The 55,932-nt window shown below is 70.7% G+C and carries 53 protein-coding genes (2 of these 53 running past the window's edge); 21 read left to right on the top strand and 32 right to left on the bottom strand.

What is annotated here, in order from left to right; genetic code table 11:
- The 5 genes from ACWD02_RS27960 to ACWD02_RS27940 all read right to left on the bottom strand — a co-directional run.
- Positions 1-627, bottom strand: the 5' portion of a protein-coding gene (locus ACWD02_RS27960) for a hypothetical protein (RefSeq protein ID WP_451215174.1). It extends 24 nt beyond the left edge of the window; the window shows 627 of its 651 coding nt (coding positions 1-627); it begins with the start codon at positions 625-627; its stop codon lies beyond the left edge, outside the window.
- A 102-nt stretch (positions 628-729) separates the two neighbouring features.
- Positions 730-3,159, bottom strand: coding sequence for a glycosyltransferase (locus ACWD02_RS27955; RefSeq protein WP_451215173.1), 2,430 nt, complete (start codon positions 3,157-3,159; stop codon positions 730-732).
- Entirely contained in the window at positions 3,156-3,869 is a 714-nt protein-coding gene (locus ACWD02_RS27950) for a GntR family transcriptional regulator (RefSeq protein ID WP_451215172.1), read from the bottom strand. Before ACWD02_RS27950 ends, ACWD02_RS27955 begins: the two co-directional genes overlap by 4 nt.
- Positions 3,870-4,105: 236 nt before the next feature.
- On the bottom strand, positions 4,106-5,473 hold the full coding sequence (locus tag ACWD02_RS27945) for an aminotransferase class III-fold pyridoxal phosphate-dependent enzyme (protein ID WP_451215171.1): 1,368 nt from the start codon (positions 5,471-5,473) through the stop codon (positions 4,106-4,108).
- 196 nt (positions 5,474-5,669) lie between these two features.
- Positions 5,670-6,152, bottom strand: a complete 483-nt coding sequence (locus tag ACWD02_RS27940; RefSeq protein ID WP_451215170.1) for a hypothetical protein — start codon at positions 6,150-6,152, stop codon at positions 5,670-5,672.
- Between the two features lie 72 nt (positions 6,153-6,224).
- Here ACWD02_RS27940 and ACWD02_RS27935 point away from each other — a divergent pair, with 72 nt between their 5' ends.
- Positions 6,225-6,962: a response regulator transcription factor gene (locus ACWD02_RS27935; RefSeq protein ID WP_451215169.1), complete on the top strand. Its 738-nt coding sequence runs from the start codon at positions 6,225-6,227 to the stop codon at positions 6,960-6,962.
- Positions 6,962-8,311, top strand: coding sequence for a sensor histidine kinase (locus ACWD02_RS27930; protein WP_451215168.1), 1,350 nt, complete (start codon positions 6,962-6,964; stop codon positions 8,309-8,311). Before ACWD02_RS27935 ends, ACWD02_RS27930 begins: the two co-directional genes overlap by 1 nt.
- On the opposite strand, the gene ACWD02_RS27925 is transcribed toward ACWD02_RS27930, so the two are convergent.
- Both ACWD02_RS27925 and ACWD02_RS27920 read right to left on the bottom strand, forming a co-directional pair.
- Positions 8,244-9,056, bottom strand: a complete 813-nt coding sequence (locus ACWD02_RS27925; protein WP_451215167.1) for a VTC domain-containing protein — start codon at positions 9,054-9,056, stop codon at positions 8,244-8,246. The genes ACWD02_RS27930 and ACWD02_RS27925 overlap by 68 nt on opposite strands.
- Positions 9,053-9,718: a DUF4956 domain-containing protein gene (locus ACWD02_RS27920; protein ID WP_451215166.1), complete on the bottom strand. Its 666-nt coding sequence runs from the start codon at positions 9,716-9,718 to the stop codon at positions 9,053-9,055. Before ACWD02_RS27920 ends, ACWD02_RS27925 begins: the two co-directional genes overlap by 4 nt.
- Before the next feature lie 162 nt (positions 9,719-9,880).
- On the opposite strand from ACWD02_RS27920, the gene ACWD02_RS27915 reads away from it, so the two are divergent.
- The 4 genes from ACWD02_RS27915 to ACWD02_RS27900 all read left to right on the top strand — a co-directional run bounded on the left by ACWD02_RS27915 (position 9,881) and on the right by ACWD02_RS27900 (position 14,721).
- Entirely contained in the window at positions 9,881-10,477 is a 597-nt protein-coding gene (locus ACWD02_RS27915; protein WP_451215165.1) for a DJ-1/PfpI family protein, read from the top strand.
- Positions 10,474-10,992: a MarR family winged helix-turn-helix transcriptional regulator gene (locus ACWD02_RS27910; RefSeq protein WP_451215164.1), complete on the top strand. Its 519-nt coding sequence runs from the start codon at positions 10,474-10,476 to the stop codon at positions 10,990-10,992. Before ACWD02_RS27915 ends, ACWD02_RS27910 begins: the two co-directional genes overlap by 4 nt.
- Positions 10,993-11,071: 79 nt before the next feature.
- Complete coding sequence (locus tag ACWD02_RS27905; RefSeq protein ID WP_451215163.1) at positions 11,072-13,081, top strand: serine/threonine-protein kinase; 2,010 nt, start codon at positions 11,072-11,074, stop codon at positions 13,079-13,081.
- 101 nt (positions 13,082-13,182) lie between these two features.
- On the top strand, positions 13,183-14,721 hold the full coding sequence (locus ACWD02_RS27900; protein ID WP_451215162.1) for a substrate-binding domain-containing protein: 1,539 nt from the start codon (positions 13,183-13,185) through the stop codon (positions 14,719-14,721).
- A gap of 81 nt (positions 14,722-14,802) precedes the next feature.
- On the opposite strand, the gene ACWD02_RS27895 is transcribed toward ACWD02_RS27900, so the two are convergent.
- The 4 genes from ACWD02_RS27895 to ACWD02_RS27880 all read right to left on the bottom strand — a co-directional run bounded on the left by ACWD02_RS27895 (position 14,803) and on the right by ACWD02_RS27880 (position 16,966).
- Complete coding sequence (locus ACWD02_RS27895; RefSeq protein WP_451215161.1) at positions 14,803-15,216, bottom strand: hypothetical protein; 414 nt, start codon at positions 15,214-15,216, stop codon at positions 14,803-14,805.
- Positions 15,213-15,479, bottom strand: coding sequence for a hypothetical protein (locus tag ACWD02_RS27890; protein WP_451215160.1), 267 nt, complete (start codon positions 15,477-15,479; stop codon positions 15,213-15,215). Before ACWD02_RS27890 ends, ACWD02_RS27895 begins: the two co-directional genes overlap by 4 nt.
- Positions 15,480-15,603: 124 nt before the next feature.
- Positions 15,604-16,398: a hypothetical protein gene (locus ACWD02_RS27885; protein ID WP_451215159.1), complete on the bottom strand. Its 795-nt coding sequence runs from the start codon at positions 16,396-16,398 to the stop codon at positions 15,604-15,606.
- 352 nt (positions 16,399-16,750) lie between these two features.
- Positions 16,751-16,966 carry a hypothetical protein gene (locus tag ACWD02_RS27880; RefSeq protein WP_451215158.1) on the bottom strand — a complete coding sequence of 72 codons (216 nt, stop codon included), beginning with the start codon at positions 16,964-16,966 and terminating at the stop codon, positions 16,751-16,753.
- Between the two features lie 205 nt (positions 16,967-17,171).
- On the opposite strand from ACWD02_RS27880, the gene ACWD02_RS27875 reads away from it, so the two are divergent.
- On the top strand, positions 17,172-17,963 hold the full coding sequence (locus ACWD02_RS27875) for a helix-turn-helix domain-containing protein (RefSeq protein WP_451215157.1): 792 nt from the start codon (positions 17,172-17,174) through the stop codon (positions 17,961-17,963).
- A 54-nt stretch (positions 17,964-18,017) separates the two neighbouring features.
- Here ACWD02_RS27875 and ACWD02_RS27870 read toward each other — a convergent pair whose 3' ends face one another.
- The gene (locus tag ACWD02_RS27870; RefSeq protein WP_451215156.1) at positions 18,018-19,301 is read right to left on the bottom strand and encodes an adenylosuccinate synthase; all 1,284 of its coding nucleotides are present in this window, start codon (positions 19,299-19,301) and stop codon (positions 18,018-18,020) included.
- Between the two features lie 131 nt (positions 19,302-19,432).
- On the opposite strand from ACWD02_RS27870, the gene ACWD02_RS27865 reads away from it, so the two are divergent.
- Positions 19,433-20,293: a diacylglycerol kinase family protein gene (locus ACWD02_RS27865; protein ID WP_451215155.1), complete on the top strand. Its 861-nt coding sequence runs from the start codon at positions 19,433-19,435 to the stop codon at positions 20,291-20,293.
- Positions 20,294-20,328: 35 nt separating this feature from the next.
- Here ACWD02_RS27865 and ACWD02_RS27860 read toward each other — a convergent pair whose 3' ends face one another.
- On the bottom strand, positions 20,329-20,844 hold the full coding sequence (locus tag ACWD02_RS27860; RefSeq protein WP_451215154.1) for a GbsR/MarR family transcriptional regulator: 516 nt from the start codon (positions 20,842-20,844) through the stop codon (positions 20,329-20,331).
- A gap of 100 nt (positions 20,845-20,944) precedes the next feature.
- Between ACWD02_RS27860 and ACWD02_RS27855 the strand changes: the two genes are divergently transcribed.
- The 5 genes from ACWD02_RS27855 (at position 20,945) to ACWD02_RS27835 (ending at position 26,818) form a co-directional block, all read left to right on the top strand.
- Positions 20,945-21,865: an ATP-binding cassette domain-containing protein gene (locus ACWD02_RS27855; RefSeq protein WP_451215153.1), complete on the top strand. Its 921-nt coding sequence runs from the start codon at positions 20,945-20,947 to the stop codon at positions 21,863-21,865.
- On the top strand, positions 21,862-23,484 hold the full coding sequence (locus ACWD02_RS27850) for an ABC transporter permease (RefSeq protein WP_451215152.1): 1,623 nt from the start codon (positions 21,862-21,864) through the stop codon (positions 23,482-23,484). The genes ACWD02_RS27855 and ACWD02_RS27850 overlap by 4 nt, the downstream gene beginning before the upstream one ends.
- A gap of 106 nt (positions 23,485-23,590) precedes the next feature.
- Entirely contained in the window at positions 23,591-24,916 is a 1,326-nt protein-coding gene (locus ACWD02_RS27845; protein WP_451215151.1) for a sensor histidine kinase, read from the top strand.
- Positions 24,913-25,581 (top strand): response regulator transcription factor, encoded by a 669-nt coding sequence (locus ACWD02_RS27840; RefSeq protein ID WP_365828995.1) that lies wholly within the window; start codon positions 24,913-24,915, stop codon positions 25,579-25,581. The genes ACWD02_RS27845 and ACWD02_RS27840 overlap by 4 nt, the downstream gene beginning before the upstream one ends.
- 19 nt (positions 25,582-25,600) lie before the next feature.
- Positions 25,601-26,818, top strand: a complete 1,218-nt coding sequence (locus ACWD02_RS27835; protein ID WP_451215150.1) for a cytochrome P450 — start codon at positions 25,601-25,603, stop codon at positions 26,816-26,818.
- Positions 26,819-26,831: 13 nt separating this feature from the next.
- On the opposite strand, the gene ACWD02_RS27830 is transcribed toward ACWD02_RS27835, so the two are convergent.
- The 10 genes from ACWD02_RS27830 to ACWD02_RS27785 form a co-directional block, all read right to left on the bottom strand.
- Entirely contained in the window at positions 26,832-27,707 is an 876-nt protein-coding gene (locus ACWD02_RS27830; protein ID WP_451215149.1) for an alpha/beta hydrolase family protein, read from the bottom strand.
- Positions 27,708-27,829: 122 nt separating this feature from the next.
- Positions 27,830-29,080, bottom strand: a complete 1,251-nt coding sequence (gene kynU / locus ACWD02_RS27825; RefSeq protein WP_451215148.1) for a kynureninase — start codon at positions 29,078-29,080, stop codon at positions 27,830-27,832.
- Positions 29,073-29,894 carry a tryptophan 2,3-dioxygenase family protein gene (locus ACWD02_RS27820; RefSeq protein ID WP_451215147.1) on the bottom strand — a complete coding sequence of 274 codons (822 nt, stop codon included), beginning with the start codon at positions 29,892-29,894 and terminating at the stop codon, positions 29,073-29,075. The genes kynU and ACWD02_RS27820 overlap by 8 nt, the downstream gene beginning before the upstream one ends.
- Positions 29,895-30,050: 156 nt before the next feature.
- A complete protein-coding gene (locus ACWD02_RS27815; protein ID WP_451215146.1) occupies positions 30,051-30,464 on the bottom strand; it encodes a DUF3151 domain-containing protein in 414 nt (137 codons plus the stop codon).
- Positions 30,465-30,554: 90 nt separating this feature from the next.
- A complete protein-coding gene (gene fbaA / locus ACWD02_RS27810; RefSeq protein ID WP_451215145.1) occupies positions 30,555-31,586 on the bottom strand; it encodes a class II fructose-bisphosphate aldolase in 1,032 nt (343 codons plus the stop codon).
- Positions 31,587-31,700: 114 nt separating this feature from the next.
- On the bottom strand, positions 31,701-32,255 hold the full coding sequence (gene pyrE, locus ACWD02_RS27805) for an orotate phosphoribosyltransferase (RefSeq protein ID WP_451215144.1): 555 nt from the start codon (positions 32,253-32,255) through the stop codon (positions 31,701-31,703).
- A 30-nt stretch (positions 32,256-32,285) separates the two neighbouring features.
- Entirely contained in the window at positions 32,286-33,077 is a 792-nt protein-coding gene (locus tag ACWD02_RS27800) for an aldose epimerase family protein (protein ID WP_451215143.1), read from the bottom strand.
- Between the two features lie 22 nt (positions 33,078-33,099).
- Complete coding sequence (locus tag ACWD02_RS27795) at positions 33,100-33,906, bottom strand: SRPBCC family protein (protein WP_451215142.1); 807 nt, start codon at positions 33,904-33,906, stop codon at positions 33,100-33,102.
- A 46-nt stretch (positions 33,907-33,952) separates the two neighbouring features.
- Positions 33,953-35,521: a polyamine aminopropyltransferase gene (locus ACWD02_RS27790; RefSeq protein WP_451215141.1), complete on the bottom strand. Its 1,569-nt coding sequence runs from the start codon at positions 35,519-35,521 to the stop codon at positions 33,953-33,955.
- Between the two features lie 87 nt (positions 35,522-35,608).
- A complete protein-coding gene (locus ACWD02_RS27785) occupies positions 35,609-36,127 on the bottom strand; it encodes a DUF2617 family protein (protein ID WP_451215140.1) in 519 nt (172 codons plus the stop codon).
- A 693-nt stretch (positions 36,128-36,820) separates the two neighbouring features.
- Between ACWD02_RS27785 and ACWD02_RS27780 the strand changes: the two genes are divergently transcribed.
- Positions 36,821-38,029 (top strand): pyridoxal phosphate-dependent aminotransferase, encoded by a 1,209-nt coding sequence (locus tag ACWD02_RS27780; RefSeq protein WP_451215139.1) that lies wholly within the window; start codon positions 36,821-36,823, stop codon positions 38,027-38,029.
- An 89-nt stretch (positions 38,030-38,118) separates the two neighbouring features.
- Here the strand turns inward: ACWD02_RS27780 and ACWD02_RS27775 are convergent, their stop codons facing one another.
- Positions 38,119-38,658, bottom strand: coding sequence for a type III secretion system chaperone family protein (locus ACWD02_RS27775; RefSeq protein WP_365828684.1), 540 nt, complete (start codon positions 38,656-38,658; stop codon positions 38,119-38,121).
- Positions 38,659-38,741: 83 nt separating this feature from the next.
- Positions 38,742-41,339, bottom strand: coding sequence for an ATP-dependent chaperone ClpB (gene clpB / locus ACWD02_RS27770; protein WP_451215138.1), 2,598 nt, complete (start codon positions 41,337-41,339; stop codon positions 38,742-38,744).
- 140 nt (positions 41,340-41,479) lie between these two features.
- On the opposite strand from clpB, the gene ACWD02_RS27765 reads away from it, so the two are divergent.
- Complete coding sequence (locus ACWD02_RS27765; RefSeq protein ID WP_451215137.1) at positions 41,480-41,899, top strand: pyridoxamine 5'-phosphate oxidase family protein; 420 nt, start codon at positions 41,480-41,482, stop codon at positions 41,897-41,899.
- Positions 41,900-42,042: 143 nt separating this feature from the next.
- Here ACWD02_RS27765 and ACWD02_RS27760 read toward each other — a convergent pair whose 3' ends face one another.
- Positions 42,043-42,417 carry a hypothetical protein gene (locus tag ACWD02_RS27760; protein WP_365828690.1) on the bottom strand — a complete coding sequence of 125 codons (375 nt, stop codon included), beginning with the start codon at positions 42,415-42,417 and terminating at the stop codon, positions 42,043-42,045.
- Between the two features lie 363 nt (positions 42,418-42,780).
- On the opposite strand from ACWD02_RS27760, the gene ACWD02_RS27755 reads away from it, so the two are divergent.
- From ACWD02_RS27755 to ACWD02_RS27745, 3 genes are all read left to right on the top strand, one after another.
- On the top strand, positions 42,781-43,764 hold the full coding sequence (locus ACWD02_RS27755) for a helix-turn-helix transcriptional regulator (protein ID WP_451215136.1): 984 nt from the start codon (positions 42,781-42,783) through the stop codon (positions 43,762-43,764).
- Positions 43,765-43,787: 23 nt separating this feature from the next.
- Positions 43,788-44,762, top strand: coding sequence for a LuxR C-terminal-related transcriptional regulator (locus tag ACWD02_RS27750; RefSeq protein ID WP_451215135.1), 975 nt, complete (start codon positions 43,788-43,790; stop codon positions 44,760-44,762).
- A 90-nt stretch (positions 44,763-44,852) separates the two neighbouring features.
- Entirely contained in the window at positions 44,853-45,833 is a 981-nt protein-coding gene (locus tag ACWD02_RS27745) for a LuxR C-terminal-related transcriptional regulator (protein WP_451215134.1), read from the top strand.
- A 20-nt stretch (positions 45,834-45,853) separates the two neighbouring features.
- On the opposite strand, the gene ACWD02_RS27740 is transcribed toward ACWD02_RS27745, so the two are convergent.
- From ACWD02_RS27740 to dnaK, 6 genes are all read right to left on the bottom strand, one after another.
- On the bottom strand, positions 45,854-46,330 hold the full coding sequence (locus ACWD02_RS27740) for a nucleoside deaminase (protein WP_451215133.1): 477 nt from the start codon (positions 46,328-46,330) through the stop codon (positions 45,854-45,856).
- The gene (locus tag ACWD02_RS27735) at positions 46,330-46,842 is read right to left on the bottom strand and encodes a hypothetical protein (RefSeq protein WP_451215132.1); all 513 of its coding nucleotides are present in this window, start codon (positions 46,840-46,842) and stop codon (positions 46,330-46,332) included. Before ACWD02_RS27735 ends, ACWD02_RS27740 begins: the two co-directional genes overlap by 1 nt.
- Before the next feature lie 102 nt (positions 46,843-46,944).
- Positions 46,945-47,409 carry a heat shock protein transcriptional repressor HspR gene (locus tag ACWD02_RS27730; protein WP_363210447.1) on the bottom strand — a complete coding sequence of 155 codons (465 nt, stop codon included), beginning with the start codon at positions 47,407-47,409 and terminating at the stop codon, positions 46,945-46,947.
- 1 nt (position 47,410) lies between these two features.
- Positions 47,411-48,619: a molecular chaperone DnaJ gene (dnaJ, locus tag ACWD02_RS27725; RefSeq protein WP_451215131.1), complete on the bottom strand. Its 1,209-nt coding sequence runs from the start codon at positions 48,617-48,619 to the stop codon at positions 47,411-47,413.
- Between the two features lie 41 nt (positions 48,620-48,660).
- On the bottom strand, positions 48,661-49,401 hold the full coding sequence (gene grpE, locus ACWD02_RS27720; protein ID WP_451215130.1) for a nucleotide exchange factor GrpE: 741 nt from the start codon (positions 49,399-49,401) through the stop codon (positions 48,661-48,663).
- Positions 49,398-51,272 carry a molecular chaperone DnaK gene (gene dnaK, locus ACWD02_RS27715; protein WP_451215129.1) on the bottom strand — a complete coding sequence of 625 codons (1,875 nt, stop codon included), beginning with the start codon at positions 51,270-51,272 and terminating at the stop codon, positions 49,398-49,400. The genes grpE and dnaK overlap by 4 nt, the downstream gene beginning before the upstream one ends.
- 333 nt (positions 51,273-51,605) lie before the next feature.
- On the opposite strand from dnaK, the gene ACWD02_RS27710 reads away from it, so the two are divergent.
- The 3 genes from ACWD02_RS27710 to ACWD02_RS27700 form a co-directional block, all read left to right on the top strand.
- On the top strand, positions 51,606-53,873 hold the full coding sequence (locus ACWD02_RS27710) for a (Fe-S)-binding protein (protein WP_451215128.1): 2,268 nt from the start codon (positions 51,606-51,608) through the stop codon (positions 53,871-53,873).
- A 192-nt stretch (positions 53,874-54,065) separates the two neighbouring features.
- A complete protein-coding gene (locus ACWD02_RS27705) occupies positions 54,066-55,391 on the top strand; it encodes an FG-GAP repeat domain-containing protein (protein ID WP_451215127.1) in 1,326 nt (441 codons plus the stop codon).
- Between the two features lie 109 nt (positions 55,392-55,500).
- Positions 55,501-55,932, top strand: partial view of an FG-GAP repeat protein gene (locus ACWD02_RS27700; RefSeq protein WP_451215126.1) — the beginning only. Its footprint extends 948 nt past the window's final position; 432 of the gene's 1,380 nt are visible here — the first part of the coding sequence; the start codon lies at positions 55,501-55,503; its stop codon lies off the right edge, out of view.

The raw sequence follows: 55,932 nt of genomic DNA, 5'->3' as shown, positions 1-55,932 counted from the left end.
CTGGGCCAGGCTCCGGGTCGTTGCCGCGTGCAGGCCCAGCCATACGTGGCGTTCCCTCGCGAACGGACTGTCGTCCGGTGGGGCCGGGGCCGCCGGTTCCTCCAGGGAGGTGGGGGCCTCGGGCGGGGTCGGCGGGCGAGGCGGGTTGGCCGCGTCGATGCCGATGGACGGGGCCACGAACTCCAGCTCCCGGAGCAGCGCCTGGGCCGAGCCCAACGGGCCGCCCCCGGAGAGGAGTTCGTCGTTCGAGAGGGGCGCGGGGAAGTCCACCGGGACGTACGCGCCCGCGTGGTCGTAGTGCCAGACCAGATGCGACTGCTGGGCCGTCGCGTCGAACATCTCCAGCAACTGCTCGTAGTCCCCGCCCAGTTCGTCCACCGGCGTGACCTCGAGGCCGCAGACCTGGAGGAGGTACGCCCGGCGCAGGAAATGCAGCGCGTCGTAGTCGAAGCCCGCGACCGGGGCCACGTCCCCGGAGAGGCCCGGCATGTAGGCGAAGACGGGAACGGGCGGCAGACCGGCCTCGTGCAACGCCTTGTCGTACGTCGCGATCTCCTCCGCGAAGGGATTGTCGGGGCTGTGGCACAGCACGTCGACGAGCGGGACCAGCCACAGGTCACAGGCCAAGGGTGCTCCTCAGGTCAGATCGAGTAGGTCGGTCATACGCGGACGGCATATCGGACGTCGGACGTTCCTGGCGTGCAGGCAGCGTAGTCCGGGCGGACGCCCCTAGCTCCCCTCGTGCAGATCCCAGATCCACACCCCGTCTACCCACTTTGCGGGCCGGTCAAGGAGTTCCTCCACCGTCTCCCGCAGTTCGGCGTCGTGCTCCTGCGGCGCGAGGACCAGGACGCCCGCCTTCCAGTACGCCAGATCCTCGCGCGCCGCCCTGCGCCACGCGTCCGTGATCTGCGGGGCGCGGCCCGCCGAGCGGACGTCCCGCAGGAGGTTGGAGGTGTTGCGGGGCGACGCGCCGTAGATGCCGATGCGGTCGGGGCCCCACGGCCCGTTGAAGTAGCCGCCGGGCAGGCTGAAACCCAGGCCGGCGGTGGTCTGCCAGTGCAGCGCCTCCGCACCCGCCGGGTCCGGCAGCGGTACCGGTACGAGGGTCTCGCCCTCCCCCACGTACTTCCGCCACGTCCCGTCGGCGATGAACTCCGGGGGCCGCGCCCGCTCCACCGCCTTCAGCGGCGCCGGCACGATCGGCAGCAGCGCGAGGGCGACCGCGGCCACGCCCGCGTAACGCGCGGCCGTCATGGGGCGCGCGGAGGTGAGGAGATCGGCCAGCGCGAGCGCCACCAGCATGCCGAGCGCCGGGGCGCACACCATGGCCACCCGCGACTCGATGACCGACTCGAAGAGGGGTGCGTGCGCGAGGGGTGCCCAGGGTCCCGGCAGCACGACGTCCGTCAGCGGGATGCGGAACCTCGGGCCGAGGGAGAGGACGGCCGCCGCGAGGACCGTGCAGGCCAGCGCCTTCACCACCGTCCGCTCCCAGAGGCGTACGACGATCGCGAAGGTCAGCGCGACCAGGGGCCAGCCGTAGAACGCGTTCTGCTCGGTCGGGTTCTGGGAGAGGGCGGACGCCGTCTCCTCGTTGCCCGCCAGGGAGCGTTCCGCGAAGGAGATGAGCGCCAGCGGGCTGTTGCCCGCGTTGTCGCCGTGCAGCACGCTCGTGTAGCTCTGCGGCCCGAAGAACTGCCAGTAGAGCGGGAAGGCGACCAGCGGCAGGGTCACCGCCACCGCCACCCCGAGGCCGCGCGCCAAGGGGCGGAACGTTTCCCTCGCCACGTCACGGCGGACCACGCCGTACGCCGCGGCGAAGAGCAGCATGCCCACCGCCGCGAGCAGCAGCGGCTCCTCGCCGAGGAAGATCTGGTACGTCGTGAAGAGCCCGAGGACGACCCCGTCCCGCAGGACCCGGGCGCCCTCGCAGAGCCGCAGCGCCCTGTCGATGATCAGCGGGATCATGAACAGGACCATGAAGTTCGGGTGCGCGTGCGCGTGACTGATCATCGGCGGCGCGAAGGCCGCCAGTGCCGCGCCGACGGCTGCCGCGCCCCGGTGGCGTACGAGCCGCCTGCGGATCAGCCAGTACCAGGCGACGGCGGTCACGGCCAGGCCGAGCGTCATCGCCGCGTTGAGGGCGACCGCCGGGCCGAAGAGCCAGGTCACGGGGGCGAAGGGGACGGAGAGGCCGAGCATGACCGTGTTGGCCATGAGGTTCACGCCGTCGGGTTGGTTCTGAAGGGTCGTGAAGAGGGGGTTGTGGAGGTGGCGGACGTTGTCCGCCGTCACCGCGAAGAACCACTCCCACTGGTTCTGGTCCTGCAGGGAGTCGGGGAGATAGCGGGCGCCGGGCGCGACCCAGCGGCCCGAGTAGAGGGTGACCGCCATCGCCAGGAAGAGCGCCACCACGAGCAGGTCCTTCGGGCGGACCGTACGGACCTTGAGCGAGGTCAGCTCGGCGAGGACCTTCACGTAGTCGAACGGGCGGACCTTGGAGCCCTCCTGGTGCGCCCAGCGCACCGGCACCTCGGCGACCGGCCAGCCGGAGCGGCGGAAGTACTGCAGTATCTCGACGTCTATGCCCCAGCCGCGCAGCCGGGACGCGGCGAAGGCCTCGCGGGCACGGTCGCCGTCGAAGAGCTTGAAGCCGCACTGGGTGTCGCGGACTCCGGGGACGGCGACCGTTCGTATCAGGAAATTGCCGGTACGGCCCAGGAGTTCGCGCAGCCGGTGCTGGTGGGCCTCGATCGTGGCGTCGGCGCCCGCGCGGGAGCCGATCGCGGCCGCGTGGCCGTCGGTGAGCGCCTTGTCGAGGCACTCCAGCTCCTCGATGGGCGTGGCCAGATCGGCGTCGGTGATCAGGACGCGGTCGCCGCGCGAGGCGAGGACGCCGAGGCGCAGGGCGTGGCCCTTGCCGCGGTTGCGGCCGGAGTGGATGAGCCGGACGCGGGGGTCGGCGGCCTCGGCGTCGGCCGCAATGTCGAGGGTGCCGTCGGTGGAGCCGTCGTCCACGACGATCAGCTCCCACCGGGTGCTGCGGTCGCCTCCCTCGGAACCGTCCTCCAGGTACGCCCGGATCGCGGCGAGCGTGGGGGCCAGGCGCCGCTCCTCGTTGTAGGCGGGGACGACGACGGTCAGATCCACGCTCATGCAGCGGCCAGCCGCTCGATGAGGGCGAGTGAGTGGGCGTTGTACTCGTCGATGATCGCGTGCGCGGTCCGCGGGTCGCGGTGCGCGAGGGCGTCGACGAGCTCGGTGTGCCGGGCCCACAGGGTGCCGCGCAGGTCGCCGTCGCCTTGTTCGACGGCGCGGCGCAGATAGGTGACGGCGCAGACCCAGGACTGGACGCGGATGCGGTGCAGGAAGTCCGAGAGGTAGGGGTTGCCGAAGAGGGCGCTGAGCTCGCGCCAGAAGCGCAGGTCGTAGCCGATGAGGACGTTCAGGTCGCCCGCGCAGGCGGCGCGCGCCGCTTCCTCGCCACGGCGGCGTACGGAGATCAGCGCGGCGGTCGTCTCCTTCTGGCTCTTGGGTCCCAGCGGGGTGCCGTTCTTCGCGAGGTCGCGGAAGATTCCGTCGGCGACCAGGCCGCGGGCCTCCAGCATGCCGCGGTAGTCGGCCAGGGAGTGCTCGTGGACGCGGTAGCCGCGGTGCTGGTCGGCGTCCAGGAGGCCCTGCGCGGCGAGGTTCACCAGGGCCTCGCGGACCGGGGTCGCGGAGACGCCGTACTGCTCGGCGATCTCCTTGACCGTGAACTCCTGCCCCGGCTCCAGACGGCCGCCGAGGATCTCGTCGCGCAGCGCGTCGGCGATCTGCTGGCGCAGAGTGCTGCGGATGACGGCGGAGCCGTCGGTGCCGGGCATCTGGGTTCCCTCGCGGAGTGGTCTTGGTGGTCGTCGTTCGCTTACGAGCACGTCAGACTACGCGGTCGGGGTTCCCGGGGGCCGGGGCGCTTTCGCGTGCGGCGCCACCCGTGCCCTGTGCCGCCGCTTCGCGGCGGATCTTTCCCGCCCACCCAGCCGATGAGTGCGCGGGTGAGGGAGATCCTCCGCGAAGCGGCGGTCAGGGTCCCGTGCGGACGGGCGCAGACCCTCCGGGGTCAGGACACGTGTTCGTCCGCCACGCTCAGCGCGGCGTCCAGCGCCGCGAGGCCCTCCTTGGCCTCCGTGTCCGTGATGTTGCACGGGGGGACCACGTGGGTGCGGTTCATGTTGATGAAGGGCCACAGGCCCTGCTTCTTCGCGGCGGCGCCGAACGCTGCCATCGGGGCGTTCGCCTCGCCCGTGGCGTTGTACGGGACGAGGGGCTCGCGGGTCTCCTTGTCCTTGACCAGGTCGAGGGCCCAGAACATGCCGAGGCCACGGACCTCGCCGACGCTCGGGTGCCGCTCGGCGAGCTCCGCGAGGGCGGGGGCGATGATCTCCGTCCCGACGCGGGCCGCGTTCTCGACGACGCCTTCGTCCTCCATGACGTTGATCGTCGCGACGGCGGCGGCGCAGGCCAGGGGGTGCCCGGAGTACGTGAGACCGCCCGGGTAGGGCCTGCGGGCGAACGTCTCGGCGATGGCGCCGGAAATCGCGACGCCGCCGAGCGGTACGTAACCGGAGTTCACGCCCTTGGCGAAGGTGAGCAGGTCGGGCACGATCCCGCCGTCGAAGTGATCGGCGGCGAACCACTTGCCCGTGCGGCCGAAGCCCGCCATCACCTCGTCGAGGACGAGGACGATGCCGTGGCGGTCGCAGATCTCGCGTACGCCCTTGAGGTAGCCCGGCGGCGGCGTCATGATGCCGGCCGTGCCCGGGACGGTCTCGAGGATGATCGCCGCGATCGTCTGCGGGCCCTCGAAGGCGATGGTGTCCTCGAGGTGCTGGAGGGCGCGCTCGCACTCCTGCTGCTCGTTCTCGGCGTAGAAGGGGCTGCGGTAGAGGAACGGCGCCCAGAAGTGGACGACGCCCGACGTGCCGTTGTCGGAGGCCCAGCGACGGGGGTCGCCGGTGAGGTTGATCGCGGTGGAGGTGCCGCCGTGGTACGAGCGGTAGGCGGAGAGGACCTTGGGGCGGCCGGTGTGCAGACGCGCCATGCGGGTCGCGTTCTCCACGGCCTCGGCGCCGCCGTTGGTGAAGAAGATCTTGTCGAGGTCGCCGGGGGTCCGCTCGGCGATGAGGCGTGCGGCCTCGGAGCGGGCCTCCACGGCGAAGGCGGGGGCGAAGGTCGTCATCTCCGCCGCCTGCTTCTGGATGGCGGCGACGACCTTGGGGTGCTGGTATCCGATGTTGGTGAAGACGAGGCCGCTGGTGAAGTCGAGGTAGCGGTTGCCGTCGTAGTCCCAGAAGTACGAGCCCTCGGCGCCGGCTACGGCGAGGGGGTCGATCAGCTCCTGTGCGGACCAGGAGTGGAACACGTGCGCGCGGTCCGCTGCCTTCACGGCGGCGCCGACCTTGGGGTTCGGGTTCGGCTGAGGGGTCATGTGGGCGAGGGTAAATGTCCACGATGCGGATGGGACATGGGCGCTGTGTTTCGCGGGGGTCGGGGGGACTGGACAGTGTGTCTGGCCTCTGGTGGCCGCAGCGCCATCACCGGCTTCGCCGAGTGCGTCTCGCACGCCGGACGGGCTGGAACCCCCGGACGGGCTGAAACCCCCGGGCGGGCTGAAACGCAGCTCCTCAGTCGTCCGCGTCCGCCACCACCCTCGCCCGCGGCTCCCCCCTCTCCCCGCAGCGGATCTCGTACGGCAGGTCGTCCCGGTCCTCGTCGTCGTCGCTCGGTTCCGCCTCCAGGCGGGTCACCGCGGCCGGGCCCCGTTCCACGTCGTCGTCGATGTGGAAGCCGTCCGCCGGGCTCCATGAGACGAGGTACACCGTGCCGTCGGTCCGGCACTCGACCGTCGCCGTGCCGCCCGTGAAACGCAGGGTCGACCGGTCGGAGGCCGCTTTCGTGGGGGCGCTCGGTGTGGCCGAGGCGGGGGCAGGCCGGGGTGAGGCCGAGGTCGCCGCCAGCGCCCTCTCCACCGCGCCCTCGTCCAGTGGACGGCTGTGTGCCGCGCCCCCGCTGTCCGAAGTGGCCAACTGCCAGGCGCCGAGCGCCCCGGCGGCCGTACCCACCGCCACCCATGCCGCGGTCACCACCGCGCTCCGCCACTTCCTCATCCGGCCACTGTGCCGCACAGTTTCCTAACGCCCGGTTAAGAGCTGCCCAAAGCACCTGACTACGGTGGATGTATGGCCCATCTTCTCGTCGTGGAGGACGATCCGCAGCTGCGCGGTGCCCTGGTGCGGGCGCTGCGCGACAAAGGGCACGCCGTGGCCACCGCGCCCAGCGGCATGGCGGGCCTGGACGCGGCGGTCACCCACCGCCCCGACCTCGTCGTGCTCGACCTGGGGCTGCCGGACGTGGACGGCGGGCAGGTGCTGCGCATGCTCCGCGCCGTCAGCGACGTCCCCGTGATCGTCGCGACCGCGCGTGACGACGAACCGGAGATGGTGGCGATCCTCGAGGACGGTGCCGACGACTACATCGTCAAGCCGTTCGGCGCCGCCCAGTTGGACGCCCGCGTCAAGGCCGTCCTGCGGCGGCTCGGCGCTGCCGACGCGGCGGAGGAGCCACTGCGGGTCGGGGGCCTTGCCATCGACCCGTCCTCCCGCGAAGTCACCCTGGACGAACGCGCCTTGGACCTGACCCCGCGTGAGTTCGACCTCCTCGCCTACCTCGCGCACCGCCCGGGCCAGGTGATCTCCCGCCGCGAACTTCTCGCCGAGGTGTGGCAACAGCCCCTGGGCGGCGCCGACAAGACGGTCGACGTCCACCTCTCCTGGCTCCGCAGAAAACTGGGCGAGACGGCTCAGGCCCCCCGCTACCTCCACACGGTCCGCACGGTGGGCGTGAAGCTGACCCCGCCGGAGGCGTCCGACGGCGCGGCTCCCGCGGCTCCCCCCGCCCAAGGCCCCGGGGCCCGCTGATGCGGCGCAGGCTCCTCCTCCTCACCGCCGCCACCACCGCCCTCGTGCTCACCGCCCTGCTCGTACCCCTCACCCTGCTCACCCGCACCCACGCCGCCGACCGCACCACCGCCGAGGCCACCGCTCGCGCCCAGTGGGTGGCGCATGCGCTCGGGCCCGCTCTGGCCGGTCCCGATGAGCGCGAGACCGCCGAGCAGACCGTGGAGAGCGTCAACACCCAGGATCTGCCGACCACTTCGATCGTGCTCGGCGACGGCACCGTCATCGGGCCAGGGCCGCGCGGCCACGTCTCGGACGCCGTCCGCCTGGCCCGCACCGGCCGTGCCTTCACCTACGAGCCCTCCACCGGTGGCCGTCAGGTCCTCGTTCCCGTCCAGGGCGCGACGGGCGGCACCGCGGTCGTGCAGGTCACGGTGACCGAGCGGCAGTTGTACGCGGGCACCATGACGTCCTGGCTCGTGCTCGCCGGGATCGGGGTCGGCCTCGTGCTCATCGGGCTGCTCCTCGCCGACCGGCTGGGGGCCCGGCTGGTCGGCGCCACCCGCCGCCTGGCCGGCACCGCGGACCGTCTCGCCGCCGGCGATCTCACCGCACGCGCCACACCCGAAGGCCCGCCCGAGCTGCGCCTGGTCGCGGGCGAGCTGAACCGCCTCGCCACCCGCATCGACGAACTCCTCGCCGCCGAGCGCGAGAACGCCGCCGACCTCGCCCACCGCCTGCGCACCCCCGTCGCCGCCCTGCGCCTGGACGCCGAGTCCCTCCTCGCCCGGAGCGACTCCGAGGAGGCGCACCGCATCGCCGCGGACGTCGCCGCCCTGGAGCACAGCGTCGACGACGTGATCCGCAAGGCCCGCAGGGCCTTCCGGGACACCCCGTACGCGGACCTGGCGGCCGTGGCCCGCGAACGTGCCACGTTCTGGCTGCCGTTGGCCGAGGACCAGGGGCGCACGACCGAGATCGCGGCAGGGGAGGACGCGCGTCCCGTCCCCGTGCCCGAGGACGACCTGGCCGCCGCGATCGACGCCCTCATCGGCAACGTCCTGGACCACACCCCCCAGGGCACCCCGTTCCACATCACCGTCCGCACCGGCCCGGCGGGCGGCGCCGAACTCATCGTCGCCGACGAGGGCCCCGGCCTCCCGCCCACTTACGCGGCCGAACGCGGCTCCAGCGGCGGCGGCTCCACCGGCCTCGGCCTGGACATCGCGCGCCGGACGGCCGAGGACGCGGGCGGCGCCTTCGGCATCGCGTCGGACGCCACCCGCGGCACCCGCGTGACCCTCACCTTCCCGAAGGCGCCCCCGCGGCCCGTGGAAACGCGACCCGGACGGCCCGGGCCCAGCGGTTGACGCCCAACTCGGGGCGCAGCGCGGCGAACCCGCCGCAGTACTTCGTGAACTCCGCGGCCCGCACCCCGTACCGGTGCAGGACCCGATCCGCCTCCGTCAGATGGCCCTGCGTCTTGGTCTCCACCAGGACGAGCCCGGAGTCCGCCGCCACCGACCGCCCGGTGGCCACGTCCCGCACCACCAGACCGGCATCGCACGTGATCCGCTGGCCGTCGGCCACGAAGGTCGCCCGCTGGTACTCGGTGACAAGGGCCGTGGTCAGCCCGCCGGGCGCCTCGATCCCGTACGACCCGCTCAGCACTCCCGCCAGGAATCCCTGCCGCTCGGCGTCGAGCACGCGGTCGTCGCCCTGAAGGCGTTGGCGGTGCTTGACCGTCTCGCCGCGGCCGCTCTTCAGCTTGATCTCGAACTGCCGCTCGCCGCTGTCCTGGTAGACCCGCTCCCGGATGCGGTAGCGCAGCCGTCTGCCCTGCCGGTGGTGGTGGTAGGTGAGGAGATCGGGGGTGTCGTAGTACGTCGAGTGGTAGCTGAACCAGCGCTTCCCGCCGATGCTCAGGGCCCGGAACGGGCCCGATGCGCGGCGCGGGTCCGTGAGCAGCGCGGCCAGGTCGTCGAAGATCTCGACCGGCACGAGGTAGCTGTTGTCGTAGCGGGCGAGCAGTTCGGCCCGCGCGTTGACCTCGTCGAGCGAGATGGGGTGCGCGGCGAGCGCGGCCCGTCCGATGGCGCGTACGGCGGGGTTCACACGGTCTCCTTCTGGTGGGGGACGGCAGGCGTGCGGGACCGGGTCGTGCGGCGTCGTGGTGCTGTACGTACGAACTCCCCGGCCCGCTCGGAAGGTTCCGGTTGCCGGAAACGGACTTCCAGAACCATCAGGTCCCGTACGTAGTCGACCTCCCGGACGTTCCAGCCGAGCGGCTGCCCGAGGCGCCGCGCCAGCTCGGCGCGGAGCGCGGTCTCCTCGCGGTACACGGCGTCCAGGGTGACGACCGCGCGCCGGTCGGCGGCGAAGAGGCGGGGGTGGTCGGCGCCGTACATCACCAGGAGCAGCACGGCCGCGAGCCCGGCGGCTACCGGCAGGTCAAGGCCCGGCAGACCGCAGAGAAGACCCAGGACGAGGGTGATGAAGTAGTACGCCACCTCCTGGTGCTGCAGCGCGTCCGAGCGGAGCCGCACGATCGACAGCACCCCGAAGAGGCCGAACCCGAGGGCGAGACCACCGTTGCCGCCGGCGCTCGCGAGGGCGGAGACGACCGCGAAGAGCGCGACGTTCAGGGCGAGGTAGGCGGGGGCCAACTCCCTTCTGCGGTGCCGCGGATAGAAGACCCCGAAGGTCAGGAGGGTCACGGCCACCAGGTCGAGGCCGAGATGGGCGGCCATCTGTCCGAGGTTCTCTGCGCTGTCCATGACCAGGACGCTAGGGACGGGCGGGTTAAGGGCGCCCCCGGTGCGGGTTAACGGGCCGGAGCCGGGGCCGGAGCCGTCTTCCGCAGGCCATTGACAGCATGCTGTCGAGATGACAGCATACTTACATCACAGCACGACGGAGCCAAGCCAACGGAGGCAGCCATGTCCCGCAAGCCCGTGCACCTCGCCGTCTACGACACGCTCGCCGACTGGGAGCCCGGATTCGCCACGGCGTTCCTCGCCCGCGCCGGGTACGAGATCCGCACCGTCGCCGCGGACGCGTCCGCCCTCGTCACCACGGCCGGCGGCGTCCGCATCAAGCCCGACGTCGCCCTCGCCGACCTGCGGCCCGAGGACAGCGCCCTGCTGATCCTGCCGGGCGCCGACCTGTGGGACGCGGGCGACGACCTCGCCCCCTTCGGCCGCGCGGCCCGCGCCTTCCTCGACGCGGACGTCCCGGTGGCCGCCATCTGCGGGGCCACCGCGGGGCTCGCCAAGGAGGGGCTGCTCGACGACCGCGCGCACACCAGCGCGGTGTCGTTCTACCTCGCGGCCACCGGCTACAAGGGCGGCGAGCGGTACGTGGACGTGGACGCCGTCACCGACGGCGGGCTGACCACGGCGGGACCGACCGAGCCCGTGGCCTTCGCGCGCGAGATCCTCGGGCGGCTCGGCGCCTTCGAGGGCGAGAAGCTCGACGCCTGGTACCGCCTGTTCCACGACTCGGACGCGTCGGCGTACGAGGTGCTCGAATCGTGAGCGGCAGCGCGGAGCGCGGGGTGCGGGAGCAGCAGGAGCTGTTCTCCCGCACCGCCCTCGGGATCTTCCGGCTCAACGGACAATTCCTCTCCGTGGCCGATGAGTTGGCGAAGCCGGGCGGGCTCACCGCCGCCTGGTGGCAGGTGCTCGGAGCCGTCCTGCGCGAGCCCCTGCCGGTCGCCGGGATCGCCCGCTCGATGGGCATCACCCGGCAGAGCGTGCAGCGCATCGCCGATCTGCTCGTGCGGCGCGGCCTCGCCGAGTACGTGCCGAACCCCGCCCACCGCCGCGCCAAGCTCCTGCGCCCCACGGACGAGGGTTTGGCCGCCGTCCGCCGGATCAGCCCCGGCCACGCGGACGTGGCCGAGCGGCTCGCGGCAGCACTCGGCGCGGAGGAATTCGCCGAGACCGTACGGGTATTGGAGCGGCTTTCCGAAGTCCTCGCCGAGAAGGTCCTTCCCGCCATGGAAGGAAATGCGGCGGCGGATACGGAACAACCCGTTACGGAGCCGTAGCAGGCAGTCCGCACCCCGATGTCCTGCCGCCCCACTATCCTCGATCTGTTGCACACCAACGGGGGAGGTCGGCGCGGCGATGGAGAAACTGGGGTCCGGGGATCCACAGCGAATAGGGGCCTATCGACTGCTCGCGCGACTCGGCGCGGGCGGCATGGGGCACGTCTATCTCGCGCGATCCGACCGAGGGCGGACGGTCGCGGTGAAGCTCGTGCGGGAAGAGCTCGCCGAGCAGGAGGAGTTCAGGAGCCGCTTCCGGCAGGAGGTTCTCGCGGCGCGGCGGGTCGGCGGCGCGTGGACGGCGCCGGTGCTCGACGCGGACACCGAGGCGACGATCCCCTGGCTGGCCACGGGATATGTCGCGGGTCCCTCCCTGCAGAGCGTCATCTCGCAGGACCACGGGCCCCTGCCGGAGCGGTCCGTGAAGATACTGGCGGCCGGGCTCGCCAACGCGCTCAAGGACATTCACGCGGCGGGCCTCATCCACCGCGACCTCAAGCCGTCGAACGTGCTCGTCACGATCGACGGACCGCGCGTCATCGACTTCGGCATCGCCCGTGCCCTCGAAACCGTGACCGAGGGCGGCCTGACCCGCACCGGCGCGCTCGTCGGTTCGCCCGGCTTCATGGCGCCCGAGCAGGTGCGGGGCGACCGGATCACCCCGGCCTGCGACGTGTTCTGCCTGGGTTCGGTCCTGGCGTACGCGGCGTCGGGCGCGCTGCCGTTCGGCACGGCCAACAGCGGTGTGCACGCGATGATGTTCCGTATCGCGCAGGAGGAACCTGACCTGCAGGGGCTGCCCGAGGAGCTGGCCGAGCTGGTCGGCGACTGCCTGCGCAAGAACCCCGCCGACCGGCCGACGCTGCGACAGCTTCTCGAACGGACGGGGGCCGAGGACACGCTCGGCGACGGCGGCCGGACCCGGGACCCGTGGCTGCCGGGTGCGCTGGTGGCCCAACTGGGCCGTCACGCCGTGCAGTTGCTGGACACGGAGAATCCGGACGAGGGCGGCGCGGAGGCGCCGTCCGCGAAGGACTCCGCGGCCAAGGACCCCGCGGCGAAGGGTTCCGGTGCGCCGGTGTCGCTCGCGCCGCCGAAGGAGCCGGCCGCGGGCGGCGGGGGCGCCGCGGCGGCCGGGGCCGGAGCCGGAGCCGGGGCTGCTGCCGGAGCCGCCGCAGCCTCCGCCTCAGCCGAGAGGAACGGCGCCGGCCCAGGGCCCGCCGCCGGTGACACACCGCCGCCGCCGGGCAGGCCCGGCGAGGCGGCCCCCTTGGACCACCTCCCCACGATGATCACCGGGCAGACACCGCCGCCCACTCCCCCGCCGGGACAGGCGTACGGCTATCCCCAGCAGCACCCCCAGGCACAGCAGCACCCCCAGCAACCGCCACCGCCCGGTTACGGCTACCCCCAGCAGGGTCCGTACGGCCCCACGCCTCCCTACGGACCCACACCTCCGTACGGCCCCCTCGTCCACCCCCAGAGCGAGCCCCCGCGCCGCAGCGGCCGCTCCACCGCCGCGCTCATCGCGGTCGCCGTCATAGTGGCCATAGGAGCGGGCGGCACGGTGTACGCGGTGATGAAGGGCGAGGGCAGCACGAAGGCGGGCGCCACGAGTTCCGACTCCCCGTCCGACAGCGCGCCCTCGACGCCGGGCACACCCTCCGAGGACGGGTCGTCGGAGCCCGACGACCCGCCCACGTCCCCGGCGTCCGAGGACAAGAACAAGGACGAGGGCACGATCCCGGACAAGTTCCTCGGCACCTGGAGCGGGTCCATCCAGAACGACCTGGGCAGCAACTCCCGTCAGCTCGTCCTCCAGCAGGGCGAGGTCGGCGACACCGTCATCTCGATCACGGCGGACGGCCCGACCGACACGGGCGGCACGTATCACTGCGTGTTCCAGGGCAAGCTGGAGTCGGCGAGCGGCAACACCCTGCGCATCGGGCCGACGGACGTGATCGTCGGACAGCCCGCGAGCTCCTGCAGGCCGGGCCAGGCGAGCACGGTGACGCTGCTCTCGAACGGCAGGCTGCACCGCGAGAACACGGGCACGGACAAGGGGCTCACGTATGACAAGGAGGGCTGAACCAGCCGCCCCGCGCGGCTAGTTGAACCCCCGGCGAACAGATCACGTCCGGACGGACAAGCACGGTCCGGCGGCCGGTGCCGCCGCCTACCGTGCCGCCCATGAACTGGTTGAGCACCGAAAACGTCATCGCCGTGCTCGCCATCCTGGTCGGCATCGCCGGCGCGTTCGTCCCCGTACTGCTCGAACGCCGCGTACCGCGCCGCAAGCGCATCGGCTACCGCAAGCAGATGGACACGGCGATAGGCGACAACGTCCGTACGGGCGACGCGAACGCGCGTCTCGGCCTCTTCGACGAGGCCCCCGAGATGTCGGACGCGACGCTCGTACTGCTGCGCGTCGAGAACGACGGCTCGCTGCCGATCGACGTGGCCGACTACACGGGCCGCTCACCGCACGGCCTGACGGCGGTCTTCGAGAACCGCATCATCCGGGCGGTGGCGGTCACGCTGCCGCCCGAGGCCGACCACCTGATGGAGCACTTCGCGCCCGGCACGGGCCTCGGCTACGAGTCCGGCAGGCTGCACATCCCGCGCGTACCGCTCAACCGAGGCGAGTACTACAAACTCCTCGTCCTGCTGACCGGCGGCCCCGTGGACAGCGGCTACACGGTCATCGGCGGCATCCAGGGCGGCGAGACGCACGAGAACCACAGCGCCGCGCCCGACGAGAAGCCGCCCGTGTTCAGCAGGCTTTCGCAGCGGGTGGCCATCGCGCTCAGCCTGGTGATCCTCGGCCTCGCGGGCCTCATCCTGCGCCCCGACGCCGAGCCGCCGCCGTCGTACTGCGAGACGGGCGACCTCACCCTGACCGGGTCGACCGCGTTCGAGCCGGTGGCCGCCGAGCTCGCCGAGAAGTACATGACGGCCTGCGAGGGCTCCGACATCGAGGTCAGCGCGCACGGCAGCCGGGGCGGCGTCAGGGAGCTGGCCGCGGCGGACACGGAGCCCGGCGATGGCTCACCTCCGGTGATCGCCTTCTCCGACGGGCCGCGCCCCGGCAGCTACACGCAGCTGAGCGAGACGCGGGTGGCGGTCTCCCTGTTCGCCGTCGTCCTGAACGACAAGGTGCCGGTCAAGAACCTCTCCACCACGGACGTACGCCGCCTGTTCACCGGCGAGATCCGCAACTGGAAGGAGCTGCGGGGCGGCCCCGACCTGCCGGTGGTCCTGGTCAGCCGGGGGTCGAGCTCCGGCACGCGGGTCACCCTCCAGCAGCGGGTCCTCAAGGGCGCCCCGGAGATCCAGGAGTCCTCGAGCGACTGCCTGACGAAGGACATCGGGCCCCGGGCCCCGGTGATCCGCTGCGAACTCGACTCCACGCAACAGGTCCTGGACACGGTCGCCGCCACCCCGGGCGCGGTCGGCTACAGCGAGCTGCGCGACACGACCACCCTCAAGGGCGTGCACCGCGTGAGTTTGGACGGCCACACCCCGTCCGTCGACCACATCCAGTCCAGCGGCTACCCGTACCGCGAGATCGAGTACGCCTACACCTACGGCAGCCCGCCCGCCGACTCCCTGGCGTCGAGCTTCCTGGCCTACGCGCTCCGCGGAAACGGCCAGGACGTGGTCCGCACCCACGGGCACCTGCCGTGCCAGACGCCCGTGGGACTGCGGATGTGCGGCGAGGACCAGTGACCGGTCTCAGCCGTGCATGAAGCCGTCTCCGTTCGACCCGGACCCACGCCGATCGCGGAGATCGGGGCGCCGGACATGGGGTCAGTCCTCGATCCGGATGGCCCGTACGCCGGTGCCTTGATAGCGACTTGGCGACCGGGTCAGCACCGGGCGGCCGCGTGGCCACTCGACCGACGGCAGCGCGAGGTGCAGTGCATGCGCCCCACCCCAGTCCGACGTGTCATGGACCCGCATCCGCTTGCCGACGGCCGCGGCCGCCGCGAAGTCCAACTCGGTGACGTCGATCGACGGAAGCGAGCCGACATGCTCCGCGACTCCGGCACGGTCACGCTCGGCGGCCGCGAGGGCCAGAGCCGGGATGTAGACCTTGAGAGCGGGGTCCTTCTCGGCCTCCACCACGAGCCGGGACGCCATCCGGTTGCCCGCTCCGAGCGCCAGCGCGGCGGAGTCATCGAAGATGACGGCGCGCGGCAGCGGGTACTTGTCCTTCCTCACTGGACCTCCCCGAGGCGCCCGGCCTCAAGGTCAGCCCAGAGTTGCCTGCCCGCCTTCTCGTCCTCTTCCGTGTAGGGCCCGCCGAGGAAGTGCTCCTCGACGTACGCCTTCGTCTCCTCGTACCGCTGCCGTAGCTCCGCCTTGGTGGGCGTGGCACCGGCCAGCTGCGCGACGAGATCACGCATGGTCATCCCGCGTTCGCGGGCCAGCTCCAGGAGGCGGTCACGGACAGCGGGGTCGACCTTCATCGTGGTGTCGGACATGAGAGAAGTATACTCACGGTATACCACCTCCGGGCGTTCGAGAGTGAGGGCCATGGCACTCCATTCCTTTTCGAAGGACCCGGCCACACGGACATGCTCCGGGAGTCTGAGACCCGCCCCGCGCTCAGGCGGTCAGCGGAACCGCTCTGCCCCGCAGGGCGGCCCTGGCCACGACTCCGCCGCGCAACGCGGCAGCGACGAACCCCGGCAGCCCAGGGGCACGCATCTCCGCGCCCTCCCCGGGCGGCTCAGGCGGAGGCGGCGCTGCGGGCAGCTTCCGCCGCAGGCGGTCAGCGAGCAGTGCGGCCGCCGAGTACACGCGCGGTGGCAGCCCTTGCGTCAGCGCGGCCCGCACCTGCGGGGTGCTCGCGCCCACGGCCCACCACTCCTCGACGAGCGGGGCGAGCCGGATCACCTCCGCCGCACCGAGAGCGAGCCGGGGCTCGTTTCGCCCGAGCGAGGCCAGCAACTGCGCTGCTGGGCCGCGCGGTTCGGGCGACGGGGAGGGAGGTTCTTTCTCCCTGGTCTTTTCTCCCGAAGGGAGAGCGCCCGACACGCTGGAGGACGCCTCGCCGGGGGCCAGGTTTCGGACTTCTTCACTTTCACTCTTCGGGGCCTCCTCGTCGTATGGAGTGTCGAACACTTCGTAGACGGTGGAGAGTTGTCCGGTCCCCGGGTCCTTCAGGACCACGCGCCGCAGATACCTGGATTCCTCCAGCTCACGGAGGGCGGCGGCGATCCGCATCCGCCCTTCCTTGCGCTGCTCGGCGAGCGACCGGACGGTGGCGCGGGCACCGCTCGGGAGACTGAGGAGGTACATCAGTACGCCTGCCCCGCACCAGGAGATGCTCCGGTCGCGGAGAAGAGCGTTGGAGAAGCTGGAGAACGAGCGCGTGGGCGTCGTACGATGAATGTGCATCGGGAGGTCTGTTCCTGGTGTCGAGCCCCCGGGTGTTACCGCACCGCGGGGGCGTTCCATGCGCGGCCGCCGCGACCGCGCTGCTGACGGCGACTCTATGGGCACGCAGAGCGACGCCCGCAAGCCAGAACCCCCTTTCTCCACCCACGAGTTCGCGTTCTTCACCCCTGAGGGTGAAGCGCGTTGCGCAGCGGCAGCGGATGCACGAAGGGATCCGTCCCGCTGGGGCGGTAGCGGCAGGTCAGCGGCCGCTCGTCGGCCACAGCGCGGTCTGCGTCGCCGTCGACGCGGACCGCATCATTGATTTATGGCCGTTCGTGGAGCGAATACCGCTCACGACATAGCCGCTGCCTCAAGGCGCCGACCCGGAATCACGCTCCTTCCGGGGCCTCGCCGGACCGTAGGTCCAGACGATCAGTTCTCGGACCATCTCCAGGACAACCTGCTGCCGCCTTGCCGAGAGGAACGGCCAGACGAGCCACGCGGGCGTGGAGAGTACGACGACAAGCAGGACGGGCAGCAGGCGCAACACCTGTGTGAGGCGCAGCATCCATTCGGCAGCGAGCACGGTGACCTTCCCGAGCTGGAAGTTCTGGGGAGAAGGCCCCTGGGGCGGTCACGTCGGCCGCGGATCACCGGAGAAACTGACACATGTCACAGTGACACTTTGCGTTCTGCTGTGTTCACTCCCGGGGGCATTTTTTTTCTTCGCCCGCGTGACCGGCTCAAGTTGTGGAGCGAGAATCCCAACGAAAGGGTGCGCTCTTCTGCCGGTGCTGAGCCAGACGCAGATCCAGGCGGCGGAGCAGCTTGACTGGTCGCTTTCAAAGCTCAACCGCATAGAGAAGGGCTCGTTCGGCGTTTCGGTGACCGACCTGCGGGCGCTGCTCCAGCAGTACGGCGTGGACGACCCGGACCAGATGGCCTCCCTCGAAGAAGCCGCCCGGGGCTCCAAGGGACGGTCCTGGTGGTCTCCTTACAGTGACGCCGTGAGTCCCGGCTTCGCGGAGTACCTGAGCTATGAGGGAGCCGCGACCTCTCTGTCCGCCTACCACCCCGTCGTGATCCCGGGGCTGTTGCAGACCGATGACTACGCCGAGGCTCTGCAGGCTCCCGACGCCTCTGCTGCAAGAGGCCGCATGCTGGTCGAGTTGCTGATGGAACGCCAAGGGCGCGTCTTCGACGACGGCGGCATCGGCCAGATCCAGTTCGTGATCGACGAGGCCGCACTACGGCGCCGGATCGGCGGAACGGAAGTGATGCGGCAGCAGTTGGATCACCTCAAGGACATGGCCGGGCACCCGAGGGTGGGGCTCCGCGTCCTGCCGTTCTCAGCCGGGGCGCACTACGCCACGCAGACGCCCTTCATCCTCCTGGGGTTCGAGGGTGACGACGATCTGGTGTACAGCGAGAGCTTCAGCGGCGGCCCCATCGCCGCGAACGACTCGATCGAGGTGCTCTCCCGCTTCCGGGAGTGCGCCGCCCAGCTGCAGGAGATGGCGTACGACGGCGACCGGACCGCTGAGCTGATCGACGAGATGGCCGGGGACTTCGACAAGCCGTAACGCAAGGGCGCCCCGGCCAGGCCGGGGCGCCCCATCGTCGTACAGCCACAGCCGTCAGACGAACGAGTTGATCTCGATCGTCTCGGTGCGGCCCGGGCCCACGCCGATCGCGGAGATCGGGGCGCCGGACATCTCCTCCAGGGCCTTCACGTAGCCCTGCGCGTTCTTCGGCAGGTCGGAGAAGGTCTGGGCCTTGGTGATGTCCTCGGACCAGCCGGGGAGGTACTCGTAGACGGGCTTCGCGTGGTGGAAGTCCGTCTGGTTGTACGGGAGTTCCTCGACGCGCTTGCCGTCGATCTCGTACGCGACGCAGACCGGGATCTGCTCCCAGCCCGTCAGGACGTCCAGCTTCGTGAGGAAGAAGTCCGTCAGGCCGTTCACGCGGGTCGCGTAGCGCGCGATCGGCGCGTCGAACCAGCCGCAGCGGCGGTCGCGGCCGGTGGTGACACCGCGCTCGCCGCCGATGCGGCGCAGGTCCTCGCCGTCCTGGTCGAAGAGCTCGGTCGGGAACGGGCCCGCGCCGACACGCGTGGTGTACGCCTTCAGGATGCCGATGACGCGGCTGATCTTCGTCGGGCCGACGCCCGTACCCGTGCAGGCGCCGCCCGCGGTCGGGTTCGAGGAGGTGACGAAGGGGTACGTGCCGTGGTCCACGTCCAGGAGGGTGCCCTGGCCGCCCTCGAAGAGGACGACCTTGTCCTCGTCGAGCGCGTTGTTGAGGATCAGGGTGGTGTCGGCGACGTACTGCTTGATGTTCTGGCCGTGCTCGAGGAGCTGCTCCACGATCTGCTCCGCCTCGATCGCGCGGCGGTTGTAGAGCTTCGTGAGGAGCTGGTTCTTGATCTCCAGGGCCGCTTCGACCTTCTGCTGCAGGATCGACTCGTCGTAGAGGTCCTGCACGCGGATGCCGGTGCGGTTGATCTTGTCGGCGTACGTCGGGCCGATGCCGCGGCCGGTCGTGCCGATCTTGCGCTTGCCGAGGAAGCGTTCCGTCACCTTGTCGACGGTCACGTTGTACGGCGTGATGATGTGCGCGTTACCGCTGATCAGCAGCTTCGACGTGTCGACGCCGCGCTCGTTCAGACCGCTCAGCTCGGAGAGCAGGACCGACGGGTCGACGACGACACCATTACCGATGACAGGCACGCAGTCCGGGGAGAGAATCCCGGAAGGGAGGAGATGCAGCGCGTACTTCTGGTCGCCTACGACGACCGTGTGGCCGGCATTGTTGCCGCCCTGGTATCGCACCACATAGTCCACGGAGCCACCGAGCAGGTCGGTGGCCTTTCCCTTGCCTTCGTCACCCCACTGAGCACCGAGCAGCACAAGTGCGGGCACAGGCGTACACCCCTTCCGGGCGGGGCATGTCCAAGGTCAGGGGCCGTAGCCGCCATATGGGTGTGCCTTGGATGCTGCCCCGGAATAGACGAAGCCCCTGGCGCAATAGCGCAAGGGGCTCTTGCACAAAGATGCTACCCGAGGACTCAGAAAAGGGGCGCACGTTGTCGGCTCGCGACCAGCTGCTAGTCGTCATCGACCCGGTCGCCCGGCGCACGGACGGTGAGTCGGTAAGGATCGCGAAGGATGTCCTCGGCGCGGGCGCGTCCATTCGCGTCTGCCTGCCCGAAGGCCCCGATGACTTCGCGAAAGCCCTGGCCAGGAGGGGTGCGCGACGCCCTGTGGTGATCGGTGACGACCGTGCTCTGGCGCGGGCGGTGGGGGTCCTGCACCGCGAGCGGGAGCTCGCCCGGTGCGCACTCTCCGTAGTTCCCGTGGGTGCGTCGCAGACGCTCACGCGGGCGCTCGGAGTGCCCGCCGGGGCGGTCGCGGCGGCCCGGGCGGTGCTCGAAGGGGCCGAGCGGCGGCTGGATCTGCTCGTCGACGACCGGGACGGCGTGGTCCTCGGGGAGCTGCGGATCCCGCCGGTCGCCGCCTCGGCCACCGGGGGCATATCGATGGACGGCCACCCGTGGCTGCGGACCTGCCAGTCCTTCGTGCGCACCCTCGCCGCGCGGCCCTCGCGGGTCGCCTCGGCGCCGGGGCCCGCTCCGGCGCGGCTGCGGGTGGAGGCCGACGGGGTGGTCGTGGTGGACCTGGACCAGCCTGTCGAGGGGGTCGCGGTGAACCCCGCCGAGGACGGCTTCGCCGAGGTGGAGGTGCGCCCCTCGTCGGTGGGCGCCGAGGCGTCGCCGCTGCGGGTGCGGGCCCGGACGGTGACGGTGTCCGGCGCGGACTTCCGCTACCGGGCGGACGCGGTGGTGGGGGGTCCCGTGCGCACGCGTACGTGGTCGGTGCGGGCCAGTGCCTGGGGCCTGACCCTGCCGCGTTGAGCGCCGCGCGCCCCCGGTGGCCTGCTTGCTGATTCCTACTTGCCGAACAAGCTCTCCCGGCGCACGCGCCAGCGCTCCATCATGCCGTCGAACTCCTCCTGCATGAACTCGAAGAAGGCGAGGGTCTCGGCCAGGCGCTGTCCCGCGGGGGTGCCGGGGCCGAGGCTGGAGACGCCGTCGCGCAGGGCGGCCTCCCAGCGCTTGAGCACTCCCTCCCGGCTGCCCAGCGCCTCGTACCACTGGGTGCTGTGCACCCGGAAGATGTCCCGGCGCGAGCCGGGCTCGCGCTCCCGGGTCACCATGTGCTGCTGCGTGAGGTAGCGGACCGCGCCCGATACGGCCGCCGGGCTGACCTGGAGCCGTTCGCCGAGCTCCGCCGATGTCAGCGCTCCCGAGTCCGACGCGAGGAGCGCCGCGAAGATCCGGGCGGGCATCCTCGACATCCCCGCCTCGACCAGCTGCGCGGCGAACTGCTCGACGAAGCGGCCGACGAGCTCGGCGTCCCGGTCGCCGTCACGCCCGCCCGGCGGCGGCGCTGACTCCTTGGGCATGTGCTGACCCTCTCCCCTGTGCGATCGTGCGGTCCTCCGAGCCGAGTTTATACGCTTCCTTAACTTCACAAGTTTGTGAAACTAGCGTACGTTCTGAAACATGACGAAGGCAATCACCGTCTCCGGGCTGCACAAGTCGTTCGGCAGGACGCACGCACTGGACGGCCTCGATCTCGACGTCGAGGCCGGCGAGGTGCACGGTTTCCTCGGCCCCAACGGCGCCGGGAAGTCCACGGCCATCCGGGTCCTCCTCGGCCTGCTCCGCGCCGACTCCGGCGCCGCCCAGCTCCTCGGCAAGGACCCGTGGAGCGACGCGGTCGCACTGCACCGGCGCGTGGCGTACGTCCCCGGCGACGTCACGTTGTGGCGCAACCTCTCCGGCGGCGAGGTCATCGACCTGTACGGGAAGCTGCGCGGCGGCCTGGACCGGGCCCGCCGTGCGGACCTCGTCGAGCGGTACGAACTCGACCCCACCAAGAAGGGCCGCACGTACTCCAAGGGCAACCGGCAGAAGGTCGCCCTCGTCGCCGCCTTCGCGTCCGACGTCGACCTGCTGATCCTCGACGAGCCGACCTCCGGGCTCGACCCGCTCATGGAGGAGGTCTTCCAGACGTGCGTCGAGGAGGAACGGGACAGGGGCCGCACCATCCTCCTGTCCTCGCACATCCTCAGCGAGGTGGAGACGCTCTGCGACCGCGTCAGCATCATCAGGAAGGGGCGGACCGTCGAGTCCGGCTCGCTCGCCGACCTTCGCCATCTGACGCGGACCAGCGTCACCGCCGAGCTCGCGGGGCCGCCCAACGGGCTCGCGCGGCTGCCCGGCGTGCACGATGTCGACGTGACCGGACAGGGTGACGCGGGCGGGCATCGCGTCAAGCTCCAGGTCGACACCGACAAACTGGACGCCGTGCTGCGTTCGCTCACCGAGTCCGGGGTCCGCTCGCTCCTGTCCACGCCGCCGACGCTGGAGGAGCTCTTCCTGCGCCACTACCAGGACGACACGGGGGCGGTCGCGCGATGACCGCCGTCACCGGAGCTTCGGGGTTCGCTCCCCGCACCGCTCCCCGTACCTACCGTCAACTCGCGGGCACCGGAGCCCTGTTGAGGCTCGCGCTGCGCCGTGACCGCGTCATGATGCCCGTCTGGATCATCGTCGTCGCCGGCCTGGTCCTCGCGATGCCGGGCTCCCTGGAGAAGACGTACGCCACCGCCGCCGAGCGGGCCGACGCCATGCGGTCCATGAACGGCAACTCCTCGATGCGGGCGCTGTACTCACCGGTGTTCGGGGATTCCGTCGGCGCGCTGTCCGCCTGGCGCATCGGGGTCTACGCCGCGATCCTCGCCGCCGTGATGAGCCTGATCATCGTCGTACGGCACACCCGCGAGGAGGAGGAGACCGGCCGCCAGGAGATGCTCTCCGCCGCGATGGTGGGGCGGCGTGCGCCGTTGAGCGCCGCGCTGCTCGCCGCGTTCGTGGCGAACGCCGCCGTGGGGCTGCTCGTCGCGGGCGGGATGGCCGGGCAGGGCTCGGCCGGGGCCCTCGCGCTCGGGCTCGGCGTCGCGGGCACCGGCATGCTCTTCGCCACCATGGCGGCCATCGTCGCCCAGCTCACGGAGAGCGCGCGGCTCGCCAAGGGGCTGACGTCCGGGGTCCTTGGGGCGGCTTACGTACTGAAGGCCGCCGGTGACGCCGGGAGCGAGCGCGGGGAGTCCGTGCTGACCTGGCTCTCGCCCCTCGGCTGGACGCAGAACGTGCGCGCCTACGCCGGTGAGCGGTGGTGGGTGCTCCTCCTGACCGCCGCCGCGATCGTGGCGCAGGGCGCTGTCGCGTACGGCCTGGCGGGGCGGCGCGACGTCGGCATGAGCTTCCTTCCGACCCGGCCGGGGCCCGCGAAGGGCGGCATCGGCACGGCGGGCGGGCTCGCGTGGCGGTTGCAGCGGGGCAGCGTGCTCGGCTGGACGCTCGGGTACCTGCTCGCCGGTGTCGTCTTCGGCGGGATGGTCGAGGGGGCGGCGGACATCATCGGCGACAACCGGAACACCCGGGACGTCATCGAGCGGATGGGCGGCCAGTCCGGCCTCACGGACGCCTTCCTCGCCACGATGGTCGGCCTGCTCGGAATGGTCGCCTCGCTGTACGTCGTCGCCTGCGTCCTGCGGCTGCACGGCGAGGAGACCTCGCAGCGGGCGGAGCCGGTCCTCGCGGGTGCGGTGGGGCGGCTGCGGTGGGCCTGCGGCCACCTGGTGATCGGCTTCGGCGGTGCGGTACTGCTGATGCTGGTGGGCGGGTTCGGGCTCTTCCTCGGATACGGGAAGGACCTCGGGCCGATCCTGGGGGCGTGCCTGGTGCAGGTGGCGGCGGTCTGGGCGCTGGGGGGACTCGCCGTGCTGCTCGTGGGGGCGTTTCCCCGGGCCGCGGCGGGTGCGTGGGGGGCGGCGGGGGTGTGCCTGGCGATCGGCTGGATCGGCCCCGCTCTCGACCTTCCGCAGGTGGCGCTGGACGTGTCCCCCTTCGGTCACCTTCCGAAGGTGCCGGGCTCCGCGATGGCCTGGGGCCCGGTGGGTGTTCTCCTCGCCCTGGCCGCGGTTCTGGTGGCCGCGGGGCTGGCCGGCCTGCGCCGCAGAGACCTGACGACGTGACCCCGGGGAGGCCCTCCGGTCACCCCGTGTAGTACCTGCGACGGACCCCCGAGGACCCCTCCCTGGCGGGACGACCCCCTGACTCCGTCCCCGTACCTTCGTAAGCGTGACTGATGCGACCAAGACCGCCACCAGCGGCACCCGCAGCCCGGAGTTCCGCATGGCCGCGGGGGCGCTCGGGGGACTCCGGCAGGACCTCTTCCGGGACGCCTTCGCCTACCGCCCGCTGCACGCGATGCGCACGGACGGCCCGCTGACCCGGCGCCTGCCCGCCCGCATACGCCCGTACGCGGGCTGGGCCCCGCACGCGGCGGCCGCCGCGGCCGCCTTCTTCACCACCGTGCTCGCGTACGCCGTCGACCCCATCGGCCTCGACTACGTGATCAGCGGCCTCATCCCGGCCGCCGCCGTCCTCATGACCCTGCTCAGGCCCATCGGCGCCTGGTGGCTCCTGATCGCCGTCACGCCCTTCGCCGGCGTCCTCGGCGGCCCCTGGGGCGACTATCCGTGGCCCCCGAGCCTCTTCTTCGCGCACCTCACCGTGATGACGGTGATCACCCTGCGGACCCGCCCCCGCACCGCCGCGTGGATGTGGATCGGCACGGCGCTCTACGGCACCGCCGCCGAGGTCTTCCTCAGCCGCGGGTACGGATCGAACACCCCGGAGATGCTCTTCTTCTCCGCGCTCGCCCTCCTCGCCGCCTCTCTCGTGCACATCCGCCGCGAGGCCAAGCGCGAGGTCAGCGTCCAGCGGACCGTCACCGAGATGGAGCGCGGCAGGCGCACGCTCCTCGAGGAGCGGACGACCATCGCGCGCGAACTGCACGACGTGGTCGCGCACCACATGTCCGTGGTCGCCATCCAGGCGGAGGCCGCCCCCTACCGCGTCGAGAACCCGCCCCCGGAGCTGGAGCAGGCGTTCGTCACGATCCGCGAGAACGCCGTGGCCGCCCTGACGGAACTGCGCCGCGTCCTCGGTGTCGTACGCGCGGAGGACTACGAGGCGCCGGACGCCCCGCAGCCCACGCTGGCCGACCTCGACCGGCTCATCGCGAACGTCCGCGAGACGGGCCTCGACGTCGAGAAGGCCGTCACCGGAGCCGTCCGCGAGCTCCCACAGGGCGTCGAGCTCTCCGCGTACCGCATCGTCCAGGAGGCGCTGAGCAACACCCTGCGCCACGCGCCCGGCGCCACCGCCCGCGTCGAGGTCGGCTATGTGCTCGGCGGCCTCGGCCTGCGCATCGTCAACGGGCCCGCGACCGGCCTGGTCAAGCCGTCGCCCGGGGCGGGCCACGGCCTGACCGGCATGCGCGAGCGTGTCACGATGCTGGACGGCGCGATGACGACCGCCGAGACAGCCGACGGAGGCTACGAGGTCACCGTCTTCCTGCCGGTCGCGTCCGCGCCGGAACCCACCGGAGGCCAGGAATGACGATCCGCGTACTGATCGCCGACGACCAGATGATGGTCCGCGAGGGCTTCTCGGTCCTGCTCAACGCTATGCCGGACTTCGAGGTCGTGGGCGAGGCCGTCAACGGCCGCGAGGCGGTCGACCGCGTCCGCGAGCTCAACCCGGACGTCGTCCTGATGGACATCCGCATGCCCGAACTGAACGGCATCGAGGCCACCCGCGAGATCGTCGCGGCCGACGTCACGTCGAAGGTCCTCGTCCTCACCACGTTCGACCTCGACGAGTACGTCTACCAGGCGTTGCGGGCGGGTGCCTCCGGTTTCCTGCTCAAGGACGCCTCGGCCCGCCAACTGGCGGACGGGGTACGGGTGGTGGCCGCGGGCGAGGCCCTGCTCGCGCCCTCCGTGACGCGCCGCCTCATCACGGAGTTCTCCAAGCTGGGCGAGACGCCGCGCCTCTCGGCGACGGTGCAGGCACAGCAGTACGGCGAACTCACCGAGCGCGAGACGGAGGTGCTCGTCCTCATCGCCCAGGGCCTGTCCAACGGCGAGATCGCCTCGCGTCTCGTCGTCGCCGAGTCCACCATCAAGACCCACGTGAGCCGCATCCTGGTGAAACTGGGCCTGCGGGACCGTACGCAGGCCGCGGTCTTCGCGTACGAGGCAAGGCTGGTCACACCGGGCTGAGCGCCACTACCGTCCCTTCATGGACGCGCCCGAGCACCCCTTCGCCCCCTGGGCCCCGGAGTTCATCGCCGACCCGTACCCCGCCTACGCGCAGCTGCGGGCCGCCGGGCGCGCGCACTACTTCGCGCCGACCGATCAGTGGCTGATCCCGCACCACGCCGACGTGTCCGCGCTGCTGCGGGACCGGCGGCTCGGGCGCACCTATCTGCACCGCTTCACGCACGAGGAGTTCGGGCGGCAGGCCCCGCCGCCCGAGCACGAGCCGTTCCACGTCCTGAACGACAACGGCATGCTCGACCTGGAGGCCCCGACCCACACCCGCATCCGGCGCCTGGTGTCGAAGGCGTTCACGCCTCGCACGGTCGAGCAACTCGCGCCCTATGTACGGGGGTTGGCCGACCAGCTCGTACGGGAGCTGGTGGACGACGGGGGCGGGGACCTCGCCGCCCGCGTCGCCGAGCCGCTGCCCGTCGCAGTGATCGCGCAGATGCTGGGCATCCCGGAGGGCGACCGGGCCCAGCTGCGGCCCTGGTCGGCCGACATCTGCGGTATGTACGAGCTGAACCCGTCCGAGGAGACCGCGGGCCGCGCGGTCAGGGCCTCGCTCGAATTCTCCGCGTACCTGCGCGAACTCATCGCCGCGCGCCGCGAGAAGCCGGGCGACGACCTGATCTCGGGGCTCATCGCCGCACACGACGAAGGGGAGTCCCTCAGCGAGCAGGAGATGATCTCCACCTGCGTGCTGCTGCTCAACGCCGGGCACGAGGCAACCGTCAACGCCACCGTGAACGGCTGGTACGCGCTCTTCCGCAACCCCGCCCAACTGGCCGCCCTGCGCGCGGACCCCGGGCGCCTGATCCCCACCGCCGTCGAGGAGCTGATGCGGTACGACACCCCGCTGCAGCTCTTCGAGCGGTGGGTCCTGGACGACATCGAGGTCGGCGGCACGGTGATCCCGCGCGGCAGCGAGGTCGCCCTGCTCTTCGGCTCCGCGAACCACGACCCCGCGGTGTTCGCCGCCCCCGCCGCACTGGACCTGGCCCGCGCCGACAACCCGCACATCTCCTTCAGCGCGGGCATCCACTACTGCATCGGCGCACCCCTGGCCCGGATCGAACTCGCCGCGTCGCTCGAAGCGTTGCTGCGCCGGGCGCCCGGCCTGCGACTCACCACGGAGCCCGAGCGCAGGCCGGGCTTCGTGATCCGGGGGCTGCGGGAGCTGCTCGTGGAGGTCTGAGCCCTTCCGGGCCTCAGAACGCCAGCTGCGCGATCTCCTCCGCCACCACCGCGCACGCGTCGGCCGCCGGGTCGATCAGCGGGAAGTGCCCGACCTCTTCGAGAAGCGTCACCCCGACGACCTCGCCCGCCTTCGCCGCCGCGTCGGCGTACGCCTCGGCGACGGCCTGCGGCACGACGATGTCGGTGCGCCCCTGGACGACGGTCGTGGCGATGCCGGTCGGCAACAGGGCCGCCGGGTCGGCGTGCGGCAGCCGCTCCTCGAACTTCAGGGCGCCGCCCAGCAGTTGCAGGGACGCGTCCGAGCAGACGCCGAGCTCCTGCGCCGCCCGCAGGTCGGCGATGGGCGCGAGGGCCACGACACCGCGGAAGGGGGCCGGACGGCCGATGCGCCACGGGGAACCCTCGGGCAGGACATGGCGGGCGGCGGCCCACAGGGCGAGATGCCCGCCCGCGGAGTGGCCGGTGACGACCGTGCGACGCGTGTCGGCCACCGGCAGATGCTCCCGTACGAGAGCCGGCAGCGCGTCGAAGGCGGCGGCCACGTCGTCGAAGGTCTCGGGCCAGCGCCCCGCGACGGGCCCCTCACCCTGGGCGGGGATCGCACTGCCGCGGCGGTACTCGACATTGGCCACGGCGAAACCGCGCCGGGCGAGGAAGTCCGCGAAGGGCGTGAGGTGCAGGCGGTCGTACGGAGCACGCCAGGCGCCGCCGTGCAGCACGACGACCAGCGGGGCCGGGGCGTCGCCGCCGGTCCGGGGTTCGTAGAAGTCGATCACCTGGTCGGCGTGTTCGCCATACGCGGCGGTGGTGTCGGGCGTCACCGCTGGGTGCGAGAAGGCGGCGTCGGCCTCGGCGGCATCGCGGGCCACGGCGGCGTCGTCCGGCATGCGAGGGCCTCTCTGCGGGGTTGGGTGCCAGGAGCTGGGGCGGGGTGTCCGATTGATCTTCCCAGCGGGGTGTACGTGCGATCTTCCCCTACCCCGCCCCTGCCCGGTACCGGCTGCCGCCGTCAGCTCACGGAGTCGTCGAGCGTCGTCGCGAGCACCCGCGCAGCCCGCTCCACGTCGGCGAAGCCGACGTACAGCGGCGTGAAGCCGAACCGCAGCACGTCCGGTGCCCGGAAGTCACCGACCACTCCCTGCTCGACGAGGCGCCGCATCACGTCACCCGCGAAGGGGGTGCCTCCCTGCTCGAACGAAGTCGAGAGCTCGGGGGGGCACCGCAGGGCGACCTGGCTGCCCCGCTCGGCGTGCGCCGCCGGGGTGAGCACCTCGACCCGCCCCTCGGGGACATAGGCCCGCACGCACTCGACGAAGAAGTCCGTCAGGGCGAGGGACTTGGCCCGCACCGCCTCGATGGAGACGCCGTCCCAGACGTCGAGCGCCGCGTCGAGCGCCAGCATCGACAGGATGTCCGGCGTACCGACCCGCCCCCGCAGGGCACCGTCCGCCGCCTCGAACTCCGGCCGCATCCCGAAGGGCTCGGCGTGCGAGTTCCAGCCGGGCAGCGGGGAGTCGAAGCGGGACTGCAGATCCGCCCGTACGTAGAGGTAGGCCGGTGAGCCCGGACCCCCGTTCAGGTACTTGTACGTGCACCCGACGGCGAGGTCCACGCCGTGCGCGTCGAGCCCGACGGGCAGCGCACCCGCGGTGTGGCACAGGTCCCAGACCACGAGCGCGCCCGCGTCGTGCACGGCCGCCGTCAGGCCGGGCAGATCGTGCAGCCGTCCCGTGCGGTAGTCGGCGTGGTTGAGCAGGACCACGGCCGTGCGCGGCCCGAGGACGCCGTGCACCTCGCCCGGGGCGACCGGCAGCAACCGGCAGCCCGTCATCCGCGCCGCGGACTCGGCTATGTACCCGTCCGTGGGGAAGGTCGTCGCGTCGACGACGATCTCGTCCCGCCCCTCGTCCGCTTCACGGACCATGCGGACGGCGGCCACCAGCGCCTTGAAGACGTTCACGCTCGTGGAGTCGCCGACGACGATCTGGCCGGGGGCGGCGCCCACGAGCGGAGCTATGCGGTCACCGACGCGCTCGGGGGCCGTCCACCAGCCGCTCTCGTCCCAGGAGCGGATGCGGAGCTGCCCCCACTGGCGGGAGATGACATCGGCGACCCGCTCCTGGACGTTCGCCGGCAGGGCGCCCAGCGAGTTCCCGTCCAGGTAGACGGTGTCGTCCAGGACGAACTCCGCCCGCTTGGGGGCGAGTTCGTCGTCGCCGTCCCGCTTCGCCGCCTGCGCCTTGAGGTCGGCCTCAGACATGGCTCCTCGCAGTCCACAGCTCGGGGAACACGTTCTTCTGCGCGCGCTTCTCCAGCCAGGCCACGCCGGCCGAGCCGCCCGTGCCCGTCTTGGAGCCCATCGCGCGCCGGGTCGCCACCAGGTGGTCGTTGCGCCAGCGCCACACCAGCTCGGCGACGTCCGTCAACACCTCGCCCAGGCGGGCGAGTTCGTCGTGCTCGTCACCCGCGTAGAGGTCGGTCCACACCTTCTCGACCTCGGGCGACGGCTCGTACTTCTTCGTCAGGTCGCGCTGCAGCACGGCCGCCGGGACGGCGTGGCCGCGGCGGGCAAGCAGGGCGAGGACCTCGTCGTACAGGCTCGGCTCCTGGAGCGCCTTCTCCAGCTCCGCGTGGACGCGCGGCGCGCCCCGGTGCGGCACCAGCATGGACGCGGACTTGTCGCCGAGCAGGAACTCCATGCGGCGGTACATCGCGGACTGGAATCCGGATCCCTCGCCGAGCGCACCACGGTAGGAGTTGAACTGCGCGGGGGTCAGCTGGGCGAGCGGGCGCCAGGAGGCGTTCAGCGCCTCCAGCTCGCGCAGGCTGCGCTTGAGGGCGGCCACGGCGGTGGGGATCTCGTCGCGGCGCAGGGCATGCGACGCGGTCTCCCACTCGTGCACGATGACCGTGAACCACAGCTCCATGACCTGGGTGGTGACCAGGAAGACCATCTCTCCGGGGTCTTCCGAGCGCAGGTGCTGGAGGTGCGTGAGGACGTCCGCCTGGACGTAGTCCTCGTACGGGGTGGTTCCTGCGAAGTCGAGGTTCGGGGTGTCCACGTCTTGGGACATCGCGATCTCCTTGATACGTACTCCGGGTAGCGGTCCGCCCCTGCCGTTACCGACACGGGGGCCCCGGTCCCCACCGGCATCCTCCGCAACATCCCACGAAACGGCAAGACCTGCCTGGTCACAGCGGCGTCCAGGCAGGTCACGCACGTGCGGGGGCTAGCCCAGGGTGTCCGCCGCCGTCTCGGAGGAGTCCCGCAGGAAGCCGGCGCAGCGCTCGTACTCCTCCTGCTCGCCGATCGACTGCGCGGCGCGGGCGAGGCCGTGCAGGGCCCGCAGGAAGCCGCGGTTCGGCTCGTGCTCCCACGGCACCGGGCCGTGGCCCTTCCAGCCGCTGCGGCGCAGCGAGTCGAGGCCGCGGTGGTAGCCGGTGCGGGCGTACGCGTACGACTCGACGACGCTGCCCCGCTCGAACGCCTCGTCGGCGAGCTGCGCCCAGGCGAGTGAGGAGGTGGGGTACTTCGCCGCGACGTCCGCGGGCGCGGCCCCGTTCGCGAGCAGCTCGCGCGGCTCCGGGTCGTCGGGCAGGTGGGTCGGGGGCGGTCCCCCGAGCAGATCCTTGTGAATGGCCATGGGTTCAAGTCTGCGGCATGGCGACACGCGAAGGGCCCGGTACCCCGTCCTGGAACGGGGTACCGGGCCCTCCGGCGCGAAAAGTGGTGCCTACTTCAGCTTCGTGCCCGTGGAGCGCAGGTTCGCGCACGCCTCGGTGACGCGCGTGGCCATGCCCGCCTCGGCGGCCTTGCCCCAGGTGCGGGGGTCGTACGTCTTCTTCGAGCCGACCTCGCCGTCGACCTTCAGGACGCCGTCGTAGTTCTTGAACATGTGGTCCGCGACGGGACGCGTGAAGGCGTACTGCGTGTCCGTGTCGAGGTTCATCTTCACGACGCCGTTCTCCAGGGCGGTCGCGATCTCCTCGGCGGTGGAGCCGGAGCCGCCGTGGAAGACGAAGTCGAACGGCTGCGAGCCCGCGGCCTTTCCGTGCTTGGCGGCGACGCCCTCCTGGAGGTCCTTGAGGAGCTCGGGGCGCAGGACGACGTTGCCCGGCTTGTAGACGCCGTGGACGTTGCCGAAGGACGCGGCCAGGAGGTAGCGGCCCTTGTCGCCCAGGCCGAGGGCCTCGGCCGTACGCAGCGCGTCGTCGACGGTGGTGTAGAGCTCGTCGTTGATCTCGTGCGTGACACCGTCCTCCTCGCCACCGGTCGGGGTGATCTCCACCTCGAGGATGATCTTCGCGGCGGCGGCCTTCGCGAGCAGCTCCTGGCCGATGGCCAGGTTGTCGGCGAGGGTCTCGGCGGAGCCGTCCCACATGTGCGACTGGAAGAGCGGGTTACGGCCGGCCTTGACGCGCTCCGCGGAGACGTCGATCAGCGGACGGACGTAGGTGTCCAGCTTGTCCTTGGGGCAGTGGTCGGTGTGCAGCGCGACGGTGATGTCGTACTTCGCGGCGACGATGTGCGCGAACTCGGCGAGGGCCACGGCGCCCGTCACCATGTCCTTGTTGTGCTGGCCGCCCAGGAACTCCGCACCACCGGTGGAGATCTGGATGATGCCGTCGCTCTCGGCCTCCGCGAAGCCGCGCAGTGCGGCGTGCAGCGTCTGCGAGGAGGTCACGTTGATGGCCGGGTAGGCGAACTTGCCTGCCTTCGCCCGGTCCAGCATCTCGGCGTAGACCTCGGGGGTTGCGATGGGCATGTGTCCGCTCCTTGTGATGTGCGGGTGTGTGCTTGGCCCTGACCTAAGGGGGCGACGTCATCGTCGCCCCCATCTTTCCAGATGTGCCGGGCGGCTCCGGCCGGAAGCGGATCCTCAGTCGCTGAGGCCGAGGTCGTCCTTGGAGAACGCGAAGAGATACGGCACCCCGGCGCCCTCGGTGATCTTCTCGCCGGCCCCGGTGGCGCGGTCCACGATGGTCGCGACGCCCACGACCTCGGCACCCGCCTCGCGCACGGCCTCGACGGCGGTGAGCGGCGAACCACCGGTGGTGGAGGTGTCCTCGACGACGAGAACGCGGCGCCCCTTGATGTCCGGGCCCTCGACGCGGCGCTGCATGCCGTGCGCCTTCGCGGCCTTGCGCACGACGAAGGCGTCGAGGCGCTTGCCGCGCGCGGCCGAGGCGTGCAGCATCGCGCCCGCGACGGGGTCGGCGCCCATGGTGAGGCCGCCCACGGCGTCGAAGTCCAGGTCGGCGGTGAGGTCGAGCAGGACCTGGCCGACCAGGGGGGCGGCCTCGCCGTCGAGGGTGATGCGGCGCAGGTCGATGTAGTAATCGGCTTCGAGACCCGAGGAGAGGGTCACCTTGCCGTGCACCACGGCCTTGTCCTTGATCTGCTGCAGCAGGGCGCCACGTACGTCGTCAGTCATGCCTGTCAGCTTAAAGCCGCGTCCGGCAGCTCAGAGCCGCGTCCAGGTCCAGGTCGTCGACGCCTCGAGGGGCTCGATGGGGGTGACGAGGCGGGGCAGGGTGTTGAGCCCGTTCGGCGGGCCGGTCTGCGGCTCCACGCACACCGCGGCCTCCTGCTCGTCGTACACCACGACCCACTGCTCGCGGCTCCTCACCGTGAGTGCGAGGCGCTCGGGCCAGGTCAGGGTGACGTCGACGCCGTCGGGCATCCCGAAGCAGTCGTCCCAGGGGCCGGGGGCGGGGGCGACGCGGTTGCCGGTGGGGAGGTGGTCGTCGCCGCGCTCCTCCTGCCAGGCGGCGCTGAAGTTCACCTGCACGTTCTCGCCCCCCAGGCTGCGGTTGAACCACGGGTGCCAGCCCACCTGGGCGGGGAAGGAGTCGCCGTACGTCTCGATGCCGAGCGTGAGGGTGAGGGAGTCCTCGGTGAGGGCGACGATCTGCGTGACGCGGCCTTCGTAGGGCCAGGGGTCGGCGAGGTCGTACGTGAACGCGGCCTCGCTCCTGCCGGCGCGGGCGGTGCGCCATGCGGCGTCCCTCGCGAAGCCGTGGATGGCGTGGGGCGGGGAGTTGAGGGGCACCTGGTGGGTCGTGCCGCCGTTGCGGAACCGGCCCTCGCGGATGCGGCCGACCCAGGGGGCCATGGGGAAGCAGCCGTAGCGGGCGCCTTGCCTCAGCAGTTCCGTCCCGTCGACCTTGAGGCTCCCGACCCGGCAGCCGTTCCCCGCCTGCACGGTAACTTCCGCGTCACCCGCGGTCAGTGTCACGTCTTTGTCGCTACTCACGGGGTCGACCCTACGGGCCCGGTCACCGCCTGCGACGCAAAGCCCGCCCCACCACGATGGCCGAGGCCACCACCACCGCGGCCGCGGGCGCCGCCCAGCGCAGGGTGGCGGAGGAGGACAGCGACTCGGCCGCCGGGGCGGGGGCGTACCGCCCCCGGGGCGGCGCGTGGTCGACCTCCTCCGCACTGCGCCCGATCATGGTCCGCCGAGCGTGCGCCGCCTCCGCGGGCGGCACCAGGATCTCCTCGACGTCGTCCTCCTCGTCGAACGACGACGGCGGCACCTCCGTCTCGAAGACGGTGGCCGCCTCGACGGGCTCCACCACGACCGGCTCGGGCGTCGCGGGCTCAGGATCGGGCTCGGCCTGCGTCTCGGCCTGCGTCTCGGGCTTCGTCTCGGCCGCCCGGCCGAGTCCCTCCGCGAACCGTTCCAAGAGGCGTCGCGCCGCCCCCTCCACAGCCTGTGGAGAACTTTCGGTGACGCGCCCCTCCCCCGCACCCGTGCCGGAGAAGACCACCTGCGTCGCGGCGCCGTCATCGGCGGGATCCAGCCGCACCGTCAGCGAGAGCTTCACGGTGCCGCCGCCCCGCACCTCCACGCCCTCGCCCTCGATCGCGAAGGAACCGTCGCCGCGCGGAGCGATCCGCGCCGCGCCCCGGTACGTGATCGTGTGCCCGCCGACCCGCACCTTGAGACGGCCGGAGAGCGGCGACGCGGACTCGTCGGCGTCGCGCTGCAGTCCGGGCACCGCCCCAGCGACCTGCTCGGGATCGCTCAGCACCTGCTGAAGACGGTCGACGGTAAGCGGAACGAACACCTCATGCTCCATGGCAGTCGAGCCTACCCACGTGGCTGACACCATGTACGTCAGTTCGTCAGTTCGCGTACCGCGGGTGCACCAGTGTGGAGGGGGCCAGGCCCCGCATCCGCGTCCGTTCGGCTGACTCCACGCTCACCCGCAGCAGCGCCGCAGTGCCGGGCGGTTCGAGGGCCGGGCGGGACCTGGCCGCCAGCACGAAGCCCCAGTCGCGGGGCGCGGACGCACCGTCCTGCTCCCTCTCGGGGCCCGCCGCGAACCCGGAGACCCTGCCGTCCACGCGATACGGCGCGGTGCGAAGACCGGCCGCCCGCAGCGTGGCCTCCACCGTCCAGAACACGCGGGGCCGGTCGGCCATCGGCCCCGCGTGCACGGCGAGGCGCCCGCCGTCGGCCAGGGCCCGCCACGCCAGGCCGTAGAACTCCTGGGAGTAGAACTTGGCGCTCGCGGTGATGCCGGGGTCGGGCAGATCGGAGATCACCACGTCGTACGTACGCGGGGGCGAGCGCAGCCAGTGGAACGCGTCGGCGTGCACCACCCGCACCCGGGGGTCGCTGTACACGTGTTCGTTCAGCTCGCTCAGCGCCGGATCCCTGCGCGCCAACCGCACGACCCCCGGATCGAGTTCGACGACGTCCACCCGCCGCACCCCGGGATGCCGCAGCACCTCGCGCGCCGCGAGGCCGTCGCCGCCGCCGAGGACCAGCACGCGCGCGTGGCGTCCGGTCATCGCGGGGCCGACGAGCGCCCGGTGGTAGCGGTGCTCGTCACGGCCGCTGACCCGCAGGCGCCCGTCGAGGTAGAGATCCAGAGAATCGTGCCTGCCACCGGTGAGGACGACTTCCTGGACGCCGGTCTGCACGGCGACCCGGACGTCCTTGCCGTAGACCGCCCGGCGGGCCGCCGCCTCGAAGTCGCCGACGAGGACGGCGGCGGAGGCGAGCAGCCCGAGCACCGTGACGTTCGCGACGACGAGGACCCAGCGGCCGCGCACGCTCAGGTCGCGACGGAACAGGCCGAACACGAGCGCGCCGCCCGCGATCACGTTGACCGCGCCGGTGATCAGCGCGCCGGTCAACTGGCCGAGCAGGGGGAGCATGAGGAAGGGGAAGGCGAGCCCGCCCACCAGCGCGCCCACGTAGTCCGCGGCGAAGAGGTCGGACACGGCGCCGCTGGGGTCCTGCCGTCTGATCCGCTGCATGAGCACCATGAGCAGCGGCACTTCGGCGCCGATGAGCAGGCCGATGGCGAGCGAGAAGGCGACCAGCAGATACCGCGAGCCGCCCGCCCAGACCTCGCCCTGATCGCCGGTCCAGGCGAACGCCGCGTACAACGCCATCGCGCTCAGTCCGCCGACCAGCGCGAGCGCCGCCTCGACCAGGCCGAACCCGGCCGCGGCCCGGCACCGCAGGCGCTTGGCGAGCAGCGAGCCGATGCCCATGGCGAAGACCATCACCGAGAGGACCACCGACGCCTGGGTGACGGAGTCACCGATCAAGTACGAGGCGAGGGCGACGAGTTCGAGTTCGTACACCAGACCGCAGGCCGCGCAGATGAAGACGCCCACCAGGACGAAGAACCGTCCCGTCCTGGGCGTCACCGGTAAATCCGTTGACGGCTCGATCATCCTGGGAACGCTACGTCACCGGACTCGCACACCTGGTCACCCACAAGGGTGCAACTCGGCGCCCGAGGTGTATATGGGGCGCGACCGTCAGAGCACTGCCGGAACGCGCACACCCACGCGGGTGCGGGTCGCCACGAGTTGCCCGTCCTGCGGGTAGGCGTGCCAGGTGCGCCATTGCACCGCGCCTTCGTGCCGTTGCGCCAGCATGGCCGTGAACGCGTGCGGACTGCCGGGGAAGACTCCGGCGAGGCCGTGCGGGTGCTCGGCCACCAGGGCCAGTAATTCCTGTGCGCGGCCCGCGAACTGGCCGCGCGAGAGGGTCTCGACGCGCGCCGCGAATTCGTACTCCCACTCGCCGAGGCGCTTGGAGACACCGAGCGGAAGCGGCGTACTGCTGCCGGGGATACAGGCGACGGTCTCGGAACAGGTGCCCTGTTCCTCTTCGAGGAGCACCTGGTGCGAGGCCCCGAGGAGTCTCAGCTCCATTCTCGCGTCGCCAAGCTCCAGTTCGAGCGTGGCGAGTGCGGGCAGCGGCTCGCGCCCAAGGGTCCAGGCGAGGTCCGCGGCGCACGTGTCGGTATAGACAGTCTTCAGGGTCGTGAGCATGGGTCGGCTCCGCTAACACGCAATGGAGGGGGTGCCGGCGCACCCGGTCGGAGAACGGGTGGTCGGAATGCCGGCTCGTGCCCACGAGAACGTTCCTGATGTCCAAGTCGTCCGTTCGAGGGCGGTGCTGACGGTTAAGAGGGAATCATGGACTGCTGCCCTGCCACAGCGCTTTTACCCAACTTCGGAGGGTTTCCACCCCCGCGGGGGCTGCACAGTTCAACTGTTCAATGCGTCAACGACGAAGTGCCCGGCAGGAGTTGCCTCCCACCGGGCACTTCAACAGATGGACGGACCAGCTGCCCCGTGTCAGCTGCCTCCGCCACCGCCACAACCGCCGCCGCCGCCGCACGAAGAGCTGCTGCCGCAGGACGAACCACCACCACAGGAGCTACCGCCGTGGTGTCCCCCGCTGTCACCGCCGCCGGCCCACCAACTGCCACCGGAACCCGTCGCACCGGCCGCGCCGGAGTGCGAGCCGCTCCCCCGGCCGGCGTACACCGCGAGTGCGACGACCAGACCCACCGCGACCAAGACGAAGACCAAGACCATGACCTCCACGCCCCTTTCCGTTCCCCCGTAGCAGGCCCCCCGTGGGTCCGCCTTCTCTCACTTGTTCTTGCGTGAAAGGGAGATGCCCTCGCGTTACCCGGCCCAAAGCAGAGTTGAGCAACTCCAGAGGTTCGGCGCAGGATGGCGGGCATGACCTCCACATCCGGGAGCGGGCGCCCGTTGCTCAATCGCCGCCTCGCCGAGTTCGGTACGACGATCTTCGCCGAGATGTCCGCGCTGGCGGTGAAAACGGGGGCCATCAACCTCGGCCAGGGCTTCCCCGACACGGACGGGCCCGAGGAGATCCGCGAGGCCGCGGTCCGTGCCCTGCGCGACGGCCGCGGCAACCAGTACCCGCCGGGACCCGGTGTCCCCGAGCTCCGCGGGGCGATCGTCGCGCACCAGCAGCGCAGGTACGGCCTCGCGTACGACCCCGACCGCGAGGTCCTTGTCACGGCGGGCGCCACCGAGGCGATCGCCGCGTCCCTGCTCGCCCTGGTCGAGCCCGGCGACGAGGTCATCGCCCTGGAGCCGTACTACGACTCGTACGCCGCGTCGATCGCCCTGGCCGGCGGCAAGCGGGTCCCCGTGACCCTGCGCCCGGACGCGGCGGCGGGACGCTTCCGCCTCGACCTGGACGAGCTGCGGGACGCGATCACGCCCCACACGCGGCTGCTGCTCCTGAACACCCCGCACAACCCGACCGGCACGGTCCTGACCCGCACGGAGCTCGCCGAGATCGCGCGGCTCGCGGTCGAGCGTGACCTGCTCGTGGTCACCGACGAGGTGTACGAGCACCTGGTCTTCGACGACGGCGAGGGCACGGAGCACATCCCCCTCGCCTCCTTCCCCGGCATGCGCGAGCGCACGGTCACGATCGGCTCGGCCGGCAAGACGTTCTCGTACACCGGCTGGAAGGTCGGCTGGATCACCTCGTCGCCGGAGCTCGTGACGGCGGTCCGCTCGGCGAAGCAGTTCCTCACCTACGTGTCGGCGGGCCCGTTCCAGTACGCCATCGCGGAGGCCCTTGCCCTGCCCGACTCGTACTTCACGTCCTTCGCCGAAGGCATGCGCGCCAAGCGGGACCTGCTGAGCGAGGGCCTGACGGCCGCGGGCTTCGACGTCTACCGCCCGGCCGGCACGTACTTCGTCACGACCGACATCCGGGGCCTGGGGGAGTCCGACGGTTTCGCCTTCTGCCGGGCCCTGCCCGAGCGCGTCGGCGTGGTCGCCATCCCGAACGCGGTCTTCTACGACCACCGGGAGGCGGGGGCGCCGTTCGTGCGCTTCGCGTTCTGCAAGAAGGACGAGGTCCTCGCCGAGGCGGTCTCCCGGCTCAAGTCGCTGTAGCCCCAGCAGACCGGTCATGACCGGGACGACGAGAGCCCGGCCGGGGTGTCCCGGCCGGGCTCTCGTCCTGGCGTGACCAGCCGCGTCGGCTAGGCCTCGTCGTCGGGCTTGGTCTCACCCTCGGTGCCGTCGACCTCGGCCTCGAGGCCGAGCTGCTCGACCAGCCAGCGGTCGAACTCGATCGCGGCGCGCACCCAGCTGACCGTGGACGACACGAAGTGCTCGAGCGCGACGCCCGTGCCGATCAGCATCTGCGCCTCACCGATGAGGCGGACGGTGCCGTCGTCGTGGGTGTGCGTGTAGACCTTCGGCCACAGGGTGCGGCGGTTCCAGTCGTCGATCGCCTCGAGGATCTGGGCCTTCTCCTCGATGCCGTGCGCGCGGTCGTAGAACGTCCGCACCGAGAAGACCTGCTGGTCGTCCTCGCCACGGAACATGAAGTACGTGCGGAACTCCTCCCACGGCGCCGCGAGGTCTCCCTCTTCGTCGACGACGTGCTTGAGCTCCATCTGGTCCAGGAGCTGCTTGACCAGGTCCTGGTCGGGGACAACGGGGCCCGCCGGTCCATCGCCCTGCTGCGGTTCGGGCTGTCCCCCGAAATTCGGAATCGAGGACGGGTCGATGCTCACGTGCTTAGTCCCTTCGTACGGATTCCGCCATCCTGCCCCATGTCGGGCGGGGGCCCGCAACCCCCGCCCCGGATGTGACCGGGTTATGCCGTCTCGGCCGTCGCCGGACCGACGATCAGACCGTCCCCGAAGGTGTCCACGCGGACCGTGTCCCCGTCCTTCACCTCGCCCGAGAGGATCTCCTTGGCGAGCCGGTCACCGATGGACGTCTGGATGAGACGCCGCAGCGGCCGCGCGCCGTACGCCGGGTCGTTGCCCTCGTCCGCAAGCCAGGCCAGCGCCTCCGGCGAGACCTCGAGGGTGAGCCGCCGCTCCGCGAGCCGGGCCGCGAGGCGGTCGATCTGCAGCCGGGCGATGTGCGCCAGCTCGTCCTTGCCGAGCGCGGTGAAGACGACGAGGTCGTCAAGCCGGTTCAGGAACTCCGGCTTGAAAGAGGCGCGTACGACTTCGAGTACCTGCTGCTTCTTCTCCTCCTCGGAGGTCAGCGGCTCGACCAGATACTGGCTGCCGAGGTTGGACGTCAGGACGAGGATGGTGTTGCGGAAGTCCACCGTCCGCCCCTGCCCGTCGGTGAGCCGTCCGTCGTCGAGGACCTGGAGCAGGACGTCGAAGACCTCCGGGTGCGCCTTCTCGACCTCGTCGAGCAGCACGACGCTGTACGGGCGCCGCCGTACCGCCTCGGTGAGCTGGCCGCCCTCCTCGTAGCCGACGTACCCGGGAGGGGCGCCGACCAGCCTGGCCACGCTGTGCTTCTCGCCGTACTCGCTCATGTCGATGCGGACCATGGCGCGCTCGTCGTCGAAGAGGAAGTCCGCGAGGGCCTTCGCCAGCTCGGTCTTGCCGACGCCGGTCGGGCCGAGGAAGAGGAAGGAGCCGGTGGGGCGGTCGGGGTCGGCGATCCCGGCCCGGGTGCGGCGCACGGCGTCGGACACCGCGCGCACGGCCTCGGTCTGGCCGATGAGCCGCTTGCCGAGCTCGTCCTCCATGCGGAGCAGTTTCTGCGTCTCGCCCTCGAGGAGCCGGCCGGCCGGGATGCCCGTCCAGGCGCCGACGACGTCGGCGATGTCGTCGGGGCCGACCTCGTCCTTGACCATCGTGTCCTTGGAGACCTCCTCCTCGGCCTCGGAGGCGACCTCCAGGTCGTGTTCGAGGGTGGGGATCTCGCCGTAGAGCAGCTTGCTCGCGGTGTCGAAGTCGCCGTCGCGCTGGGCGCGTTCGGCCTGGCCGCGCAGCTCGTCGAGCTTCTCCTTCAGCTCACCGACGCGGTTGAGGGACTGCTTCTCCTTGTCCCAGCGCGCGTTGAGCCCGCGCAGCTCCTCCTCCTTGTCGGCGAGGTCGCGCCGCAGCCTTTCGAGGCGCTCCTTGCTCGCCGGGTCGGTCTCCTTGCTGAGCGCGAGCTCCTCCATCTTCAACCGGTCGACGGACCGCTGGAGTTCGTCGATCTCGAGAGGGGAGGAGTCGATCTCCATGCGCAGCCGGGACGCGGCCTCGTCGACGAGGTCGATGGCCTTGTCGGGGAGGAAGCGCGAGGTGATGTACCGGTCGGAGAGCGCGGCGGCCGCCACGAGGGCGCTGTCGGCGATCTGGACCTTGTGATGGGCCTCGTACCGTCCCTTGAGCCCACGGAGGATGGCGATCGAGTCCTCGACGGTCGGCTCGTCGACCAGGACCTGCTGGAAGCGGCGCTCCAGGGCGGGGTCCTTCTCGATCCGCTCGCGGTACTCGTCGAGGGTGGTGGCGCCGACCATCCGCAGCTCGCCGCGGGCGAGCATCGGCTTGAGCATGTTGCCGGCGTCCATGGCGGAGTCCCCGCCGGCTCCGGCACCCACGACGGTGTGCAGCTCGTCGATGAAGGTGATGATCTGCCCGTCGCTCTCCTTGATCTCGGAGAGGACGGTCTTGAGCCGCTCCTCGAACTCGCCGCGGTACTTCGCGCCCGCGACCATGGCGCCCAGGTCGAGGGAGACGAGGCGCTTGTTCTTCAGCGACTCGGGCACGTCGCCCTTGACGATGCGCTGCGCGAGCCCTTCGACGACGGCGGTCTTGCCGACGCCGGGTTCGCCGATGAGGACGGGGTTGTTCTTGGTGCGCCGGGACAGCACCTGCACCACACGCCGGATCTCCTGATCCCGCCCGATGACGGGGTCGAGCTTGCCTTCCCTGGCGGCGGCGGTGAAGTCGGTGCCGAACTTCTCCAGGGCCTTGTACTGACCCTCCGGGTCCGGTGTGGTCACCCGACGTCCTCCCCTTGCCTTCTCGAACGCGTCGAGCAGTTTCTTGGCGGTGGCCCCGTGCTTGCCCAGGACCTCGGCGGCGGAGCCGCCCTTGGCGGCGATGCCGATCAGCAGGTGTTCGGTGGAGAGGTACTCATCGCCCAGCTCCTTCGCCCGCTGAGAGGCGTCGGCGATGACCGCGAGCAGGTCGCGGTTGGGCTGCGGCGGCGCGACGGTCGATCCCGTGACGCTGGGCAGAGCGCTCAGTGCCCGCTCGGCGTCGGCGCGGACGGCGGCCTGGTCGGCCTCGACCGCGGCGAGCAGGTCGGTGATGTTCTCGTTGTCCTGCCCCTCGAGCAGCGCGAGCAGCAGATGCGCGGGGGTCAGGTCGGGATGCCCGTCCTTCACGGCCAGGCTGCTGGCCGCGTTGATCGCGTCCCGGCTCCTGTTGGTCAGCTCGGCGTCCACGGGTGTCGTCTCCTCCTTGCGATCCGATCCGTATGGTCCGGCGGGTCTCCCGTCCCACCTGACTTAAACAGCGTACATAAAGTTGAGTCTATTCCACTCAAGTGAGGTACGGGGCGGTCGAGCGGCTAAGTTCCACGTCCATGGCCATGGATCCACACCACCCCACCCCCGCCTACCTCAGCTTCTGGCGTGAACGGCACCTGTGCACGCTGACGACGCCGCGCCGCGACGGCACGCCGCATGTCGTGCCGGTCGGCGTGACGTACGACCCGGAGGCGGGTGTGGCCCGCGTGCTCGCGAGCAGGTCGAGCGCGAAGGTGCGCAACATTCTGGCGGCCGGGGAGACGGGGGCGCGGGTGGCGGTCTGCCAGGTGGACGGGCGGCGCTGGGCGACGCTGGAGGGGTACGCGCGCGTGCGCACGGAGGCGGCGGAGATCGCGGAGGGCGAGCGCCGCTACGAGGAGCGGTACGGGCGGCCGCCGAGGCCGAATCCGCACCGCGCGCTGATCGAGATCACGCTGACGCGGGCGATGGGCCAAAAGGCACTGCTCGCCCCCTGACCGCACCCGCACGCCCACCCGCGCCCCCACCCGCGCCCCTGAAGCGCCCCGCACACACCACAGCGGCGCCACCGTGTTCAGGTCCACGGTGGCGCCGCTGCTGGGGGAAGCACCTGCGCGATGTACAACGACGGGGGATCGCGTCAGGCGCTGCGGGGGGTGGCTGTGATGGCTCTTGTAGTGGTGGAACTCTGCTGGTCCTGCTGCTGCCGGCCGCCGGGCTGCCCCGGCTCACCGACCAGCTGGTGATCACGCCGGTCAAGATTGACGAAGACCATCCCGTACCGGATGGCGCACCGCACGGGCTGGGGGGCTCCACGCGGCTTGCGGAGGCACCGGTAGGCCCGGATCTCCTCCTCGTCGTCCCGGGTGACGACCACCGGCTCACCGAGGAGCGTGACCATCAACGAGTCGCCGGCGTGGGGTATCGCGGTGGCGAGATCGATGAAGTGCCAGCCGGATCGGTAGGCGGTGGCCATTTCTCGGCGGAAGGTGCGGTCGTCGGGAGGGGTGCTCATGACGCGACGCCCTTCCCTCCGATGGTCCAGCCTGTGTCCGTTTCGGCAGCAGCCTGCACCCGGGTCCAACCCGTGTCCGATATGGGGGCCGCCTCCACGCTGGTCCAGCCGGTGTCCGGTGGAGCCGCCTGTCGGTCATCCCCCACGCCGTGGCTCGAGCCACCCAGAGCACCGAGGGCCAGGGCGGCAGAGAAGACAGTGGCAAGCACTGAGCCAAGCATTCTCACGCGCATAGTCGGCTTCGTCCTCACTTGATGGATTCCTCTCCCCCGGCCAACATGACGATGGCTCATTCAGGCATGTCAATGCCACAGGAGCGATGCATCATGTTCCTGCACGTTCAGGACCCTGGGGGGTGGAGATATGGCTGCAAATGATTCAAAACCGACACATCCCCATGCTGTCACTGAGCTGTGCGACGAGGGGGCGCGGCTTTACGCCAGCGCGTTGCGTTCCGGACGCATCACCCGCATCGAGGTCGAACCCGCTCCTTGCCTGGTGGAATTCGGTCTGCTTCACCCCGACCCGGATGACGCGAACTGGCTCCGTGCCGTTCCGCCGTCCGTCGCGTTGGCCCAGCGCCTGCACCCGCTGGAACGGGAGATCCAGGACCGCCGACGACTCGCCATCGAACTGACGGATTCGTTCGACCCGTTCGTCGCCATCAGCACCCAGAGTCCGGCGAGCATCCACGCGATCACCGTGCTCGAGGGATTCGACCGAATCAACGCGGCGCTGAATTCCGCGACGGCCGAGTGCCGCACCACCGTACTGACGATCCAGCCCGGCGGCGGCCGCCCGGTGGACGCCCTGACGCAGGCCCTGGAGCGCGACAGGCCGCTCACGGACCGCGGAGTCAGCATCCGCACGCTGTACCAGCACACCGCCCGACACAGCCAGGGAACGCTCGCCTACGTGGACCGCATATCCGGCGGCAAGGTCCAGGTCCGCACCCTCGAAGAACTCATTGAACGCCTGATAATTTTCGACGGGACCGTCGCCTTCATCCCGGCGAGCGACGACCGCCGGGTAGCCCTTGAGCTGCGTCATCCCGGCTTGGTCGACTACCTCTGCAAGGTGTTCGAGCAACTCTGGCAGCGCGCTGTCCCGCTGACGGAGGAAGTCCCCTACGACATCGCCTCCGACGGCATCACCGGCGTGCAGCGCACCATCGCCAAGCTCCTCATCGAGGGTCACGTGGATGAGGCGATCGCCCGCCGGCTCGGCATGAACGTGCGCACCTGCCGCGCCCACATCGCTAAGATCGCTGCCGCTCTGGGCAGCGGCAGCCGCGCTCAACTCGGCTATTTGATCGCCCAGTCAGGAATCCTCGACAAGGGCCACTGATCTCGGCGAGGGAGCGGGTCGACGTGACAACTGAGCCCCACACGCACGGGGCTGACGAGCTGTGCGAAGCGGGCTCGGCCTTGTACGCCCGCGCGTTGGCCGAGGGGCGGATCCACACCGCGGACGCGGACGAGGCCCCATGCCTGATCGACTTCGGGCTCCTGCGTCCCGAGGCCGGGGACCCCGGATGGCTGTTGCCCACCCCACCCGCGGTCGCCCTTCCCCAGCTGATGCGGTCGATCGAGGAAGAGGTCGCGCACGAACGACGTCGTGAGGTGAGGCTGGCCGAGCTCTTTGAGCCACTCATGGAGCTCGACGCCCAGAAGATCTTCACGCCGGGAACACCTGGCATGACTGTTCTTGATGGTTTCGAGCGCATCAATTCAGCCATATCCGAAGCGATGGCCCCCGCTTCCCGTGAGTTGCTCACCGTCCAGCCCGGAGGCACCAGATCTCCTGAAGTCCTCGCGACGGCGCTACCGCTCGAGCAGGTGTTTCTCGCCCGGGGCGGCAGTATGCGCACGCTCTACCAGCACACGACCCGCCACGCGCTGCCCGTCCTGGCCCACTATGAACAGCTGGACGGAGACGTCGAGGTCCGCACGCTGGACGAAGTCATCGAACGCCTGGTCGTCGTGGACCGAACGGTGGCGTTCATTCCCGCGAGCAAAGACCGGACGGTCGCCCTTGAAGTTCGTCACCCGGCCCTGGTCGAGTACCTCGCCACCACCTTCGAGCGCTTCTGGCGCCTGGCCACCCCCATGTGGCCACAGGCCGCCCCGGAGCCCTCCGGCAACGGCATATCCGCCCGCCAGCGCGCCGTGGCCGGTTTCCTGATCGAAGGACTCACCGACTCCGAGATCGCCGAACGGCTCGGTCTCAACGTCCGCACCGCCCGCCTGCACATCGCCAAGCTCGCCGGCACACTCGGCAGCGACAGCCGGGCCCAGCTCGGCTACCTCATCGGCCGGTCAGGCATCCTCGACCAGAGGAAATGAACACACCGCACCGTCTTCCTCGTCCCACGTGTGACGCAACTGCCCCTGCATAGAATCGCGTCGCTTCAACCACATGGGAGGGAGCACGGCATGCCCGTCGCACACAGGTCGCACGGGGACGAGCAACTCTGCGACGCAGGCTCAGCCCTCTACGTCCGCGCCCTTCGCGCAGGCCGCATTCGATGCGAGGACACCGGAGAAGCCCCGTGCCTCCTCGACCTCGGCCTGCTCCGTCCCGACGTCGGCGACGACCGGTGGCTGCGTCCCACGGCCCCCGCCGTCGCCCTCCCCCGCCTCCTTCGCACCATCGAGGACCGCATCGCGGACCACCGCCGCCGCCAGGAGAGACTCACCGCGGTCTTCGAGCCGCTCATGGCGCCAAGAACGCATCCCGCCTCCACACCGGACGACGGGCAGCCCGCGATCACCGTCCTCGACGGCCTCGAGCGCATCAACTCGGCGATCGACCGGGCCATGCACGACGCCACGGACGAGTTCCTCGCGGTTCAGCCGGGCGGCACCCGCCCGCCGGAGACCTTGGCCGAGGTTCTCCCCCGCGACCAGGCACTCCTCTCGCGCGGCTGTCGCATGCGCACCCTCTACCAGCACACGACCCGCCACTCCCTCCCCGTCGTGGCCTACTTCGAGCGGCTTGAAGGCGACGTCGAGGCCCGCACCCTCGACGAGGTCACCGAGCGGCTCTTCGTCTTCGACCGGGCCGTGGCCTTCATCCCCGCGAGCAAGGACCGCAGCCTCGCCCTCGAACTGCGCCACCCCGCCGTGGTCGACTACCTCGCCACCACCTTCGACCGCCTGTGGCGCCTGGGCACCCCCATGTGGCCCCAGTCCGCCCCTCAGCCGACCGAGAACGGCATCACCGCGCGCCAACGCGCCATCGCCGGGCTCCTCGTCGAAGGCCGTACCGACTCCGAGATAGCCGCCCGCCTGGGCATGAACGTCCGCACGGCGCGCGTCCACATCGCGAAGCTCGCCGCCAGGCTGAACAGTCACAGCCGGGCCCAACTCGGCTATCTCATCGACAGGTCGGGCCTGCTGGACCCGGACGCCTGAACCACCGGCCAGGAAACGCCTCAGCCCTTCGCATGCAACCGCCGATGCAACTCCCTGATCTCGTCCGTCAGTTCAGGGGCCGGGCCCTCCACCCTCACGTTGGGGGCGATCTCGTTGATCGGGAGGGATGTGACCGGGGGCGGTGGGGCGTTGAAATGCTTCAGCCATTGGGAGAGCTGGGTGGAGGACGCCGCGTAGACGATTCGGCTCAGGCCCACCCAGCCGTGGGCCGCCGCGCACATGGGGCAGTGTTCGCCCGAGGTGTAGACCGTTGCCCTCGCTCGCTCGTCGGGGGTCATGTGGTCCGCCGACCAGCGGGCCAGTTCGAACTCGGGGTGGCGGGTGTGGTCGCCGCCCGCGACGCGGTTGCGGTCCTCCTTCAGGACCTTGCCGTCGCCCGACACCAGGAGCGAGCCGAAGGGTTCGTCGCCCGCCTCCAGGGCCTCCTCGGCCAGTTCCACGCAGCGGCGCAGGTGCTTCAGGTCCGTGGCATCCATCAGGACTCCGTCCAGGTTCGTAGCAGGTCCTCGCGCTCCGCCAGCCGCGGCGTGCCGCCCTCGTGGCGCCTGCCCCACTCCGCCATCGCGGCCAGCGTGGTCCGCAGGGTCGCCTCGCCCCGCGTCATGCGGGCCAGGAGCGCCTGGGACAGGTCGTACTCCGTCTGTGAGTACCCCGACGCCGCCGCCGTGTACACCGTCAGGTCCGTGTCGCTCTCCTCGCCGGGGACGCCCGTGACCCGCAGCGTCATCGTCGGGGCCTCGTCCTCCCCTCCCAGGCCGAGTGTCAGCGCCATGTCCACCAGGACGCCCACCCGGCGCTTCATGGACGTCACCGGGACGTCCCGCGCCACCAGGGCGTGCACGTCCTCCCAGAGCCACAGGCCCGACTGCTTGTCGCCCAGGGCCATCACGCCCTCCGGCGTCAGCCGCACGCCCGCCGCGAGGCCCGACGGCTTCGCGCCCACGTACACATCGCCCTCGGCGATCCAGAAAAGTCCCACCATGGCCATGGCGGCCCCCTACTCCCCCAGCGAAAATCTTCAGGTCGTTCGCGCCAACGCGCGTCGGGGCCGGGAGGTTCCCCTCCCGGCCCCGACCTGAGCGTACGAAAACTACTGCTCCGTCGTCCTCTTCGGACGCCACACCACCAGCGCGCTCGCCTGCTGCACGTCCTGGTACGGGACCAGGTCGCGGCGGTACGACGCGTGAACCGCCGCCTCGCGCTGCTGCATCGCGGCAGCCGCGCCCTCGACGGCGCTGGACAGTTCCACCACTCTCGCCTGCAGCGCCGCGACCTGGTTCTCCAGCTCGATGATGCGCTTGATGCCGGCGAGGTTGATGCCCTCTTCCTGCGACAACTGCTGCACTGTGCGCAGCAGTTCGATGTCGCGGGCGGAGTAGCGACGGCCGCGGCCCGCCGTGCGGTCCGGGGAGACCAGACCGAGGCGGTCGTACTGCCGCAGGGTCTGCGGATGGAGGCCCGAAAGCTGGGCGGCCACGGAGATGACGTAGACCGGCGTCTCGTCGGTCAGTTGGTACGCCCGCCCAAAATTGGACTGTCGACGACGGCCGTCCATCTCATGCTCCCTTCGCGGCCTGGAACAGTTCTGCCCGCGGATCGTCGTCCGCAGTCGCCTCGCGGTAGGTCTCCAGGGCTTCCTTCGCCTGGTCGCTCAACGACGTCGGTACGGATACCTCCACCGTCACCAGGAGATCGCCCCGCGAGCCGTCCTTGCGCACCGCGCCCTTGCCCCGCGCCCGCATCGTACGACCGTTGGGGGTGCCCGGAGGCAGCTTCAGGGTGACCGGCGGGCCGCCCAGGGTGGGGACCTTCACCTCGCCGCCCAGTGCCGCCTCGGCGAACGTCACCGGCACCGTCACCGTCAGGTTGTCGCCCTTGCGGCCGAAGACCGGGTGGGTGTCGACGTGCACGACGACGTACAGGTCGCCCGCCGGGCCGCCCCGTTCACCGGGACCGCCCTTTCCGCGCAGCCGGATCCGCTGGCCGTCCGAGACGCCCGCCGGAATCCGCACCTGCATCGTGCGCGACGACTTCGCCCGGCCCGAGCCCTTGCAGACGTCGCAGGCGTCCTGGGCGATGAGCCCGCGGCCCTTGCAGTCCACGCAGGGATCGGTGAGGGAGAAACCGCCGCCGCCGCCCCGCGTGACCTGGCCCGTGCCGACGCACGTCGGGCACACGCGCGGTGTGCCGTTCTTGTCGCCGGTGCCGGAACAGGCCTTGCAGGGCGCCTGGGAGGACATCCGGAGCGGGACCGTGGCCCCGTCCACCGCCTCCGTGAAACTCAGCGTGACCTCGGACTCGATGTCCTGGCCGCGCCGGGGCTGCGTACGCGTGCCCGCGCCGCCCGCGCCCGTGCCGCCTCGGTTGAACAGGCCCCCGAAGACGTCACCCAGACCGCCCCCGAAGCCGCCGCCGGCGCCGCCCGCTCCACCGCCGCCCGGGGCGCCGCCTCCGAAGAGGTCGCCCAGGTCGAAGTTGAACGAACCGCCGCCGCCCGCGCCCGGGGGACCGGCCCTGAAGCCGCCGTTGCCGAAGAGAGCACGCGCTTCGTCGTACTCCTTGCGCTTCTTGGGGTCGCCGAGGACGTCATTCGCCTCGGAGATCTCCTTGAAGCGCTCTTCCGCCTTGGTGTTGCCCTTGTTGGCGTCCGGGTGGTTCTCGCGTGCGAGCTTCCGGTACGCCTTCTTGATCTCGGCTTCGGTGGCGTCCTTGGGGACGCCGAGGACCTTGTAGTAGTCCTTCTCGATGAAGTCCTTGGTGCTCATCCCCGACGTCCCTCCTCTCGCTTCACGACAACTCCGATGTGTCAGCCCTCGTCCGGGCCGCCACCGGTCTCCTTGTCCTCCGCCGTGTCGGCGGAGTCCGTGGATGCGGCGGTCTCGGAGTCGCCCTTGACCGTCTGCGCGCCGGGCTGCGGCTCGGCCACGGCCACCCGCGCGGGGCGGATGGTGCGCTCACCGATGCGGTACCCCGGCTGCAGGATCGCGACGCAGGTCGTCTCGGTGACGTCCGGCGCGTACGAGTGCATCAGGGCTTCGTGGATCGTCGGGTCGAAGGGCTCGCCCTCCTTGCCGAACTGCTGGAGGCCCATCTTGGCGACGACCGTCTCCAGGGCTTCCGCGACCGACTTGAAGCCGCCGACCAGCTCGCCGTGTTCACGGGCGCGGCCGACGTCGTCGAGGGTCGGCAGGAGCTCGGACAGGAGGTTCGCCGCGGCGATCTCCTTGACCGTGACCTTGTCCCGCTCCACACGGCGGCGGTAGTTCTGATACTCCGCCTGCAGCCGCTGGAGGTCCGCCGTGCGCTCGCCGAGCGCCGTACGCACCTGGTCCAGCTGGGCGATCAGACCGACGTCCTGGGCGGACGGTGCGGACTGAGCCGACTGGCCCGACTGAGCGGATGCCTTGCTTGCGTCCCCGGCCGGGGCCGCCGTGCCCTCCTCGACGGAGGGCTCGGCGGCCTGCGGCGCCGCGTCATCAGGGGTGGCGCCGGAGGGGACGTCAGGCTTCTCGGCGTTCTCGCCGAAGCCCGGAGTCTCCTCGGTCATGCGGCGCCGCCCTTCGAGTCACCGGGCTTCTCGTCGTCGACGATCTCGGCGTCGACCACGTCGTCGTCCTTGTCCTTGGACATGTTCGGGGCCTCGCCACCTTCGGCACCGGGGGCAGCGCCCTCGGCACCGGCGGCCTGCGCGTCCGCGTACATGGCCTGGCCGAGCTTCTGCGAGACGGCAGCGACCTTCTCGGTGGCCGTGCGGATCTCGGCGGTGTCCTCGCCCTTGAGCTTTTCCTTCAGCTCTTCGACGGCGGACTCGACCTCGGTCTTCACGTCACCGGGGACCTTCTCCGCGTTGTCCGCGAGGAACTTCTCCGTCTGGTAGACGAGCTGCTCGCCCTGGTTGCGGGACTCGGCGGCCTCGCGGCGCTTGTGGTCCTCGTCCGCGTACTGCTCGGCCTCCTGGCGCATGCGGTCGACCTCGTCCTTCGGCAGCGAGGAGCCGCCGGTGACGGTCATCTTCTGCTCCTTGCCGGTGCCGAGGTCCTTGGCCGTCACGTGCATGATGCCGTTGGCGTCGATGTCGAAGGCGACCTCGATCTGCGGGACACCGCGCGGGGCCGGCGGCAGGCCCGTGAGCTCGAACATCCCGAGCTTCTTGTTGTACGCCGCGATCTCGCGCTCGCCCTGGTAGACCTGGATCTGGACGGACGGCTGGTTGTCCTCGGCCGTCGTGAAGATCTCGGAGCGCTTGGTCGGGATCGTGGTGTTGCGCTCGATGAGCTTGGTCATGATCCCTCCCTTGGTCTCGATGCCGAGGGACAGCGGGGTGACGTCGAGGAGCAGGACGTCCTTGACCTCGCCCTTGAGGACACCGGCCTGCAGCGCGGCGCCGATGGCGACGACCTCGTCCGGGTTCACGCCCTTGTTGGCGTCCTGGCCGCCGGTCAGCTCCTTGACGAGCTCCGCGACGGCGGGCATACGGGTCGAGCCACCGACGAGAACGACGTGGTCGATCTCGGAGAGCTGGATGCCCGCGTCCTTGATGACGTTGTGGAACGGCGTCTTGCAGCGCTCCAGGAGGTCGGACGTGAGCTGCTGGAACTGGGCGCGCGTGAGCTTCTCGTCCAGGTGCAGCGGGCCCTCGGCGGATGCCGTGATGTAGGGCAGGTTGATCGTGGTCTCCGTGGAGGAGGACAGCTCGATCTTGGCCTTCTCGGCCGCCTCGCGCAGGCGCTGGAGCGCCATCTTGTCCTTGGAGAGGTCCACGCCGTGGCCGTTGTTGAACTGCTTGACCAGGTAGTCGACGACGCGCTGGTCCCAGTCGTCACCACCGAGGTGGTTGTCGCCGTTCGTGGCCTTCACCTCGACGACGCCGTCGCCGATCTCCAGGAGGGACACGTCGAAGGTGCCGCCACCGAGGTCGAAGACGAGGATCGTCTGGTCGTCCTTGTCGAGGCCGTACGCGAGAGCGGCGGCCGTCGGCTCGTTGACGATGCGCAGGACGTTCAGGCCCGCGATCTCGCCGGCCTCCTTCGTCGCCTGGCGCTCCGAGTCGTTGAAGTACGCCGGGACGGTGATGACCGCGTCGGCCACCTTCTCGCCCAGGTACGACTCGGCGTCGCGCTTCAGCTTCTGCAGGATGAACGCGGAGATCTGCTGGGGGTTGAACCCCTTGTCGTCGATGTCCACCTTCCAGTCAGTGCCCATGTGGCGCTTGACCGAACGGATGGTCCTGTCGACGTTCGTGACTGCCTGGCGCTTCGCAACCTCGCCGACCAGCACCTCGCCGTTCTTCGCGAAGGCGACGACGGACGGCGTGGTCCTGGCGCCCTCGGCGTTGGTGATGACGGTGGGCTCGCCGCCTTCAAGAACGCTGACGACAGAGTTAGTCGTGCCCAGGTCGATGCCGACCGCACGTGCCATTTCGGTTCCTCCAGATGTAACTCTTGAGTGGATCTGACTCAACAATGCATGACGGGTGCGCCGGCGTCAACAGAAGTGAGTCGAGGGGGCTCAACTCTTATCCAGCCCTTACGCGCAACCAGGCCCCGTCAGGGGCGCGGGGAACTGCGCGACCAGCCACAACCGAGCCGCAGACAGATGTCGGCCCAGCGAAGCCGCAACGCAGGGTTGCCTGAGCGACGCAGATCACCGCCCTGCTGGCTACAGTGCGGCTGAGTAAGTGGGTAGTCTCAGACGGACTGCATAAGTTACCGCTTAGTAATAGTTCGCCTCGCAGGCCCGAGGAGCCCCCAAATGCAACTCGCCGCGATCATCGTGTCGCTGGTCCTAATCGCGGTCGGCGTCGCGCTGTTCGGCCGTGCCATCGTGCAGATCTACCAGTTCATGCGGCTCGGACAGCCCGTCCCGGCAGGTACCCGCACCGATCAGCCCGTGCAGCGCACCGTCACCGTGGCCAAGGAATTCCTCGGCCACACGCGCATGAACCGCTGGGGCGTCGTCGGCGTCGCGCACTGGTTCGTGGCGGTGGGCTTCTTCTCGCTGCTCCTCACCATCGTCAACGCCATCGGCCAGCTCTTCAAGGCCGACTGGATGCTGCCGATCATCGGTGAGTGGGCGCCGTACAACATGTTCGTCGAGTTCATCGGCACGATGACCATCGTCGGCATCCTGACGCTGATCGTCATCCGGCAGCTGAGCAACCCCGACAAGCCGGGCCGCAAGTCCCGCTTCGCGGGCTCCAAGAAGGGCCAGGCGTACTTCGTCGAGGCCGTCATCCTCATCGTGGGCGTCTGCATCTTCACGCTGCACGCCCTTGAGGGTGCCCAGCACCACGTGGACAGCTACGAGGCGTCGTTCTTCATCTCGTACCCGTTCGTCTCGTGGTTCGGCGGCATGGATCTCTCCACGCTGCAGAACCTCACGTACTTCTTCGCCATGGTGAAGATCGCGACGTCCTTCATCTGGATGATCACCGTCGCGCTCAACACGAACATGGGCGTCGCCTGGCACCGCTTCCTCGCCTTCCCGAACATCTGGTTCAAGCGCGACGCGGACGGCTCCACGACCCTCGGCGAGCTGCAGCCCATGACGTCCGGCGGCAAGCCGATCGACTGGGAGGACCCGGGCGAGGACGACGTCTTCGGCGTCAGCCAGGTCGAGCAGTTCTCCTGGAAGGGGCTCCTCGACTTCAGCACGTGCACCGAGTGCGGCCGCTGCCAGTCGCAGTGCCCCGCCTGGAACACCGGCAAGCCGCTCTCCCCCAAGCTCCTGATCATGTCGCTGCGCGACCACGCGCACGCCAAGGCCCCGTACCTGCTCGCGGGCGGCGGCAAGGACATGGAGGGCAACGAGAAGGCTTCGGCCGAGCAGCTCAAGGACGTTCCCGCGGCGGCCATCGCGGAGGCCGAGCGGCCCCTCGTCGGCACCGCCGAGGAGAACGGCGTCATCGACCCCGACGTCCTGTGGTCCTGCACCAGCTGCGGCGCCTGCGTCGAGCAGTGCCCGGTGGACATCGAGCACATCGACCACATCGTCGACATGCGCCGCTACCAGGTGATGATCGAGAGCGCGTTCCCGTCCGAGGCCGGGACGATGCTCAAGAACCTGGAGAAGAAGGGCAACCCCTGGGGCCTGGCGAAGAAGCAGCGCCTTGAGTGGCTCAAGGAGCTCGACTTCGAGGTGCCGGTCGTCGGCAAGGACATCGAGGACCTCACCGAGGTCGAGTACCTCTACTGGGTCGGCTGCGCCGGCTCCCTGGAGGACCGGGCGAAGAAGACCACCAAGGCCTTCGCCGAGCTGCTCAACATGGCGGGCGTCAAGTTCGCGATCATGGGCGGCGACGAGAAGTGCACCGGTGACTCCGCACGCCGCCTGGGCAACGAGCCGCTGTTCCAGCAGCTCGGCCAGGAGAACGTCGCGATGCTGAACATGGCGTTCGGCGAGGATGACGAGGACGAGTCGACCAAGAAGCCGAAGACGGCCAAGAAGATCGTCGCGACCTGCCCGCACTGCCTCAACACGCTCGGCAACGAGTACCCGCAGCTCGGCGGTGACTACGAGGTCATCCACCACACGCAGCTGCTCCAGCACCTCATCGACGAGGGCAAGCTCATCCCGGTGACGCCCGTCGAGGGCCTCATCACCTACCACGACCCGTGCTACCTCGGCCGGCACAACAAGATCTACACGCCTCCGCGCGAGATCATGTCCGCCGTCCCCGGCCTGCGTCAGCAGGAGATGCACCGCCACAAGGAGCGTGGCTTCTGCTGCGGTGCCGGTGGCGCGCGGATGTGGATGGAGGAGCGGATCGGCAAGCGCATCAACACGGAGCGGGTCGACGAGGCGCTCAGCCTCAACCCCGACATCGTGTCGACCGCCTGCCCGTTCTGCCTCGTCATGCTGACCGACTCGGTCAACGGCAAGAAGAACGACGGCAAGGCCCAGGAGTCCCTCCAGGTCGTGGACGTCGCGCAGTTGCTGCTCGACTCCGTGAAGACCCCGGTGGACCCCGCCGGTGAGTCCGAGACCGCGGACGAGCCGGAGCCCGAGCCGGTGAAGTAACGGCTCCTGGCGTACGCGAGGCCGGTTCCGCCCTCAGGGCGGGACCGGCCTTTCGTGTCCTGCGGAAGGGGGGCATCATGTGCTGGTTGTTGTCGGTTGGGGCGGTCGGGTCGGGAGTTGGGCATGCGGAGTGCCGGGATGCGTGGCATACGTGGCGGCAGACGCGGGGGCGCCGCGAGGCGCCGTGGTGTCATGGGCACGGCAGCCGCAGTCAGCTGTGCGCTGCTGCTCGCCGGGTGCGGCGGCGGTGACGAGGCGGGCAAGCCCGACGCCCGGCACAAGCCGGTCAGCATGGCGGGCAAGGGCGCTGCCCAGCAGCCCGTCCCCGAGGGCAAGGGCAGCAAGGCCGACGACGACTTCAACGGTGACGGCGCCCCCGACCTCGTGCTCGACGACCTGGTGCACAGCGGCCACGGCGACGACGCGGGCATCGGCGTCGTCTACGGGTCGAAGAGCGGGCTGCGGCCCGGGGCGCGGCAGTTGTTGAGCGCGCGGACCAACGGCGCGCGTACGAAGGGCGAGTTGCCCGCCGCCTTCGAGTCGGAGGCCGCCTGCGACCTCGACAAGGACGGCTTCACCGATCTGCTGGTCTCCACCGACCCGCCCTACGACGGCATCGGCCAGCCGCCCGTGCCGCTGCAGATCCTCTTCGGCTCGCCCCAGGGCCTGAAGGGCAAGGCCGTGAAGGTGCGGGTGCCCAAGCAGTCCCGCATCGGCAACGACTGGTCCGACCAGCCGGTGTGCGGCGACTTCGACGGGGACGGCGCGAGCGACCTCGTCCTGCACGCGAGCGGCGCCCGGCTCACCTTCCTGCGCGGCCCCTTCAAGCGGACCGGCGCCCCGCGCGCCGCGGGCAAGCCGCTGGCCGCCCCCGGCAACGACCTCGTGACCGGCGAAGCCACGGACGTCGACCGGGACGGCTACGACGACCTCCTCGTCCGCAAGGCGGCGAACGCGTCCGGCGCCGCCGCCGGGGCCCTCGTCCTGGGCGGCCTGAAGGGCCCCGCCGAGACCGGGGTGCTCTTCCCCGCGGGCACGGACACCGCGTTCGGGCGCTTCGGCAGGGGCAAGGGCACGGACGCGGCCGTCGCGGGTCCCGGCGGCGTCGCCCTGCGCTACGACGTGCCCGGCACCGCGCGTGCCGCCATGGAGTCCAAGAACGCCGCCGTGGACACGGGTGACCTCGACGGCGACGGCCTGAGCGAGCTGATCCTGAGCGGCGGGAGCAGCGGGGACGGCGGCGGCACGGGCGAGGTGCGGGTCTTCAGGGGACGTACGACGGCGCTCGACCGCAACGCCTCGGCGCTCGTGGTCCCGTCCGCCAAGGGCACCACGCAGGTGCTCGCGATCGCGGACTTCGACGGGGACAAGCGGGCCGACCTGGTGCTGCGGACGTACCGCGGTGACGGCGAGGACACCATCGGGGTCTATCCCGGGGTGAAGACCGACCTGGTCTCCCGCAAGCCCCGGCTGACCTTCTCCAGCGCGGAGTTCCTCGCGCTGGGGGACGGCGCCTGACGGCCCCGGCGTTCACCCGCCGGACACCTGACCTCTCCCGTCGCACAACCATTCGTACGCCCCGCATGTCACACCCCCGGAAGCAGTCCTCCACTCCCGGGAGCCTCACGTGCGCGTACGTAATCTGGCCATCGCCGCGAGCGTCGCGGCCCTCGCCGCCACGGGTCTGACGCTGCCCCTAGCGGGCACGGCGAGCGCCGCGTCGACGCTCAAGGACGACTACAACGGCGACGGCTACCGCGACCTCGCGATCGGTGCGCCCCGCTCCAACTCCGTGACCGTGACGTTCGGTTCGGCCTCCGGCGTCTCCGAGGGCCGCTCCGTCACCGTCACCCAGAACACGGCCGGAGTGCCCGGAGTGATGGAGGACGAGGACGAGTTCGGCGAGAACATCACCAGCGGCGACACGAACGGCGACGGCTACGCCGACCTGATCGTGGGCTCCCCCGGTGAGCAGGTCGAGGGCAAGCCGTCCGGCTCGGTCACCGTCATCAAGGGCGGCAGGAACGCCTTCACCTCCGGTGGCCACGTCCTGAACGCC

Source organism: Streptomyces sp. NPDC002853 (assembly GCF_053591915.1).
Note: the sequence above shows the minus strand (reverse complement) of the source record. Positions and strands in the feature narration are given on the sequence as shown.

Excerpts from the sequence above, each read along its gene's own strand:
- ACWD02_RS27790 (WP_451215141.1), bottom strand. The coding sequence starts at position 35,521 with ATGATCGAGCCGTCAACGGATTTACCGGTGACGCCCAGGACGGGACGG.
- ACWD02_RS27760 (WP_365828690.1), bottom strand. The coding sequence starts at position 42,417 with ATGAGCACCCCTCCCGACGACCGCACCTTCCGCCGAGAAATGGCCACC.
- ACWD02_RS27945 (WP_451215171.1), bottom strand. The coding sequence starts at position 5,473 with ATGACCCCTCAGCCGAACCCGAACCCCAAGGTCGGCGCCGCCGTGAAG.
- ACWD02_RS27705 (WP_451215127.1), top strand. The coding sequence starts at position 54,066 with ATGGGCACGGCAGCCGCAGTCAGCTGTGCGCTGCTGCTCGCCGGGTGC.
- ACWD02_RS27900 (WP_451215162.1), top strand. The coding sequence starts at position 13,183 with ATGAACTGGTTGAGCACCGAAAACGTCATCGCCGTGCTCGCCATCCTG.
- ACWD02_RS27755 (WP_451215136.1), top strand. The coding sequence starts at position 42,781 with ATGGCTGCAAATGATTCAAAACCGACACATCCCCATGCTGTCACTGAG.
- ACWD02_RS27855 (WP_451215153.1), top strand. The coding sequence starts at position 20,945 with ATGACGAAGGCAATCACCGTCTCCGGGCTGCACAAGTCGTTCGGCAGG.
- fbaA (WP_451215145.1), bottom strand. The coding sequence starts at position 31,586 with ATGCCCATCGCAACCCCCGAGGTCTACGCCGAGATGCTGGACCGGGCG.
- ACWD02_RS27815 (WP_451215146.1), bottom strand. The coding sequence starts at position 30,464 with ATGGCCATTCACAAGGATCTGCTCGGGGGACCGCCCCCGACCCACCTG.
- grpE (WP_451215130.1), bottom strand. The coding sequence starts at position 49,401 with ATGACCGAGGAGACTCCGGGCTTCGGCGAGAACGCCGAGAAGCCTGAC.
- ACWD02_RS27730 (WP_363210447.1), bottom strand. The coding sequence starts at position 47,409 with ATGGACGGCCGTCGTCGACAGTCCAATTTTGGGCGGGCGTACCAACTG.
- ACWD02_RS27920 (WP_451215166.1), bottom strand. The coding sequence starts at position 9,718 with ATGGACAGCGCAGAGAACCTCGGACAGATGGCCGCCCATCTCGGCCTC.
- dnaK (WP_451215129.1), bottom strand. The coding sequence starts at position 51,272 with ATGGCACGTGCGGTCGGCATCGACCTGGGCACGACTAACTCTGTCGTC.
- ACWD02_RS27850 (WP_451215152.1), top strand. The coding sequence starts at position 21,862 with ATGACCGCCGTCACCGGAGCTTCGGGGTTCGCTCCCCGCACCGCTCCC.
- ACWD02_RS27795 (WP_451215142.1), bottom strand. The coding sequence starts at position 33,906 with ATGGAGCATGAGGTGTTCGTTCCGCTTACCGTCGACCGTCTTCAGCAG.
- ACWD02_RS27860 (WP_451215154.1), bottom strand. The coding sequence starts at position 20,844 with ATGCCCAAGGAGTCAGCGCCGCCGCCGGGCGGGCGTGACGGCGACCGG.
- ACWD02_RS27780 (WP_451215139.1), top strand. The coding sequence starts at position 36,821 with ATGGCGGGCATGACCTCCACATCCGGGAGCGGGCGCCCGTTGCTCAAT.
- ACWD02_RS27955 (WP_451215173.1), bottom strand. The coding sequence starts at position 3,159 with ATGAGCGTGGATCTGACCGTCGTCGTCCCCGCCTACAACGAGGAGCGG.
- ACWD02_RS27765 (WP_451215137.1), top strand. The coding sequence starts at position 41,480 with ATGGCCATGGATCCACACCACCCCACCCCCGCCTACCTCAGCTTCTGG.
- ACWD02_RS27820 (WP_451215147.1), bottom strand. The coding sequence starts at position 29,894 with ATGTCCCAAGACGTGGACACCCCGAACCTCGACTTCGCAGGAACCACC.
- kynU (WP_451215148.1), bottom strand. The coding sequence starts at position 29,080 with ATGTCTGAGGCCGACCTCAAGGCGCAGGCGGCGAAGCGGGACGGCGAC.
- ACWD02_RS27840 (WP_365828995.1), top strand. The coding sequence starts at position 24,913 with ATGACGATCCGCGTACTGATCGCCGACGACCAGATGATGGTCCGCGAG.
- ACWD02_RS27865 (WP_451215155.1), top strand. The coding sequence starts at position 19,433 with ATGCTACCCGAGGACTCAGAAAAGGGGCGCACGTTGTCGGCTCGCGAC.
- ACWD02_RS27785 (WP_451215140.1), bottom strand. The coding sequence starts at position 36,127 with ATGCTCACGACCCTGAAGACTGTCTATACCGACACGTGCGCCGCGGAC.
- ACWD02_RS27930 (WP_451215168.1), top strand. The coding sequence starts at position 6,962 with ATGCGGCGCAGGCTCCTCCTCCTCACCGCCGCCACCACCGCCCTCGTG.
- ACWD02_RS27740 (WP_451215133.1), bottom strand. The coding sequence starts at position 46,330 with ATGGATGCCACGGACCTGAAGCACCTGCGCCGCTGCGTGGAACTGGCC.
- ACWD02_RS27735 (WP_451215132.1), bottom strand. The coding sequence starts at position 46,842 with ATGGCCATGGTGGGACTTTTCTGGATCGCCGAGGGCGATGTGTACGTG.
- ACWD02_RS27935 (WP_451215169.1), top strand. The coding sequence starts at position 6,225 with ATGGCCCATCTTCTCGTCGTGGAGGACGATCCGCAGCTGCGCGGTGCC.
- ACWD02_RS27745 (WP_451215134.1), top strand. The coding sequence starts at position 44,853 with ATGCCCGTCGCACACAGGTCGCACGGGGACGAGCAACTCTGCGACGCA.
- ACWD02_RS27940 (WP_451215170.1), bottom strand. The coding sequence starts at position 6,152 with ATGAGGAAGTGGCGGAGCGCGGTGGTGACCGCGGCATGGGTGGCGGTG.
- pyrE (WP_451215144.1), bottom strand. The coding sequence starts at position 32,255 with ATGACTGACGACGTACGTGGCGCCCTGCTGCAGCAGATCAAGGACAAG.
- ACWD02_RS27835 (WP_451215150.1), top strand. The coding sequence starts at position 25,601 with ATGGACGCGCCCGAGCACCCCTTCGCCCCCTGGGCCCCGGAGTTCATC.
- dnaJ (WP_451215131.1), bottom strand. The coding sequence starts at position 48,619 with ATGAGCACCAAGGACTTCATCGAGAAGGACTACTACAAGGTCCTCGGC.
- ACWD02_RS27885 (WP_451215159.1), bottom strand. The coding sequence starts at position 16,398 with ATGCACATTCATCGTACGACGCCCACGCGCTCGTTCTCCAGCTTCTCC.
- ACWD02_RS27710 (WP_451215128.1), top strand. The coding sequence starts at position 51,606 with ATGCAACTCGCCGCGATCATCGTGTCGCTGGTCCTAATCGCGGTCGGC.
- ACWD02_RS27915 (WP_451215165.1), top strand. The coding sequence starts at position 9,881 with ATGTCCCGCAAGCCCGTGCACCTCGCCGTCTACGACACGCTCGCCGAC.
- ACWD02_RS27890 (WP_451215160.1), bottom strand. The coding sequence starts at position 15,479 with ATGTCCGACACCACGATGAAGGTCGACCCCGCTGTCCGTGACCGCCTC.
- ACWD02_RS27830 (WP_451215149.1), bottom strand. The coding sequence starts at position 27,707 with ATGCCGGACGACGCCGCCGTGGCCCGCGATGCCGCCGAGGCCGACGCC.
- ACWD02_RS27950 (WP_451215172.1), bottom strand. The coding sequence starts at position 3,869 with ATGCCCGGCACCGACGGCTCCGCCGTCATCCGCAGCACTCTGCGCCAG.
- ACWD02_RS27905 (WP_451215163.1), top strand. The coding sequence starts at position 11,072 with ATGGAGAAACTGGGGTCCGGGGATCCACAGCGAATAGGGGCCTATCGA.